The sequence below is a fragment of the Enterococcus bulliens genome (genome assembly GCF_053761865.1).
The window spans coordinates 57672-115342 of sequence record NZ_JBSMXK010000003.1; the positions used below are offsets into that span (position 1 = coordinate 57672).

Annotated in this window: 58 protein-coding genes (1 of these 58 only partly in view); 11 read left to right on the forward strand and 47 right to left on the reverse strand. The window is 39.1% G+C overall.

All coding sequences use genetic code 11. From position 1 onward, the window contains the following. The first annotated feature begins 99 nt into the window (after positions 1–99). Entirely contained in the window at positions 100–399 is a 300-nt protein-coding gene (locus ACWOEC_RS02530) for a DUF1827 family protein (protein ID WP_297079014.1), read from the forward strand. Positions 400–437: 38 nt separating this feature from the next. On the opposite strand, the gene ACWOEC_RS02535 is transcribed toward ACWOEC_RS02530, so the two are convergent. The 3 genes from ACWOEC_RS02535 to ACWOEC_RS02545 all read right to left on the reverse strand — a co-directional run bounded on the left by ACWOEC_RS02535 (position 438) and on the right by ACWOEC_RS02545 (position 4733). Further along, positions 438–2018, reverse strand: a complete 1581-nt coding sequence (locus ACWOEC_RS02535) for a peptide chain release factor 3 (protein WP_455305902.1) — start codon at positions 2016–2018, stop codon at positions 438–440. A 120-nt stretch (positions 2019–2138) separates the two neighbouring features. Further along, complete coding sequence (locus tag ACWOEC_RS02540) at positions 2139–3515, reverse strand: hemolysin family protein (RefSeq protein WP_455305721.1); 1377 nt, start codon at positions 3513–3515, stop codon at positions 2139–2141. 108 nt (positions 3516–3623) lie between these two features. Further along, positions 3624–4733, reverse strand: coding sequence for an AI-2E family transporter (locus tag ACWOEC_RS02545; RefSeq protein WP_455305723.1), 1110 nt, complete (start codon positions 4731–4733; stop codon positions 3624–3626). Positions 4734–4898: 165 nt separating this feature from the next. Between ACWOEC_RS02545 and ACWOEC_RS02550 the strand changes: the two genes are divergently transcribed. After that, positions 4899–5447 carry a metal-dependent hydrolase gene (locus tag ACWOEC_RS02550; protein WP_455305725.1) on the forward strand — a complete coding sequence of 183 codons (549 nt, stop codon included), beginning with the start codon at positions 4899–4901 and terminating at the stop codon, positions 5445–5447. A 32-nt stretch (positions 5448–5479) separates the two neighbouring features. Here the strand turns inward: ACWOEC_RS02550 and ACWOEC_RS02555 are convergent, their stop codons facing one another. Then, a complete protein-coding gene (locus ACWOEC_RS02555) occupies positions 5480–5797 on the reverse strand; it encodes a CHY zinc finger protein (RefSeq protein WP_455305727.1) in 318 nt (105 codons plus the stop codon). A gap of 73 nt (positions 5798–5870) precedes the next feature. On the opposite strand from ACWOEC_RS02555, the gene ACWOEC_RS02560 reads away from it, so the two are divergent. Then, positions 5871–6416 carry a biotin transporter BioY gene (locus tag ACWOEC_RS02560; RefSeq protein ID WP_455305729.1) on the forward strand — a complete coding sequence of 182 codons (546 nt, stop codon included), beginning with the start codon at positions 5871–5873 and terminating at the stop codon, positions 6414–6416. A 43-nt stretch (positions 6417–6459) separates the two neighbouring features. Here ACWOEC_RS02560 and ACWOEC_RS02565 read toward each other — a convergent pair whose 3' ends face one another. From ACWOEC_RS02565 to ACWOEC_RS02605, 9 genes are all read right to left on the reverse strand, one after another. Continuing rightward, complete coding sequence (locus ACWOEC_RS02565; protein WP_455305731.1) at positions 6460–7434, reverse strand: YhgE/Pip family protein; 975 nt, start codon at positions 7432–7434, stop codon at positions 6460–6462. Then, positions 7376–7645, reverse strand: a complete 270-nt coding sequence (locus ACWOEC_RS02570) for a hypothetical protein (protein ID WP_455305733.1) — start codon at positions 7643–7645, stop codon at positions 7376–7378. Before ACWOEC_RS02570 ends, ACWOEC_RS02565 begins: the two co-directional genes overlap by 59 nt. Before the next feature lie 227 nt (positions 7646–7872). After that, entirely contained in the window at positions 7873–8109 is a 237-nt protein-coding gene (locus ACWOEC_RS02575; RefSeq protein WP_455305735.1) for a hypothetical protein, read from the reverse strand. Between the two features lie 9 nt (positions 8110–8118). Then, positions 8119–8673, reverse strand: coding sequence for a hypothetical protein (locus ACWOEC_RS02580; RefSeq protein ID WP_455305737.1), 555 nt, complete (start codon positions 8671–8673; stop codon positions 8119–8121). Positions 8674–8738: 65 nt separating this feature from the next. Further along, on the reverse strand, positions 8739–10187 hold the full coding sequence (locus ACWOEC_RS02585; RefSeq protein WP_455305739.1) for an amino acid permease: 1449 nt from the start codon (positions 10185–10187) through the stop codon (positions 8739–8741). Between the two features lie 12 nt (positions 10188–10199). Then, the gene (locus tag ACWOEC_RS02590) at positions 10200–11609 is read right to left on the reverse strand and encodes a C69 family dipeptidase (protein WP_455305741.1); all 1410 of its coding nucleotides are present in this window, start codon (positions 11607–11609) and stop codon (positions 10200–10202) included. 19 nt (positions 11610–11628) lie between these two features. Further along, a complete protein-coding gene (locus tag ACWOEC_RS02595) occupies positions 11629–12963 on the reverse strand; it encodes an aminopeptidase C (RefSeq protein WP_455305743.1) in 1335 nt (444 codons plus the stop codon). Positions 12964–13090: 127 nt separating this feature from the next. Next, complete coding sequence (locus tag ACWOEC_RS02600; RefSeq protein ID WP_297078989.1) at positions 13091–13522, reverse strand: threonine/serine exporter family protein; 432 nt, start codon at positions 13520–13522, stop codon at positions 13091–13093. Positions 13523–13535: 13 nt separating this feature from the next. Then, the gene (locus tag ACWOEC_RS02605; RefSeq protein ID WP_455305745.1) at positions 13536–14282 is read right to left on the reverse strand and encodes a threonine/serine exporter family protein; all 747 of its coding nucleotides are present in this window, start codon (positions 14280–14282) and stop codon (positions 13536–13538) included. Between the two features lie 181 nt (positions 14283–14463). On the opposite strand from ACWOEC_RS02605, the gene ACWOEC_RS02610 reads away from it, so the two are divergent. Together ACWOEC_RS02610 and ACWOEC_RS02615 are read left to right on the forward strand one after the other, a co-directional pair. Then, complete coding sequence (locus ACWOEC_RS02610; RefSeq protein WP_455305747.1) at positions 14464–14679, forward strand: hypothetical protein; 216 nt, start codon at positions 14464–14466, stop codon at positions 14677–14679. After that, positions 14648–15079, forward strand: coding sequence for a GNAT family N-acetyltransferase (locus tag ACWOEC_RS02615; protein ID WP_455305749.1), 432 nt, complete (start codon positions 14648–14650; stop codon positions 15077–15079). The genes ACWOEC_RS02610 and ACWOEC_RS02615 overlap by 32 nt, the downstream gene beginning before the upstream one ends. 32 nt (positions 15080–15111) lie before the next feature. Here the strand turns inward: ACWOEC_RS02615 and ntdP are convergent, their stop codons facing one another. From ntdP to ACWOEC_RS02630, 3 genes are all read right to left on the reverse strand, one after another. Next, the gene (gene ntdP / locus ACWOEC_RS02620; RefSeq protein WP_016185709.1) at positions 15112–15645 is read right to left on the reverse strand and encodes a nucleoside tri-diphosphate phosphatase; all 534 of its coding nucleotides are present in this window, start codon (positions 15643–15645) and stop codon (positions 15112–15114) included. A gap of 95 nt (positions 15646–15740) precedes the next feature. Then, positions 15741–16886 (reverse strand): A/G-specific adenine glycosylase, encoded by a 1146-nt coding sequence (gene mutY, locus ACWOEC_RS02625; RefSeq protein WP_455305751.1) that lies wholly within the window; start codon positions 16884–16886, stop codon positions 15741–15743. Continuing rightward, the gene (locus tag ACWOEC_RS02630) at positions 16876–17667 is read right to left on the reverse strand and encodes a RecX family transcriptional regulator (RefSeq protein ID WP_455305753.1); all 792 of its coding nucleotides are present in this window, start codon (positions 17665–17667) and stop codon (positions 16876–16878) included. The genes mutY and ACWOEC_RS02630 overlap by 11 nt, the downstream gene beginning before the upstream one ends. A 102-nt stretch (positions 17668–17769) precedes the next feature. On the opposite strand from ACWOEC_RS02630, the gene rlmD reads away from it, so the two are divergent. Continuing rightward, a complete protein-coding gene (gene rlmD / locus ACWOEC_RS02635; RefSeq protein WP_455305755.1) occupies positions 17770–19140 on the forward strand; it encodes a 23S rRNA (uracil(1939)-C(5))-methyltransferase RlmD in 1371 nt (456 codons plus the stop codon). A 155-nt stretch (positions 19141–19295) separates the two neighbouring features. On the opposite strand, the gene ACWOEC_RS02640 is transcribed toward rlmD, so the two are convergent. The 9 genes from ACWOEC_RS02640 to rpsB all read right to left on the reverse strand — a co-directional run bounded on the left by ACWOEC_RS02640 (position 19296) and on the right by rpsB (position 31790). Further along, on the reverse strand, positions 19296–23627 hold the full coding sequence (locus ACWOEC_RS02640) for a PolC-type DNA polymerase III (protein WP_455305757.1): 4332 nt from the start codon (positions 23625–23627) through the stop codon (positions 19296–19298). 100 nt (positions 23628–23727) lie between these two features. Further along, positions 23728–25398, reverse strand: coding sequence for a proline--tRNA ligase (proS, locus tag ACWOEC_RS02645; protein ID WP_455305759.1), 1671 nt, complete (start codon positions 25396–25398; stop codon positions 23728–23730). Between the two features lie 24 nt (positions 25399–25422). Continuing rightward, positions 25423–26688, reverse strand: coding sequence for an RIP metalloprotease RseP (rseP, locus tag ACWOEC_RS02650; protein WP_455305761.1), 1266 nt, complete (start codon positions 26686–26688; stop codon positions 25423–25425). 142 nt (positions 26689–26830) lie between these two features. Beyond that, positions 26831–27637 carry a phosphatidate cytidylyltransferase gene (locus ACWOEC_RS02655; RefSeq protein ID WP_455305763.1) on the reverse strand — a complete coding sequence of 269 codons (807 nt, stop codon included), beginning with the start codon at positions 27635–27637 and terminating at the stop codon, positions 26831–26833. Further along, positions 27634–28434, reverse strand: coding sequence for an isoprenyl transferase (locus ACWOEC_RS02660; protein WP_455305765.1), 801 nt, complete (start codon positions 28432–28434; stop codon positions 27634–27636). The genes ACWOEC_RS02655 and ACWOEC_RS02660 overlap by 4 nt, the downstream gene beginning before the upstream one ends. A gap of 166 nt (positions 28435–28600) precedes the next feature. Continuing rightward, positions 28601–29158 (reverse strand): ribosome recycling factor, encoded by a 558-nt coding sequence (gene frr / locus ACWOEC_RS02665; protein WP_297078967.1) that lies wholly within the window; start codon positions 29156–29158, stop codon positions 28601–28603. A 2-nt stretch (positions 29159–29160) separates the two neighbouring features. Then, positions 29161–29883 (reverse strand): UMP kinase, encoded by a 723-nt coding sequence (pyrH, locus tag ACWOEC_RS02670; RefSeq protein WP_035020756.1) that lies wholly within the window; start codon positions 29881–29883, stop codon positions 29161–29163. Positions 29884–30036: 153 nt separating this feature from the next. Beyond that, complete coding sequence (gene tsf / locus ACWOEC_RS02675) at positions 30037–30918, reverse strand: translation elongation factor Ts (protein ID WP_455305767.1); 882 nt, start codon at positions 30916–30918, stop codon at positions 30037–30039. 92 nt (positions 30919–31010) lie between these two features. Continuing rightward, a complete protein-coding gene (gene rpsB, locus ACWOEC_RS02680; RefSeq protein ID WP_297080304.1) occupies positions 31011–31790 on the reverse strand; it encodes a 30S ribosomal protein S2 in 780 nt (259 codons plus the stop codon). Between the two features lie 283 nt (positions 31791–32073). Between rpsB and ACWOEC_RS02685 the strand changes: the two genes are divergently transcribed. Beyond that, a complete protein-coding gene (locus ACWOEC_RS02685; protein ID WP_455305769.1) occupies positions 32074–32535 on the forward strand; it encodes an arginine repressor in 462 nt (153 codons plus the stop codon). A 62-nt stretch (positions 32536–32597) separates the two neighbouring features. On the opposite strand, the gene argS is transcribed toward ACWOEC_RS02685, so the two are convergent. The 9 genes from argS to ACWOEC_RS02730 all read right to left on the reverse strand — a co-directional run bounded on the left by argS (position 32598) and on the right by ACWOEC_RS02730 (position 42185). Further along, a complete protein-coding gene (gene argS, locus ACWOEC_RS02690) occupies positions 32598–34289 on the reverse strand; it encodes an arginine--tRNA ligase (RefSeq protein ID WP_455305771.1) in 1692 nt (563 codons plus the stop codon). A gap of 293 nt (positions 34290–34582) precedes the next feature. Beyond that, a complete protein-coding gene (gene tsaD, locus ACWOEC_RS02695) occupies positions 34583–35611 on the reverse strand; it encodes a tRNA (adenosine(37)-N6)-threonylcarbamoyltransferase complex transferase subunit TsaD (RefSeq protein ID WP_455305773.1) in 1029 nt (342 codons plus the stop codon). Continuing rightward, entirely contained in the window at positions 35608–36057 is a 450-nt protein-coding gene (gene rimI / locus ACWOEC_RS02700) for a ribosomal protein S18-alanine N-acetyltransferase (RefSeq protein WP_455305775.1), read from the reverse strand. Before rimI (ACWOEC_RS02700) ends, tsaD begins: the two co-directional genes overlap by 4 nt. Next, entirely contained in the window at positions 36054–36572 is a 519-nt protein-coding gene (gene rimI, locus ACWOEC_RS02705; RefSeq protein WP_455305777.1) for a ribosomal protein S18-alanine N-acetyltransferase, read from the reverse strand. The genes rimI (ACWOEC_RS02700) and rimI (ACWOEC_RS02705) overlap by 4 nt, the downstream gene beginning before the upstream one ends. Next, on the reverse strand, positions 36556–37275 hold the full coding sequence (gene tsaB, locus ACWOEC_RS02710) for a tRNA (adenosine(37)-N6)-threonylcarbamoyltransferase complex dimerization subunit type 1 TsaB (RefSeq protein WP_455305779.1): 720 nt from the start codon (positions 37273–37275) through the stop codon (positions 36556–36558). The genes rimI (ACWOEC_RS02705) and tsaB overlap by 17 nt, the downstream gene beginning before the upstream one ends. A 233-nt stretch (positions 37276–37508) precedes the next feature. Continuing rightward, positions 37509–38486 (reverse strand): LacI family DNA-binding transcriptional regulator, encoded by a 978-nt coding sequence (locus ACWOEC_RS02715; RefSeq protein ID WP_455305781.1) that lies wholly within the window; start codon positions 38484–38486, stop codon positions 37509–37511. A 12-nt stretch (positions 38487–38498) separates the two neighbouring features. Further along, entirely contained in the window at positions 38499–39977 is a 1479-nt protein-coding gene (gene galT, locus ACWOEC_RS02720; RefSeq protein ID WP_455305783.1) for a UDP-glucose--hexose-1-phosphate uridylyltransferase, read from the reverse strand. A 24-nt stretch (positions 39978–40001) separates the two neighbouring features. Further along, a complete protein-coding gene (gene galE, locus ACWOEC_RS02725; protein ID WP_455305785.1) occupies positions 40002–40991 on the reverse strand; it encodes a UDP-glucose 4-epimerase GalE in 990 nt (329 codons plus the stop codon). 36 nt (positions 40992–41027) lie between these two features. Continuing rightward, positions 41028–42185 carry a galactokinase gene (locus ACWOEC_RS02730; RefSeq protein WP_455305787.1) on the reverse strand — a complete coding sequence of 386 codons (1158 nt, stop codon included), beginning with the start codon at positions 42183–42185 and terminating at the stop codon, positions 41028–41030. Positions 42186–42338: 153 nt separating this feature from the next. Between ACWOEC_RS02730 and ACWOEC_RS02735 the strand changes: the two genes are divergently transcribed. Beyond that, positions 42339–42506 carry a DUF3042 family protein gene (locus ACWOEC_RS02735; protein ID WP_297080280.1) on the forward strand — a complete coding sequence of 56 codons (168 nt, stop codon included), beginning with the start codon at positions 42339–42341 and terminating at the stop codon, positions 42504–42506. A 28-nt stretch (positions 42507–42534) separates the two neighbouring features. On the opposite strand, the gene ACWOEC_RS02740 is transcribed toward ACWOEC_RS02735, so the two are convergent. From ACWOEC_RS02740 to ACWOEC_RS02760, 5 genes are read right to left on the reverse strand one after another with little or no spacing between them, the layout of a single operon-like run. Further along, positions 42535–42933, reverse strand: a complete 399-nt coding sequence (locus ACWOEC_RS02740; RefSeq protein ID WP_455305789.1) for a rhodanese-like domain-containing protein — start codon at positions 42931–42933, stop codon at positions 42535–42537. Between the two features lie 17 nt (positions 42934–42950). Further along, positions 42951–43910: an ROK family glucokinase gene (locus tag ACWOEC_RS02745; protein WP_455305791.1), complete on the reverse strand. Its 960-nt coding sequence runs from the start codon at positions 43908–43910 to the stop codon at positions 42951–42953. Further along, a complete protein-coding gene (locus tag ACWOEC_RS02750) occupies positions 43911–44117 on the reverse strand; it encodes a YqgQ family protein (protein ID WP_455305793.1) in 207 nt (68 codons plus the stop codon). 27 nt (positions 44118–44144) lie between these two features. Then, positions 44145–44825 carry a rhomboid family intramembrane serine protease gene (locus ACWOEC_RS02755; RefSeq protein ID WP_455305795.1) on the reverse strand — a complete coding sequence of 227 codons (681 nt, stop codon included), beginning with the start codon at positions 44823–44825 and terminating at the stop codon, positions 44145–44147. Positions 44826–44834: 9 nt separating this feature from the next. Then, positions 44835–45371, reverse strand: coding sequence for a 5-formyltetrahydrofolate cyclo-ligase (locus ACWOEC_RS02760; RefSeq protein WP_455305797.1), 537 nt, complete (start codon positions 45369–45371; stop codon positions 44835–44837). Positions 45372–45566: 195 nt separating this feature from the next. Between ACWOEC_RS02760 and rpmG the strand changes: the two genes are divergently transcribed. From rpmG to ACWOEC_RS02775, 3 genes are all read left to right on the forward strand, one after another. Further along, the gene (gene rpmG, locus ACWOEC_RS02765; RefSeq protein WP_002356321.1) at positions 45567–45716 is read left to right on the forward strand and encodes a 50S ribosomal protein L33; all 150 of its coding nucleotides are present in this window, start codon (positions 45567–45569) and stop codon (positions 45714–45716) included. Between the two features lie 147 nt (positions 45717–45863). Continuing rightward, positions 45864–46277: a hypothetical protein gene (locus tag ACWOEC_RS02770; protein ID WP_251854387.1), complete on the forward strand. Its 414-nt coding sequence runs from the start codon at positions 45864–45866 to the stop codon at positions 46275–46277. Between the two features lie 117 nt (positions 46278–46394). Beyond that, complete coding sequence (locus ACWOEC_RS02775) at positions 46395–46604, forward strand: hypothetical protein (RefSeq protein WP_455305801.1); 210 nt, start codon at positions 46395–46397, stop codon at positions 46602–46604. A 15-nt stretch (positions 46605–46619) separates the two neighbouring features. Here ACWOEC_RS02775 and ACWOEC_RS02780 read toward each other — a convergent pair whose 3' ends face one another. The 8 genes from ACWOEC_RS02780 to ACWOEC_RS02815 form a co-directional block, all read right to left on the reverse strand. Next, the gene (locus ACWOEC_RS02780) at positions 46620–47615 is read right to left on the reverse strand and encodes a lytic exoenzyme target recognition domain-containing protein (protein WP_455305803.1); all 996 of its coding nucleotides are present in this window, start codon (positions 47613–47615) and stop codon (positions 46620–46622) included. Continuing rightward, positions 47605–47826, reverse strand: coding sequence for a phage holin family protein (locus tag ACWOEC_RS02785; RefSeq protein WP_251851596.1), 222 nt, complete (start codon positions 47824–47826; stop codon positions 47605–47607). Before ACWOEC_RS02785 ends, ACWOEC_RS02780 begins: the two co-directional genes overlap by 11 nt. Before the next feature lie 14 nt (positions 47827–47840). Further along, positions 47841–48050: a hemolysin XhlA family protein gene (locus tag ACWOEC_RS02790; protein WP_251852411.1), complete on the reverse strand. Its 210-nt coding sequence runs from the start codon at positions 48048–48050 to the stop codon at positions 47841–47843. 126 nt (positions 48051–48176) lie between these two features. Then, positions 48177–48422, reverse strand: coding sequence for a hypothetical protein (locus ACWOEC_RS02795; protein ID WP_455305805.1), 246 nt, complete (start codon positions 48420–48422; stop codon positions 48177–48179). A 15-nt stretch (positions 48423–48437) separates the two neighbouring features. After that, positions 48438–50252, reverse strand: coding sequence for a DUF859 family phage minor structural protein (locus ACWOEC_RS02800; protein ID WP_455305807.1), 1815 nt, complete (start codon positions 50250–50252; stop codon positions 48438–48440). A gap of 11 nt (positions 50253–50263) precedes the next feature. Further along, complete coding sequence (locus ACWOEC_RS02805; protein WP_455305809.1) at positions 50264–54223, reverse strand: phage tail spike protein; 3960 nt, start codon at positions 54221–54223, stop codon at positions 50264–50266. Beyond that, positions 54224–55735 carry a hypothetical protein gene (locus ACWOEC_RS02810; RefSeq protein ID WP_455305811.1) on the reverse strand — a complete coding sequence of 504 codons (1512 nt, stop codon included), beginning with the start codon at positions 55733–55735 and terminating at the stop codon, positions 54224–54226. It abuts the gene before it with no gap. 6 nt (positions 55736–55741) lie between these two features. Continuing rightward, positions 55742–57671, reverse strand: the end of a protein-coding gene (locus ACWOEC_RS02815) for a phage tail tape measure protein (protein ID WP_455305813.1). The gene runs 1994 nt beyond the window's last position; only the last 1930 of its 3924 coding nucleotides appear in the window; its start codon lies beyond the right edge, outside the window — the gene reads right to left on this strand; the stop codon is at positions 55742–55744.

Below are 57671 nucleotides of genomic sequence, written 5' to 3' on the forward strand. Positions count from 1 at the left end.
TTTTTAAATCTTTTTCCTTCCCTTTTTCTAAATAAAAATTATAATAGTAATAGAATATAAGCGAATCATTTAGACACAATCAAAACGAGGTGAAGCGTAATGAAGTTAGTCAATGTAACGAATAGCCATTCGCGTCTGGTCATGCAGCAACTTGAAAGCACGGATGCCGAGATGGTGAAAGTCTATACGGCTGGTGATATCACCGTCGTCTATACTGTCGCACCAACGCATTATGAGATTTTATTGGTCAATGAAAAACGAGCAATTATGAAAAATGAAATTCGTGACATCAAAAATTATTTTTTCAAAAAAATGCCCTCGGCTACATTTGATCCAGAACATTTTACCATCATTGAAGAACCGCACTTGGTTGAACTTTCGATTCCTATACAAAAATAAAAACAGGCTCTTCTTTAAAGAAGAGCCTGTTTTTATTTTTATAGTAGTGTTTTTAGTTTAACCTCAGGATATTTTTCAGTAAACCAACGTTCAGCAAATTGATTTTCAAATAAAAATAGAGGTTGATCAAAACGATCTTTCGCTAAAATATTACGACTTGAGCTCATTCGTTCATCTAAGTCTTCTGGATCGATCCATCGTGCAATCTTATTGCCCATTGGTGTCATGATCACTTCTGAATTGTATTCATTTAGCATACGGTACTGGAAGACTTCAAATTGCAACTGTCCAACCGCACCAATAATGTATTCATCAGCTAAATAGGTTTTATATAATTGGATCGCACCTTCTTGAACTAGCTGATAGATCCCTTTATGGAAGGATTTTTGCTTCATTACGTTTTTAGCAGTAACTTTCATAAACAATTCTGGTGTAAATGAAGGTAATTCCTCGTATTCGACTTTTAGTTTCCCTTCTGTCAGTGTATCTCCGATTTGATACGTTCCGGTATCATATACCCCGATAATGTCTCCTGCTACAGCTTCTTCAATATTTTCACGAGCATCTGCCATAAATTGTGTCACGTTACTTAATTTTACTTTTTTCCCTGTACGTTGCAAGTTGACATCCATTCCACGCTCAAACGTTCCTGAACAGATTCTAACAAAGGCGATACGATCGCGATGGGCTGGATTCATATTGGCTTGGATCTTAAAGACAAATCCTGAAAAATCTTCTTCGTATGGACTAACTTCTTGTCCATCAACAGTTGGATGGCTATGTGGCGCTGGGGCAAACTGTAAAAAGGTTTCTAAAAATGTTTGCACACCAAAGTTTGTTAATGCCGAACCAAAGAATACTGGAGTTTGTTCACCACGTGTGATCTTCTCTACATCAAACTCATCTCCTGCTTCTTTTAATAGTTCCACTTCCTCTAGTACTTGTTGGTAGACACTATTTTCGGTCAGCTTATGCGTTGACGGCAATTCACCATTTTCATCAAGTGCCACTAAGCGATCACCATCATAATTTTCAGGACGATACAATTCCACGCGGTCGTTAAAGATATCATAAAGACCTTCCATTCCTTTTCCCATCCCGATCGGCCAGTTCATCGGATACGATTCGATATTTAATAAGTCTTCTAATTCTTCTAGTAATTCAAGTGGTTCACGACCATCACGGTCCAATTTATTGATAAAGGTAAAAATCGGGATTCCACGTTTTTTGACAACTTGGAATAATTTTTTCGTTTGTGCTTCGATCCCTTTTGCGCTATCGATCACCATGACCGCACTATCGACAGCCATCAAGGTACGATACGTATCTTCTGAAAAATCTTCATGCCCAGGAGTATCCAAAATATTCACTCGTTTGTTTTGATAATCAAATTGCATCACTGAGCTGGTTACCGAGATCCCACGTTGTTTCTCGATTTCCATCCAGTCTGATTTTGCAAAATTACCGGTCTTTTTTCCTTTTACGGTACCAGCTTGACGAATCGCGCCACCAAATAATAATAATTGCTCTGTAATTGTCGTTTTCCCAGCATCCGGATGGGAAATAATCGCAAAAGTGCGGCGACTGTCGACTTGTTCATGTAAGTTTGGGTTTTTCATATAGGTTTTACTCAAAAAATGAGTACAATCCTCCTTTTTTTACTCGATCTAATTGTAACAACTGGTTTAGTATAGCATGAAATAAAGACGAAAAAAAGAAGAAGCACACGGCTTCTTCTCTTAACGACGAGGTTCATCATCATCAAATTCTTTTTTGAAAAAGCGACGTTCCTCTTCAGGTTCGATTTCTTTTTCTTCATCCTTTGAAAAGATCACACGGATTTTTAATACCCGACTGCCTTCCATCTCTTCTGTGATCAAGGTCAAATGATCAATTTCAAACGATAATTTTTCATCTTTGTCTGGAATCGTACCAAGTGCGGTGATCAAATAGCCGGCCATCGTATCGACATCCGACATATGCAACGTGGTCTCAAAGACTTCATTGAAGTCTTCGATCAACATCCGTCCTTGGATCAGATACTCTTGATCATTGATTTTTTCATAAAGATTCTCGACTTCATCCGTTTCGTCATCGATTTCACCAACGATCTCTTCTAGTAAATCTTCCAGTGTCACAATCCCAACGACACCACCATATTCATCTAATAAGATCGCCATTTGATTTTGTGTTCGTTTTAATTCATATAATAAATCATCGATAAAGACCGTCTCAGGAACAAATAACGGCTCTTGTAAAATCGATTGTAGGTTCAATTGATCAAACCCAACTTGAAATGCGACTTTTAGTAAATTTTTAGTGTGTATCACACCAACGATCTTATCCTTATCTTCATTGTAGACAGGAATACGAGAATAGTTTTCCGCTAGCATGGCTTCTAAACTTTCTTCCATTGGATCATTGATATCGATCATAAACGCATCCGTTCTTGGGACCATCACTTCTCGTGCTACTTTGGTATCTAAAGAAAAGACACCTTGCAACATTTCTAATTCATCATCTTCTAAGACGCCTTCTGTTTCAAGCATATAGCGCATCTCATCACGCGTCATTTTTGAATCCTCATCATCAAACTTCATCGGTGTCAATTTAGATAAAAGCGAAGTCGATGCAGATAAGAACCAAACAAAGGGTGTCATTACTGTACCCAACACACGAATGACGCCTGAAGTAGCTTGAGCAACTTCTTCAGATTTATTTAAAGCGATTCGTTTTGGATACAACTCTCCAAATACGATAGATACATAAGTTAAAGCGGCTAATACAATTAAATTAGCTAAACTTCTCGCAGCTGTACCCGTTCCTAAAACTGGGGTCAATTTTGCAGTCAAACTTTCGGCCAACGCCGCACCAGATAAAATATTGACTAGAGTAATCCCGACTTGGATCGTCGATAAAAAGTTCGTTGGATTATTCAATATTTTAAGTAATTTTTTTGACTTTATATTCCCTTCTTCGGCTTTTTGTTCCACTCGATTTTTGTTGATCGAAACCATCGAGATCTCGGCTGCAGCAAAAAACGCATTGATCAACGTTAAGATAACTAATAATAAAATTTGCGCTAAAAGCGACTGACTATCAGGGTCAGCATTCATAGTTGCATTCTCTCCTTATTCTGTTTTGTTCATTTTATAAAAAAAAAGCATGGATAAATCCACGCTCAAATCGTATCATAAAGCAAAAATCTTTGCAACGAAATCTTCTTATGTGTCGATCTCTAACGGCCCTTTTTTCGTTTCTTTAATGATTTTAATCACAAAAATAATCACCGTACGACAAATCGCATAAAACGGAACCCCTAAAAAGATCCCCAATAGTCCTGCAAGATTGCCTGCTACAAGTAAGACAATGATGATGGTTAATGGATGGATTTTTAACGTCTTTCCAATCACATTTGGATAAATGATATTACCATCTAACTGTTGGACGATCAACACGACGACACAACATAACAACGCTTTAAACGGTTCGTTAAAAATCGTAACAAAAACCGCAGGCATCAAGCCTAGATATGGACCTAGATAAGGAATCAAATTCGTCAATCCTGCAATTACACCAAACAAGAATGCATAATCGACCCCCAAAATAAAATAGCCTAAAAAGGTAAAGGTTCCTACAAATAAACATTCGATAACTTGACCACTGATATAGTTAGCCAACGTTTGATTCATTTGACCAAGTAACTCAGCGATTTGAGCGCCACGCTTTTTAGAAAAAACTTTCTCTACGTTTGGAACGATTTTTCCCCCGTCTTTTAACATGTAAAACAAAATAAATGGTGCTGTCAGAATAATGATCGTCGCACTGGCTACCGTACTAAAAATCGAACCAAGACTACTAGAAAGACCGCTCAAAAACCGTTGGATCAGTGTACCGTAAGAAATATTCAATTTTTCTAACTCACCCATCAAATCAAACTTTTTGAACATTTCACTTTGTGCAAGCTTTGTGGCCCAATCTTCGACATCATTCATGAAGTTTGGAATATTCGATGCCAATTGTGCTATTTGATTGATCAAGTTGGGAATGACCGTCATAATGATCAAAACGATTGCTGCAATCAATAATAAAAAGACAATAGCAATAGCTAGAATGCGTTTGATGTGTAATCGCTTTGTCATGAATAACACAATCGGATTAAGTACGTAAAATAAAAAACCTGCAATCAATACTGGGATAAACAAAGTCGAAAAGAACGTACCGATTGGTTGAAATAAAAAATTGATTTTACTTAATACAAAGATCAAGGTTGCCAAGACTAAGATTTCAAGCGACCAATACATCAAACTTCGTTTATTTTTTTTCGTAAACATGATTTTCGCCTCCTTTTTGTTCATTATAGGCTATTTAGATGAAGATGCAAAAGGAAAGCGAAAAATCCTTAGAATTTATTTTTCATGCTACTTTTATAAATTATATTTCACGATGTTATTTTTTATGCTAAACTAGTTATCTTAACAAGAATAAAGGAGATCACTATGTTATATACGAACCACTTGTTAGTCAGCAATGCGATCGCGCTGCCAATCATGGCCCAAACCAACACGCTGAATGTGACAAATGTACTACTACTCAATCTAGGTGTGCTCTTACCAGATATCGATGAACCTCATTCAGTCATCGGGCAACGAACACTTGGATTATCAAACGTCATCAAAGCCGTCTTTGGTCATCGTGGGCTGACCCACACGATTTTTTTCCCATTGGCATTATTTTTTATTAGTGCGTTGATCACAGTAAAATTCGATGCCTTGACTTTGAGCTATTGTCTAGCCTTTGGTGCAACTTTGCATATTTTAGAAGATAGTTTTAGTCGAAACGGTGTCTATTGGTTAAAGCCACTCTCAAAATTTAAATACCACATTCCACTGTATACGACAGGCGGTGCTGTAGAAAAAACGCTTGGTGTCTGTGCGATTTTATTTATCTACTATTGCTATAGCCAAGGAAAACTCACAACAACACCTGATCCACTGATCAATCCAACGAATCTATCTCAATGGTTTGCAGTATTTTTATCTAAATAAGCCTAAAAAGATACGTCTATCACGTATCTTTTTTATTTGAAATAAATCTCGTGATGAAGAGAACATCCAGGATTAAATGCATGAGCGCAGTAAAGACAACGCTGTGTTTGGTATTGTTCATAGCTCAGTGTTTGATGACAAGCACCACACATTACCGGAGCAAGATCAGCTCGATCGATCGCATGAAAGCGATGTGTCTCCCATTCATCGTGACATTTAAAGCACGCATAGTATGTTTGACATCGTCCGCATTTTAGCGCAACGACATCTTCTTCTTTTTGATAATGACAACATCTACCAGCTTCATCTAGTTGTATTCCATAGATCTGTTGCACATAATTTATCGACATCGTTCATTTCCCCTTCCTTTTGTTAACCTATTATAATATAATAGGTTAACAAAAGGAAGGAGTTTACACAACTATGAAAACAAGAACCATTACCGCAATCGCTATGATGCTTGCGATCATCATCATTTTAGGCTTCATCCCTCCCATCCCACTAGGCATCTTACCTGTTCCTTTGGTCTTCCAAAATTTAGGGATCATGCTTGCAGGAATTTTACTAGGTGCCAAAAGAGGTACCCTCACTGTTTTTCTATTTTTAGTGTTAGTTGCATTAGGCTTTCCGATCTTATCTGGTGGTTCGGGCGGCCTCGTCGTTTTTGCCGGTGTTACAGTAGGTTACTTAGTTAGTTGGCTTTTTTGCGCAACTTTGATCGGCTTAAACCAAACAAATTTTTTGACTACACATAATGTGATCAAACAATTTTTGGTAATTTGGCTGCCTGGTGTGTTATTTGTAGACATCATGGGCTCGATTGGATTAACACTCACGACTGGCATGCCACTCATCCAAGCCTTACTTTCTAATCTCGTATTTATTCCTGGAGATACGATCAAAGCGTGTGTGGTCGTTATCGTAGCTAGACGTTTATTGACGTTGCCGTTTTTCAAAAAATTATCGTAAAGCAAAAAAATACACATCGTCTAATAAGATGATGTGTATTTTTTTATTTTACCGTTTCTAAACGATCGGTTTTTATTTTACGCCAAAATACGAGGTATAAACAACTACTAAAGACAAGTAGATACATCCCCAACGCCAAAGCTGCTTGACTAAATGCATGAGCTTGCATCCCACCTGAAATGACTTGTCTTAATCCCATCACACTGTACGTAATTGGAAATAACGGGTGTAAAAACTGATAAAATGAATTACTTATATCTAAAGGAAACGTACCGCCTGCTGAGCCAAGTTGTAAGATAAGCATCACCATCGATAACCCTTTTCCAATCGTCCCAAACGCTACGTTCAACAACGTGACTAAACTAGTCGAAGCAAGTGAAGAAACAATCGCCATGATATAAAATCCTAAAATCGTTTGATGCTGAATGTGCATCGCAAACAACATTACTGTCGCTAAGATCATCGCTTGACTTAGTGCAAAGATCACCATCAATATCCATTTTGAAGTAAACAATTCCCACGTTTTATTTGGTTTTTTGATCGCTTTTGCCATCGGATAGATCACATTGAAGGCCAAAGCGCCTACAAACAATGCTACTGAAAGAAAATACGGCGCTAAACCAGATCCATAGTTTTTAACATGGCTATACTCTGTCTTTTTTAACGTGATCGGTGTAGTAAACATGGCTATCGTTTCATCTGAAACACTAGCTTTATTTGTCACGTCTTGACCATTTGAGTTTAAACTTTTCGCTAATGTAGCTGTACCATCTACCAACGTCGTCTCTCCTGCAGTCAATTTTTGACTTCCTATAGCTAATTTTTGGCTACCATCGACAAGTTGCGTCGAAGCTGTCACAAGTTTTGAAGCTCCTTGTGTTAGCGCAGGGTTATTGGTCACTAGCTGCTGACTACCGTTTGCAACTTTCTCAGTCTCGCTTGCGAGACTATCTATGCCTTTAGCTAAAGTCGGCATTTGCTGATTTAAATGTGTGATCCCCTGTGTCAATTGCCGCACTACCACTTAGCAAACCTGGAGTAGCTGTTGCCAGTTGATTCGTTCCTACTGACAACTGAGTGACACCACTCGTATACGTGTTCACGCCGTCTTCAAGTTGACGACTACCTTCAACTAAAGAATTTAGATCATCTGTCATAGCTGGAGTTGTTTGCGCAAGTTGATTTACAGTAGTATCGACTGTCCTAAACGTATCACTAAACTGTGCCATACCTTCTCTTTATGATCTACTGGCTTATCTACTTGACTGTTACCTCGAACAATTTAGACAGTTATTTTCAGAGATCTCAAAAGCTTATATCGATATCGTCTTATTTGATGTACAAGCAGAAAGTATCTTATATTGGATCAAAACCGGGATGGTCGAATCACCTGCTGAAATCGCTCGTCTTTTGTTGACCTATAACAAAATGGGTCCTCTACGTACGATCGCATCATTTAATGAGGATTAAGGATAGTTGTTGTTTGTAAAAATTGTTGGTGGTAGCGATCAAGTTCTGACAATAGTTGTTTGTATAGTGCGATGTCATGTGCTAAAGAATGGCTCCAATCACGGTGTAGTGGCGCATGCCATAGTGGTTTATTTTCAGTGATTTTTATCGCTGTTTCAGTTAAATAAAGTCCTAACGTGGAGTGTGTGGTAAGGTAATCACTAAACCGTTCGCTATAACACATTTTCGCAACCTAAGCCAAGTCAAGTAAGACACTTTCATATGAGGTGTCTTTAGGGTAATCAGGATCATAAAGTAGCGCAATAAACGTGTGTTCATTTTGTTGCATTATCAGTAACGTCTGTATGCACTCACAGAGACACCAGATCTTTCGTTCTAAGCGATTTTCAAAATGTCCTGAATGTAACATATGCATTAATCTTTGCGTATAAGGTGCTGTTTGTTGTCGATTTTGAATACAACTACACCATTCGTTTAACAGAAGCTCTGGCTTGATATGAAATTTCACTTCGATCCACTCCAATATCAAGCCTAGTTCTTTTGCTTCTGATTTCGTCGATACTTTCATATCCATTGCTAATCCACGTGCTGTTTTAACCGTCAAGGGCATTTCGATTTGCCAACTTAACTTCAACACATACCAACATAGTCTACGGTCAAAAAGCGTCCATTTTGGATCTGTTCGAATCTTTTGTGCATAACTTGTTACAGCTGCTAAACCTGTTATCCTTTGGTTAAAATCTAACACACCCAATTTTTCTAAGACAAAAAGTTGTTCTTGATCCATGTTCTACTTCTTTCTGCTAAAAGAAAAGCCACAACATTTCTGCTGTGGCTTGACCATTATCTATCTTATTTTGGTAAATTTTCTTTCCACGCAGGTTTTTTTACTTTATAAATGATCAAAGGGATGGCAAACAAGTTCGCTACAAGTACCACAACAAAGATAAAATTCAAAAAATTATTATTGATAAAGGTGATCGTTAGCGCAAATACGACAGTTGCGATCAGCAGTCCTGCCATGAAGAATCCTAACCCATTGCCTTTTTTCCCGATTCTAAATGGATGTTCTTGCACCTTGTTTTGTTTTCGCATAGAGATAAATCCAATCGCCATCAAGCAATAGGCCATACAATATAAAACCGTACCACTATTGGTGATAATGATAAACACTTTATTGATCCCTGGAATCACAACATAAGCTCCTGCTAAAAGCGAGATCGCTACGGCTTGTACGAGCAACAAACTTTTACAAGCGTTGAATTGATTGGTTTTCCAAAACTTGAATTTTGGTGGAAAATCACCTTGTAACGCACTTTGTGTAATGGTTTTAGACGCACTGACAAACCACGTCGACATATTGGTGACTACACTGATGACAGAAAACAAACAAAAGAGTTGGACTAAAATATACGGTAATCCTAGTTCATTTGCAAAAATTTGCAATGGTTGCGCGCCATTATTCAATTGGATCTTGCCAGCTGGAATGACATTGGCTACCAAAAATGAATTGATCAATGAGAACAAAGCCAGCATCACCAAAGCGGTAATGATTCCTTTAGAATACTGTTTTGAAGGGTTATTTAAACGCGTAATGAAGACCGAAGACATCTCGATTCCTAAAAAAACGAAGATGATGCCACTAAAATACATTCCTGTACCAGACGTCAACGATTGTGGCAGTAACTTATCCATTGAAAATGGACCTAAAATACTATGTGATGAAAATCCAAATTTAATAAAGGTAATCAATCCTAAAGAAAATAGCATCAATACTGGAATATAAAGTCCTAACCATATCCCAAACTTCCCATTGATTTTCGCCATATCAAATTTCAAGTTTAACAACGTCATCGACCAAACTAAAGCTAAAATGACAATCAATGTACAAAGCGGATTTTCAACTAAATCTGGGCGCTTGATCAACAGTGCAAGCATCGGTGCAAAACCAGTTCCAACTACTACCATCGACGGAAACATGGCTGCCCAAATCAACCAAGAAGTCACAAATCCCCACATAGGGCCTAACGTATTGTTCACCCATAGCTCTGGGCCGCCTCTTCCTGGAAAAGTCGTACCAAATTCACCTGAGATTAACGCAATCGGTAAGGCAAAACATAAAGCTGCAATGGCCATATAGATAAACATGTTCCATCCTGTCGCCGTCAATGTCGAATAATAAGGACCTGCCACTAGTGCAAATGTTAACCCGATAAACGTTGGCAAACTGATTTTTGATAACGTTTTAAATGTCGAAGGAGCTGGCGTGATTGGTGTAGATTGTTTGTGTACTTGTTGCATACCTAACCCCTCCTAAACGTCTTTTGTAATATCAAATGTCAATTTAGATAATGCTAACCCTTTTTCGATCAATTCACCAATATGTTTTTTAGTTAGTGTTAGCATTTTATCGGCATTTTGTTGATTTTGTTTTGTTAAAAAGGCAACGGGATCTGTCGTCGGTTTTTCTTGATACAAACGATCGGTCTCTGCCACGCATTGGTTGGCTAAAATCGCAGCAGCTGTCAAATAATCAAAGTTGGCATAAGATAATTTTTGATAATCTCGTTCAACTAACACTGCAAGTTCTCGTGATAACCAATATGCTTGTGTATTGTCATAGGTCTTGGACGTTTTATTATATGCTGGAGCAGTATCTTCACTGTTGGTATAAAACGGTACGTATGGATTAAATGCTGTTGGTCCACTATTCAACCAAAACAAAGCGGCGATTTCTGCTGGAACATGGTTTCGTATTTCCAAAATATGTGATTCTGCTGTTCGATTCATGGCAATCGGGCGATACATTTTTGCATGAATCTGATCCGTTTCATTAAATGGATCATAGCAAGTTTCATCGTAATGTGAACTTAAAACGGCTCCAACGTCTGCTACAGTAAGTAAACGATTTGGTTTAAAGCAAAATGGCATATCACTTGCTGTAGGGTCTGTCGTATCTAACCCTAGATACTTTTGACCATACCAAACACGTGCTGTATTGTATTTACGATCCTCTTTTGAGCTAGTTCCAAAAATATGACGGAAATTAAAGCCCTCATAATCAGGATTCAAGTGATTGGTCGCCACAAATTCTTGAATGCCTTCTGAGTACATCACATTTTGGGTATCTGTAAAATCGACTTCCTCGATCAAAGATTGATTGGCGATCACTGCGCAACAATCATCTGGTAATCTTACGGCTACCCAATGATGACCACAAGGGATCTCCATATACCAAATCTCATCTTTGTCGCTGAAAATGATCCCATTTCCTTCGTGTGAACCATACTCTGCAATGATTTTAGCTGTATACGTGACACCTTCTCGTGCCGAATGGATATAAGGCAATACCATATTTAATAAAGAATCTTCGCCTAACCCCCGTTTGGTTAACGGATCGATCGCTAATACAAATGGATTTCCAAAAATACTTTCTGTCGAGCTCATCGCAATATTCAACGAATTGATGCCAGCTTCACCCATAATCCCTAGTTCTGGACGTTCACTTTCGATAAATGGGATCATGTGATACGCTAACGAATGCTCAGGATAGGTTTCTTGGTATTCTGACACTGTAGAGCGATAAGTCCCTTTGCCATTTTGATCTGCTTTTACATGAATAAATTTGACTGGTTGAATCGGTTCTTCAGCATCAGCATTGCGCGCGATCATTGTTGAACCAGTACGAGATGCTTTTTTTCCTACTAGAACAGTTGTGCACATGTTTCATCATACCTTTCTTTTATGCAATAGGATTCATTGGATTCCAAAATGGTAACGCAATTGGATCTTCTTCTAAAAGACCACGTAATGTTTCTGGTAAAAACTCTTTTTTCACAACGACTTCATAGACAAATTCACTCATCCACGCATCGTCCATCACAAAAAATCCTTTATCTCCGACTTCTCGTCCCCAACTATTTTCAACTTTCCAGCGAAGTGGTACGTCGTTGACAATATGTACCCCACCAATAACCATCGCGTGTGTTGGGAGGCTTTCACGATAAAAGAAACGTGGACCTTTAGGCATGTTTAAATTGGTATCAAATAAGGCATCAAAATCGTATAGATCATAAGACATGATCCCTTTTTGACGGTCAAAGAATTTCAAGACGTCACAACCAAAAAAGACAGGCTCACTTGCTTTTAATTGCGCGATCGTAGCTGCTTTCAGTTGTTCGATTGGAACATTCAAATACACATTTGCTAAGCCATCGACCATATTATCTGATAATTGTACCTGATACAGTTGATTAAATGGCATAGCATCGTCTGGAACGTTAATGAGTGCTACATAATCTGTCAAATCTAAGTCTAGATAATCTTGATAAAATGCTAATGGTGTCAACTGTGGATATTGTTCGAATGTATTGTCCTTGGTCCGGAACGAAAAATCGAATCGTTCTGGAGGCGTTCCTAATGCTGTGCACAGGATGGTGTACACTGTTTTTAATTGATGCTTGATATACATCTCGATTTCACAATGTTTTGCATGATTTTCTACCATCTCACGGATCGCATACGCATCTTTTCGTAACTTCCGATTCAAGATTGTGTTTAGTTCTGTCGAATCGATGCTACAACTTGTTTCATTCATCGCATAATGGGGAACAAGTCCATATTTTTCAACGATTGATAACACTAAATTCCAATCACCACCGTCTTGTTGTGGTGTGGTCAATAAATATTGGACTGTACGACTAGATAATTTTTTATTTGCTGTTGCTAAAATATGTTGATAGAAATAATTCGCCTTTTCTAATTTATCCCAAAAATAAAGATAATTTTGCGATAGTTCAAAATTGTCGATATTGTATTGTTTTTCTAGATGTGAGCGCAAGATATTTAAACAAGCAAACATCCAACAACGGCCACTGTGGTTTTGATTGGTGACTAAGTGATCGTCGATATCGACTGAGAAATTAAAATAATTTTCATCGATGGCTTGGATATTTTGGGCAGCTTTAAAGATTCCATTCGTCGTGACCGCATTTTGGGCAACACGATACTGCTTACTTTCTACATTATGCTGTATTTCCTGAATCAGTTCTTTTGTTAATCCTTTCACAATAATCACGTCCTTGTCTTCTTTTTTACACTTTTTAGGATAAAGGACGTCAAAAAAAATAACCATTGAATCCAAGTCTTGTTACATAACAGTTTTGTCATTATTCTTTTGATATCAAAAAAGACTAACAGACCCGTTAGCCTTTTTTATGTCTAAATTGCCCTAATATCGCCGCAAATGATTCATTGAAGAAAAAACCTAGTGCGATCGATACGCCGACTAAGATTGCTTGTGCTCCATAACTCAAACTTTGATTATAGTCATTTTCAGCTAATGCATTGAAGGTTTTAAATAGTAGGCTACCTGGAACGATCGGCATGATACCTGAAATCGTAAAAATCAAACTTGGACGCTCGACAAGATGACCAAGTAGCTGACTTATAACAGTCAACGCAATACAAGCTAGCAACGACGCCATTGGTGCCGAAACATAATCTGACGCACTACTATAAGCAAGTGACGTTACCATACCGCAACAGCCGCACAATAGATAATACTTTCGCTCGACTTTATTTAATATCGCTGTTGAAGAACTGACAAAAAAACTAAAAAAAGCACGTAAGAACATCGATATTTCCTCCTTAGAGCGTAATCGTTAATAAAAATGCAACTGGTAATCCTAACATTAAGGCAGTATTGATTGCTTCTACTCCTTGTGACAAACTGACGATATAATCCCCGTTGATCCCTGCTCTAATAGCATTGACCAATGTCGCCCCTGGAAATAACGGCATCATACAGCTCAAAATCAAGGCAAAAGTGTTAGGCAGTTCAAATGAACGTACACATATCATCGAACAAAGGGTAATCAAAATCGAATATAAAAAAATCGTGAATAATTTGATCTTCAAATATTTTTGGAACGTCAAGAAGCAAAAATACCCAAAACTGCCAAGTAAAAAAGACGCGAGGACTAACATCGACCAACCATTGATCAAACTATACATCGCTCCACAGATCATCTCTGCATGAAATACTTGTGTTGGAATAGAAAACGCATAATTTTTCTGATCTACAGCCAATAATGCTGTATAAAATTCTTGTAATGTCATTTTTTTGAGTGTCAAGGCCACCACTAACTCGTGGATATGACTGATTTTTTCAAAATTATACGCATAGGTATCGATTTTGATCATTTTGACATTATCTGTCGTATTGTCGATCAACATCAAGCTCGTTTGGTTCATGAAGATCGATAAATGATGGAGATCCATTTGCCCCATTACATGATACATCTCACTACGAATCTCGGCTAAATCAAAATTACATTCTAACAGCAACTTCCCATATAAAAGAAGTGTGCGAATCTTTTCCTCATTGGTTTCCATCTATTTCACCACTTTATGTTGTTTCGTTTTCTTTGACTATGAAGAAATTTATGATCCTATGCCATCGAAATCTAGATTAGATGCCAAACAATTTTGTCATCTTTTTGATCAAAATTGGGTACAAAAGGCCTACTTTTTAAACAGAATAAGGTATACTAAGAGAAACCAAGAAGGAATATGAATGCTCGCATTGCTAATTATCGATTTTGCACATGGTTTAGGATTTCATTTGTATTCATTTCCTAATGCGAGTTCAACGACAGATCATCCTGATCTGACAGCAACACAACTTATAGCATTTTACGAATCTATTTGGCAGCATCGTTTTTTTAAATTTGAAGACCCACTACAAAAGGAGTACACGAATGAACATTTACCATACGAAAAATATACATGATTCCGTCTATCAAGATGCTTTGGCCTTGCGAAAAGCCGTTTTTATCTTAGAACAACAAGTCCCGGCTGATTTAGAGATCAATGACTTAGAAGCAAAAACCATCCACTTTGTTGGATACCAACAGGATGAAGCAATCGTAACGGCTCGTATTTTGCCTTTAAGTGAAACCAAAGCTAAATTACAATGGATGGCGGTCAAAAAAAGTGCCCGCAGTCAAGGTGCTGGGGCAAAATTGATTGGTTTTATCGAAGACAGATTACGACAACAAGGTTTTACTACGATTACCCTCGGTGCACAACTTAGCGCTAAAGGATTCTACGAACGTTTAGGCTATAGTGCAGATGGTCCCATTTTTTTAGATGCTGGAATCGAGCATGTCACTATGGAAAAACGGCTATAAAAAAACACTGTCACGAGTGTGACAGTGTTTTTTTATTTTTGCGACAATTGCTTGTAGCGATCATACCAAATATCTACGTACCCTTCAGAAAAAGGACCTTCTCCATTATTGATCCAATCGACCAATATTTTGACATTTTCTTTTAAAATAAAATCGATGTCTTTTGGATAATGCATCATTTTCTTATGCAACTCGTATTCATCTACGTCTAATAAGCGTTTTTCTCCATCAGGAAATACCTTGATATCTAAATCGTAATCAATATATTTCAATGCTTCTTCATCTAATAGATAAGGAGAAGCAAGATTACAATAATAAGAGACACCTTTTTCACGGATCATCGCAATAATATTAAACCAATACTTCTTATGAAAATATACGATTGCTGGCTCTCGGGTAACCCAACGTCTACCGTCTGATTCGGTTACCAATGTGTGATCATTGACGCCAATCATTGAATATTCGCTAGTTTTTAATACCATGGTATCTCGCCACGTACGGTGCAAATTGCCATCGTGTTTGTAGCTTTGGATCGTTACAAACTCGCCTTCTTTTGGAACTCGCATAGCAATCCTTCCCTCAGCGAAACATCAACGCCTTTATTTGAGTGTAAACTCATATCACTCAATATTATAGCAATAAACAAAAACTTTGCCTAGCACTATCGCGAATGTTTTTGATTTTTTGCGATTTCATCCCACATTTTATGCTGGATTTTAGGAAAAGCATAGTCTTTTAACACATCTTGACTAAGCCATTGTCCATTTTTAAAGTGTTCGGGTTGTTGGGTACGACCATAAAAGAGCACTACATGCCAACGTAAATGACTAAACAGATGCTTGACTGTACCTAAATGGCGTGTTTGCCAGACTACTGGTAACGTTTCAAAAATTTGAGGATCTTCTTCTTCTGCAATCAGTGACAACTGTTCAACTTCTTCTTTAGCAAATTGTATACGTGCTTGTTCAAAGGTTTCTTTATCCACTTCTTGTAATGGAAAATGCCACATTTTAGCGAGCAACCCTTGATCTTCTCGTTGCTCAAACCAAAATTCTCCTTGGTTGTTTTCTACTGCCGCAGCAAGATAATAGACATCTTTTGGTTTTGCTTTTTTCGTTTTCACGGGAAAATCCGTCATTTTATTTTCTTGATAAGCTTGGCAATAGGCTTGCAATGGACATGAAGCGCAGTCAGGATTTTTAGGCGTACATATTGCTGAACCTAGATCCATAAAAGCTTGATTCATTTCTCCAGGTTCTTTTGGTGATAAAATCGCTCGTGTATATGCATCAAATACTTTGCGACTACTTGGTTTTGCGATATCTTCGTCGATACAAAACAATCGGCTCACCACACGCATGATATTCCCATCGATTGCTGGTTCAACTAAGCCAAATGCAATACTTGAAATCGCACCTGTCGTATAAGGTCCAATCCCTTTTAACTGACTGATCGCTTCTACTGTATTGGGAAATACACCGTGGTACTCTTTTTGGATCTGACGAGCAGCGACTTGTAAGTTACGTGCTCTTGAATAATAGCCTAAGCCTTCCCACATTTTTAACAGTTCTTCTTCTGGAGCATTTGCTAAAGTGTCGATCGTCGGAAATTTTTCCATAAAGCGATAATAATAATCGATCACTGTATCGACTCTAGTTTGTTGCAACATGATCTCTGAGATCCAAATACGATAAGGATCTTGATCGACTCGCCAAGGTAGATTGCGTTTGTGTCGATGATACCAAGTTAAAAATTCATGTTGAAATTGTGCGATTGTCTCCTGTGACCAAGTGACTTCATTCTTCATTTTCTCGTTCCTTTTCTAAAAATATCTGAATCCTATCTAAAGCAAAACCTTTTGTATAAAGAGCTTGCTTGATTTTTTGTTCCCGTTGATGTAGGGGTAAGCGTGCGTGACGACGAAACAATTGCTGACCGGCTTTTTCAAGCGCTACTTCTTCTTCGTCTTCATCCAGTTCAAGCGTTAATTCACTCATCACTTGCTCGATGATTGCACTATCATATCCTTTTTGCATCAATCCCATCCGGATCTTTTGCAATCGTTCTCGATGACTTTTATGATGGATTCGTTTATTTAACTTGATCGCAACCGCCTCAGCTAAGGCGACTTCATCGTCTTTAGTGTAAAACGTCAAGCCATATGCAATCGTGTCATCATCCAAACCTTTTGCCTTCATTTTTTGTTGTAGCTGTTTAGGCCCTTTGTCGCCTAGGGACAATTGTGTTCGGACAAAACTTTCTGCATAAAAGCGATCATCGATCACCTTTAATTCTTCTAGGCGTGCCAAAATTTTCGGTCGATCTTGACTGGAAAATTCTTTCTCCTTTAAATACTGATCCACTTCTTTTTTAGTACGTAACTGGTAACTGATGTAATTCATCGCCAACTGTAAGCCTCGGTCATAGCCTGATTGAGCTTGAAGTGCTTGGAACTCTTCTGGTGTGAATTCTTGATCTTTAAATAGATGAGCGGTAATTAAAAAATCCTCTGAAGCGATCAATTCATCGCCAGAATCAAAAAGGATTTTATAGTTTTTTTTCAATTTTTTTACCTGTACAATTTTCATACTTGATCCCCCTTGATGATTCTTTGACTAGTGTACCATACTTTTTTACTATCGGCTTTTCTGTGGTACAATGAAGCGAATTTACTTTTTAAAGGAGTACTTATGACAGAATTAATCGTATCAACGGGACAAACGATCCCGCTAAAAATCAAACGCCTTGGGATTAATGGTGAAGGAATCGGCTATTTTAAAAAGCTGATCGTATTTGTCCCACGTGCGCTTCCAGGTGAAGAAGTGACCGCCACAATCACGAATGCTACCCCTCGCTATGCTGAAGCTAAACTGAAAAAAATTATAAAAAAAAGCAAAGATCGAATCACGCCTCCTTGTCGTGTTTATGATGAATGCGGTGGTTGTCAGCTGCAACATTTAGCGTATAACAAACAACTTGACTTTAAACGTGACCTTTTAAAACAAGCCTTGCATAAATTTAAACCCGACCGTTATGAAGAATATGACTTACGTGCGACGATCGGGATGGATGATCCTTGGCATTATCGCAATAAAGCACAGTTTCAAGTACGCAAACAAGACGATACAGTACAAGCTGGACTTTATCAAACGAATAGTCATAATCTTGTTGCGATAGATGATTGTCTGGTACAAGAAAGTCGAACGCAAGAAGTCATCAATGCAATCGTTACCCTTTTACAACAATATAATGTCCCGATTTATGATGAACAAAAAAATAGTGGGATCGTCCGGACATTAATGGTTCGTGTGGGGATAAAAACCGATGAGCTACAAGTCGTATTTATTACAAATTCGAAAAAACTTCCTAAAAAACAAGCAATGATCGCTGCATTGACAGCCCAATTTCCTGAGATCGTTTCGATCATGCAAAATGTCCAGGATAAAAAAACCTCTATTGTCATGGGGGATGAAACGCTCCATCTTTGGGGAAAAGAAGCCATCGAAGAACAAATCAATGATGTCACCTTCGATTTATCCCCTAGAGCTTTTTTCCAATTGAATCCTAAGCAAACGAGTCGGCTGTATCAAGAAGCGATCGCAGCTTTAGATTTAAATGAAACCCATACAGTCGTCGATGCCTACTGTGGTGTGGGTACGATCGGTTTAAATATTGCATCACAAGTAAAAAAAGTACTTGGAATGGATATCGTCCCTCAAGCTATTGAAGATGCTAAACGTAATGCCAAACGTTTAGGTGCACGCAATACACTGTATGAAACAGGCACAGCTGAAGAGTGGATTCCTACTTGGGTCAACCAAGGGATCAAAATCGATCGGTTGATCGTCGATCCTCCGCGTACTGGACTAGATCAAACCCTTCTAGATACGTTGATTGCGTATCCACCTGAACAAATGGTCTATGTTTCTTGTAATGTATCGACTTTAGCGCGAGACTTAAACACTTTAGCGAAAAAATTTGACATCGAGTACTTACAATCTGTCGATATGTTTCCTCAAACTGCACGTTGTGAAGTCGTGGTGAAACTCACACGTAAATAAAAAGAAGCTATGGCAGATTTCTGCCATGGCTTCTTTTTTTAGGTGTTCTAGAAGGAGCTGTTACTTAAATAAGCCGCATCATGACCGAAATAGATAACACTATTATCGAAATGATGCAGCTTATTAGAGCTGACTACTTCTGTCACAGCCTCTTTTTAAAACATATCGAATAGACTCAACTGATTTTCATCTGGTAAATCTTTTAATACACCATTGTCTGTCATATATTCGATCAATGTCTTCGATACTTTTCCACGATTAGCCAAGTCTTCTTTTGATAAAAATGGACCATCTTTTCGTGCTTCAACGATTTGTTTGGCCACACTTAACCCTAAACTTGGGACCGCGCGAAACGGAGCCAGTAATCGGTTGCCGTCAATCACAAAATTCTCAGCATCTGACTTGTACAAATCGATCATTCCAAATTCGAAACCACGTTCTAACATTTCATTACATAGCTCCAATACTGTCAACAGATTTTTTTCTTTTGTCGAAGCATCTAAGCCTTTATCCGTGATTTCTTTCATTCGTTCTTTGACCGCATCTTTTCCTTTACTCATTGCGACTAAATCGAAATCATCCGCTCGTACCGAAAAATATGCACAATAATATAAAATAGGAAAATACACTTTGAAATACGCTACTCGCAATGCCATTAAAACGTATGCTGCCGCATGGGCTTTAGGGAACATGTACTTGATTTTCAAACACGACTCGATATACCATTCCGGTACATCTTGTTTACGCATCTCTTCTTGCCAATCATCAGGGATCCCTTTTCCCTTACGGACACTTTCCATAATTTTAAAGGCTAAGCCATCATCAAGACCAGCATGGATCAAATAGACCATGATATCATCACGACACCCGATTACATTAGCCAATGTAGATTCCCCACGACGGATCAATTCTTCAGCATTTCCTAGCCATACATCCGTTCCATGAGATAATCCAGAGATCTGTAATAATTCTGCAAATGTCGAAGGATGGGTTTGTTCTAACATTCCGCGAACAAAACGTGTACCAAATTCTGGAATACCTAGCGTTCCTGTTTTAGAATAGATCTGCTCAGGTGTCACTCCTAAGATTTCGGTTCCTTCAAAAATCCGCATCACTTCTGGATCGTCTGTCGGAATCGTTTTAGGATCGATCCCAGATAGATCTTGTAACATTCGGATCACGGTTGGATCATCGTGTCCTAAAATATCTAGTTTTAAAATATTGTCATGGATCGAATGGAAATCAAAATGGGTCGTTTTCCATTCTGAATTGACATCATCAGCAGGATATTGGATCGGCGTAAAATCATAGACATCCATATAGTCAGGAATAACAATGATTCCCCCTGGATGCTGTCCAGTCGTCCGTTTCACACCAGTTGCCCCTTTGGCTAGACGGTCGATCTCTGCGCCTCTAAAATGTAGATTATGATCACGTTCGTACCCTTTCACAAAACCATACGCCGTTTTATCAGCTACCGTACCGATCGTTCCAGCTCGATAGACATAGTCTTCTCCAAACAATACTTTCGTATAATTATGCGCTTGTGGTTGGTATTCTCCAGAAAAGTTCAAATCGATATCGGGCACTTTATCACCATGGAATCCTAAAAAGGTTTCAAACGGGATATCATGACCATCTTTTTTCAAATGACTGCCACACGTTGGACAGACTTTTTCCGGCATATCAAAACCAGAACCAAATGTCCCATCTTCATAAAACTCTGAATATTGACAATCCGGACAATAATAATGTGGAGCTAAAGGATTTACTTCTGTGATCCCTGTCATCGTCGCGACAAAACTCGACCCTACAGAGCCACGCGAACCAACTAAGTACCCGTCTTCATTACTCTTATGCACCAGTTTTTGAGAAATCAAATAGATCACGGAAAAGCCATTACCGATAATCGAATTCAATTCTTTTTCCAAACGTTTTTGTACAACATCTGGTAGAGGATCACCGTAGAGTTCTTTAGCCTTAGAATAACTCAATTCCGTAATTTCTTCTTCTGATCCTGGAATTTTCGGTGTATACAATTCATTTTTTACCGGAATGACTTCTTCGCACTGTTCAACTAAAGCGTTCGGTGCATCAACGACGACTTCTTGGGCAAGATCATTTCCTAAAAATTGGAATTCGGTCAACATTTCATCGGTCGTTCGAAAATGGACTTTTGGTAAACTGTGACGGTTTAGAGGATTGGCTCCTCCCATCGAATTGATCAAAATTTTACGATAAATCGCATCTTCTTCATTCAAATAGTGCACGTTTCCGGTTGCGATCACAGGTTTGTTTAATTTTTGACCGATATCGACTAGATTTTGAATGATTTCTTCTAGATCTGCTTCGCCTTTTACTAATTCTTGTTCGATCAAATGAGCATAAACTGGTTTTGGCATGATCTCGATATAATCGTAGAACTCTGCTAATTTTTCTGCAGCCTCGACCCCTTTTTGCATCATCGCAATAAAAACTTCCCCTTTGTCACAACCACTACCGACCAAGATCCCTTCGCGCAATTTCGTTAATTCTGAACGTGGGATTCGTGGGACTTTATCATGAAAATAATCGATATTGGACATCGAAATCAATTTAAATAGATTTTTTAATCCTGCTTGCGTTTGAACCAAAAGTGTTGCATGAAAAGGACGAGCCGATTTGTAACTGTTCTCGCCACCAACATGTCGATTCAACTCTTGATGTAAGAGCATTTGATGCTTATCCATCGCTTCTTTGATAAAGATCCATGCTAAATGTGCCGTTGCTTCCGCGTCATAAATCGCTCGGTGATGTTGTTCTAAGCTAACGCCGAATTTTTTTGTCAATACCCCTAATCCAAAACGTTTAAACTGTGGATAGAGATAACGCGCAAGCTCTAGCGTATCGATAACCGGATTATCTGCTTCTGGAATGCCGTACTTCTTATAGCTAGTATTCAAAAATCCCATATCAAACGACGCATTATGAGCAACTAAAATCGCACCTTCTGAAAATTCACGAAAGAGACGCAATACTTCTTCTTCACTTTTCGAACCACGAACCATCTCATCTGTGATCCCGGTTAAATCGACTGTTGTCTTAGATAGTGGATGTCCTGGATTGATGAATTCATCAAATGATGCTTCGATATTGCCTTTGTGCATTTTCACTGCTGCTAATTCAATGATTGAGTTGTAGACAGCTGACAGTCCAGTTGTCTCCACGTCGAATACGATATACGTCGCATTGTTTAAATCGACAGCTTGAGGATTATAAGCCACTTGTACACCATCATCTACAATATTGGCTTCAACACCATATACCATTTTGATTCCCGCGCTTTTCGCAGCATGATGGGCATCTGGGAATGATTGTGCTCCGCCGTGATCAGTGATTGCGATCGCTTTATGTCCCCATTTTGCTGCTTGGTTCACATAATCTTTGATTGAATTGGTCGCATCCATTTGACTCATATTACTATGAACATGCAATTCCACCCGCTTTTGACCTTCAGGTGCATAATCTTTACGACTTTCATGTTTCACTTCGCAAATATCTTGCGCATTCATAACCAAATCGCGCATAAAAGTATCTTCTTGGATACTTCCACGAACTCTTAGCCAACTTCCTTTTTTGATCGCTTCAAACATTTGTTCATCTGTTTCATTGTTCGAGAACTTTTTCACGATAAAAGAAGAGGTATAATCGGTCATTTTCAAAATTAAAATTTTTCGTTTTGAACGCAATTCACGTACTTCGGTATCAAATACATAGCCTTCGATCGTAATGCGTCGCTCTTCTTCTAAGATATTGCCCATAGGCATAATGGCCTCATCTTTAGGAATATTGCGTCCTAAAACGATTGGACCAGACAAAGCTTGTTTTGGTTCTTCTTTTTTCTTTTGTTCATGCGCTGCGATCGATTGTGCCGCTTGACGCATCGCTTCTTCTTGTTGCGCTTGCATCCGTTCTTGATGAGCACGCAATTCCTCGGTCGCTTGTTTAGTGTCGACCGTTGCAACAAGTTTTAACTTGGGAAAACCTAATGCCACATAATTTTGTTGGATCAGTGGAAAATATTGTTGAGTCAACATCGGTATGACCGATTCATTGCTCACTAAAACAGTCAGTTGATTGTTTTCATATGTAATCGGTTGATTGGCTACTACCCGTTGTACAAATGGTGTTTCACAATTTTTTTGTAATAAGACAGTTGACCAGTATGCTTCGATCAATTCCTTTGTCACCGTAGCTTCTTGACAAGCAATCGTGACACTTACCGTCGCAATCTCTTTAAACGCAAGTTCTAAATGCTGGACGAACCGTTGATATAAGTCGACTGGCAAAAGATCGTCAAATAAAAAATGAAAGGCCCAATGCTTGGATTGCGTATGGACGAATACTTCTGTGATATGTGCATCTTGCATTAAGGGATGCTGCTGATCAGCAAGTGGCAGTTGGATTTGCTCCAATAATACTTTAAATCTTTCTTGTGTTTCCGCCAAAAAAATTCCCTCCTTGATTCTTTTTTTGCAAATTCCGCGTTCTTTCAGTATAGCATGTTTCAACAAAAAAACTAGAAAGAGTCGAACTCTTTCTAGTTTCTTATTCTGATTGTAACAAAATCGACAAGGTAGACAAAACTTCTTCTTTCCGAACTTCTAGTATCGCTTGTTTTGCCTTGATTTCCAATTCAATAACTCCTTCTACAGCTTTGTTGCTGATCGTACATTGAATCGGACAACCGATCAGTGATGCATCTTGTTGTTTCGTCGCCGACTCAACGTCGCGATCGTCAATTAATAGATCATACCCTGCTTGTTCTAACTCACGTGCTAATTGTTTGGCAAGTTCTACTTGAAAAGGGTCATGAATATCTAAAGGTAGGATGTGGACATCAAAAGGTGCGATTACTTGTGGCCAACACATCTTCCCTTCACTGGCATACATTTCGACGATCAAAGCAAATATCCGTGTAAGACCTATTCCATAATAGCCCATATTCAAGGTTTGCGTTTGTGCTTGATCATCTAGAAAAACAGCACCGACTTGACTCGCATATGCAGGTGCTAATTTTGTCATTTGGGCAACAGAAATCCCACGATCAAAATGTAAAATCCCTTGTCCATTAGGTGCTAGATCGCCTTCTTTGACCAATTGCATATCAAAAAATCGTGTCACGATAAGCTCACGACCAAAATTTACATGGCGATAAGCCAAATCGAGCGTATGGCTGCTCAATTGTGCATTGACCAGATCAGCCAAACTTGGATCAGCGAAGACCTCAAAACGCGCAATAATCTCAAAGATCTCTTTATCGTTAAAATCAGGAATCAAATCAAGCAGTTCTTGCTCACCTAATGCCGTGATTTGTTTTTGCTGAAAAAAATGTTTTACTTTTTCTTCATTTAATAAGTGATCTGCACGCAATAACAAGACGACAATCGTTTCATTGATCAGATAAAAGAGCGGTTTGATCGTCTGATCTAAAGGAGCTTCTTGTAGATCGAAGACAGTCGTTTTCTCTAATGGTTGATACGTTGCATGTGATTTTTTTGTGATGGTATCACTTGTAGCAACCGTCAAAGTCGCAGCATATGCGCCTTCACTCGCATAGCAAAAAATTTTTTGTCCGATTGGTGTTGGAATCAAAAATTCTCTCAGTGCACGTGCACCGATTCGTTTGCTTGCACCATTTACGACTTTAAACGATAGTCCGCATTTTATTAAGATGCGTTCTAAACTCTCTTCCATCTCCCGATAAAATTGATCTAAACTTGCTTGGTCAGCATGAAAAGAATAGACGTCTGTCATTAAAAATTCACGACTATCGATCAATCCTCGTTGTTTTTTTGCTTCATCGCGATACTTCATTTGCGTTTGAAATAGCGAAAGTGGCAATTCTTTATACGATCGTACTTCTTTCATGATCAGTTCCATAAATGAACGTTCGTGTGCTGGTGCGAGCATATAGGTTTCGCTTGCAGCATCATTTACTGAAAAAAGATTCTCACTTGCTTGACTAGCACACTCTTCTAATGAATATTCTTGTGGCAATAGATTCGGCATGCGCATTTTGATACTATTTCGTGTACTGAGTTCTTGTTCGATCACTTGACTGATTTTTTCGATTACGCGTTCTGCTAGTGGCAGATAGGCGTAGATTCCTGTTGCTAACTTTGTCACATACCCTGCTTGAACCAACAAACGCTCACTGATCGTGTCGATCTCTTCAGCACAGTGTCGCGTTGGAATCAATAGTTTCGACTGCTTCATCTTTACTCCTTCATTTTCCCCATTTTAAAAGAAGAATCGTTGAATATCGTTCCAAGTGACTAACACCATCAATACCATCATTAAACCAAACCCTATCAACGTAATGATGCCTTCTTTTTCTTGACTCAACGGTTTTCCTCGTATACCTTCAATAACGTTTAATACCAGTTTTCCACCATCTAAAGCTGGGATCGGCAATAGATTAAAAATACCTAGATTCATTGAGATCAATCCCATAACACTTAATACGGTCATCCATCCTTGCGTAGCTGCTTGAGAAGAGATTTCAAAAATAGCTACTGGGCCACCTAATTTATCCAAACTAAAGTTTTGAATTAAAGATCCCAGTGCTTTAATGATCCGAGTAAAACTTTCGATACTCATCGTCACACCACCGATTAGTTTCGCAGACGTACTTGTATTGATTGGTGCAGAAATACCAATTTGATAGAGCGTTTGTCCATTTTGTTCTACTTTTTTTGGCGTCACGATAGCTTCTTTGGTCTGATCTGCTTGCTCATATTGAATTGTCAGTGTTTGATCATTTGCTGCTTGGATTGCTTGCGTGAGTTCTGCCCAATCTGTCACTGTCGTATCATTGATCTTCGTGATCTTATCACCAGCTTTTAGTCCTGCTGCTTGTGCAGGAGTGTCTGATCCGACACCACTAATTACTGTAGAGTTGAGATCTTGAACACCACCTTGAGCAAAAGCCAACACCGTAAAAATAACAAATGATAAAATGAAGTTATTCATCGGACCTGCGAAATTCGTCAGCATACGTTGCCATAATTTAGCCGATTGGAATTGAACTTCCCTTGGTGCAATTCTTAGCTCAGTACCATCTTCTTCAATGATCGTTGCCGTCTTACTCACGGTAAATGTTCGCTCGTCTTGTTCGTTCCCATTAACAAATCCCGTAATTGTCAACTGATCAAGCAAGTCATATTGCATAATTTCTAAAGGGATCGCTTGTGTCAAATTGACTTTTTTACTTGTATTGATTTTTAGCACGTGCTCATCTTTATCGGTAACCAGACCAACGACCATCCCAGGCTTTAATTCTTCTTCTTCTTCAAAACCTGCCATTCGTACATATCCACCTAAAGGAAGCAATCTTATCGTATAGAGCGTTCCATCTTTTCCACGGTGAGAATAGATTTTAGGTCCCATCCCAATCGCAAATTCACGAACCAAAATCCCTGCACGTTTTGCAAAATAAAAATGACCAAATTCGTGGACCACTACCACAACGGAAAATATCAATAAAAATACTAATAAAGCTTTCATTTACCATCCTCGTTTCTCATGTTCAGTATCAGAACTTACTGTTTATTTTAGCACAGTTCAATTCTTCTTTACCGACTTGTTTATTTTGTAACAAGAATTTAACTTTCGTAAAAAAATAAATCTAGTGCATGCACTAGATTCATCAAAAGATTCCTAATAAATACATCATCGGAAATACAAACAACATACTGTCAAAACGATCTAAAATCCCACCATGTCCAGGTAAGATCTTGCCCGAATCTTTAACGCCATAATGACGCTTGAAAGCTGACTCTACTAGATCACCAAACTGGCCGATAATAGATAAAATCACGGTCAATAACAGCATCATCAAAAATCCATGACCGAAATAACGAGTTGCTGAAAATAAGATCAAATAAACAAAGGCCACGACGACCGCACTTACGATTCCGCCTAACGCCCCTTCAACCGTTTTATTTGGTGAGATTTCCGGCCAAAGCTTTTTCGTCCCATACTTACGACCAAACATATACGCACCGATATCCGTTGCCCATACGATCAATAGCCCAAACATCAACACGACTAAACTACTTGCTCTTGCTGAAGCAAACGTCTCAAATCCAACACCGACGTATAAACTAACCAATACTGGAAAAGCGGCTTCATCGATTGTATAAGTGTTCTTTGACACGACTGAAATGCCCAGTAATACCATTACAATGAAATAAAACAGACTAAATTTTGATGTTTGATCTGCTAAAAATGCAAAGTAAGGATCTTTTGGTAAGACCAATATGACAGCCCCTAAAGCTGATAAGACTCCTTCAAAGCTCAAAATCGTTAATTGATTCATGCGAAATAATTCATATACCCCGACGACTGCTAATACAGCTGCTAATAAATTGACTGCTTGTCCACCAAAATTAAAAAAGATGATGGGTAAGAAAATAATCAGCGCCACAACAGCAGTAATGACCCGTTGTTTCATTCCTTATCCTCCTTGATCTTGACCGCACCAAACCTGCGATCACGTTGTTGATATACCGCAATGGCTTCTTCTAACAATCGCTCATCAAAATCTGGCCAATAGGCTTTTGTAAAGAATAGTTCTGAATAGGCGATTTGCCATAACAAAAAGTTACTGATACGTTCTTCACCACTCGTTCGAATCAACAATGAAGGATCACGTAACGTTTCAGGTAAAAAACCAGTCATTAAATGTTTTTCAAATAATGTCTCATCAATTTTGCTAGCATCTTGATGCGTCGTAGCCACTTCAGTGTAGACTTGTTGCATGGCTGTAATGATTTCCGCGCGACTACCATAGTTCAACGCAAAGTTCAAAATCATCCCTGTATTGTGTTTTGTTTGTTCAATCGCACGTTCTACTGCTTCTAGCGTATGCTTTGGCAAAAACTCTTGATACCCCATCACATGGACTTTTACATTTTCTTTGATCAATTCAGGGACAAACTTATCAAAAAAATCGACTGGTAACTGCATTAAAAAATCGACTTCATTTGTCGGACGTTTCCAATTCTCAGTCGAAAACGCATAAAGCGTCAATACCTTTACGCCTAAATGTGAGGCGTGACGTGTGATTTTTTTTACGGTTTCCATGCCTTCTTTATGTCCAGCAACACGTGGAAGACGGCGATTTTGTGCCCAACGTCCATTTCCATCCATAATAATCGCCACATGCTCTGGTATTGGCAATGTATGATCAAATGTCTGTTCACGAGTTTCTGCTAAATAGTTCTTTTTTTGTGGAAAAAATCGTAACATATTTGTCGCTCCCATCAGATAACTAGTCTATTCATTATAGCAATAATCATTTAAAATGCCCATGAAAATCAAACATTATTCACAGAAATTTAATGGCTACAAAAAATGACTATTGTTCTCTGTTTTTTACATGAAAAAAAGGTGATCGAACACGATCACCTTTTTCTTACACTTCAAGTAATTCTTGTTCTTTATCTGCTGCGATTTTATCAACTGTTTTGATACTGTCGTCTGTTGCAGTTTGAACCGCTTTTTCTGCGTCACGTAAATCATCTTCTGTGATATCACTTGCTTTTTCTTGTTTTTTGTATGCATCTAATGCATCACGACGTGCATTACGAACAGCTACTTTTGCTGACTCAGCCGCTTTTTTCACGTCTTTAGCTAATTCTTTACGACGTTCTTCTGTTAATTGAGGAATTACTAAACGAATTACATTTCCATCACTAGTTGGTGTAATCCCAATATCAGATGCCATCAGTGCTTTTTCGATTTCTTTGATCGATGATTTATCAAATGGTGTAATCATTAAGATACGCGCTTCTGGGATCGTAATGGATGCCAATTGATTCACAGGAGTCGGTGCTCCGTAATACACTACCGATACGCGGTCTAGTAAGCTAGCATTTGCGCGTCCAGCACGGATTTGTCCTAACTCACGTTGTAAGTTATCTTCCGCTTTTTTCATTTTCGCTTTTGCATCTGTTAAAATTTGATCTGCCATTTCTATTTCCCCCTCACAGTAGTTCCGATATTTTCACCTAAAATTGCACGACGAATATTACCGGGTTCATTTAAATTAAAGACAAGCAATGGAATATCATTATCCATGCTTAGTGAACTTGCTGTTGAATCCATTACTTGCAAGCCTTTTGAGATTACTTCCATATGGGTCAACTCTTCAAATTTCACTGCATCTTTGTCTAATTTTGGATCTGCAGAGTAGACACCATCGACATTATTTTTTGCCATCAAGATCACATCAGCGTTGATTTCAGCAGCACGTAATGCTGCAGTTGTATCTGTAGAGAAATATGGATTACCAGTTCCTCCAGCAAAAATCACAACACGTTCTTTTTCTAAATGACGTTCTGCACGACGTCTAATGTATGGTTCTGCGATTTGACGCATTTCAATTGATGTTTGTACGCGTGTTGGTACTCCAGCGTTTTCTAATGTATCTTGTAATGCTAAAGCATTCATTACCGTTGCAAGCATTCCCATATAATCTGCTTGCGCACGTTCCATTCCCATTTGCGCACCGATCTGTCCACGCCAAATGTTTCCACCACCGACAACGATCGCTAGTTCGACACCTAGATCATGAACATCTTTTAATTCTTTTACGATTTCTTTAATAACTGGGGGATTAATCCCAAATCCTTCTGTTCCGGCTAATGCCTCGCCACTTAATTTCAATACAACACGTTGGTATTTTGGTTTCACAATTTTATCCTCCATCACAGTTATATGCTTATTTTAGCACATTATTTACTGAAGCGTCACGTTTGATGAGTAGTTTCCTAGAAATTATCCCAAGGAAAATTCTCAAAAAAAAGGGAGCGCATAAATATGCGTTCCCTTCTGCTCTGTAGAACAGAATTATTTTTTCACTTGACTCATAACTTCTTCAACAAAGTTATCTTCGCGTTTTTCGATTCCTTCGCCGACTTCAAAACGAGTGAATGAAACAACTGTAGCACCTTTAGTCGCTAAGTATTTTTCAACTGTTAAGTCAGGATCTTTAACGAATGGTTGGTCAACTAATGAAATTTCAGCCTTAAATTTGTTCAAACGACCAACAACCATTTTTTCAACGATATTCGCAGGTTTGCCTTCGTTTAATGCTTGTTCTGTTAAAACAGATTTTTCGTGATCTAATTCTTCTTGAGGAATTTGTGTTTCATTTACATAACGAGGGTTGATTGCGGCAACGTGCATCGCAACATCTTTCGCTACGTCTGAATCAGTTGAGCCATCGATTACAGTTAATACTGCAATACGTCCGCCCATGTGTAAGTATCCACCAAATGCTTGGTTGTCGCCTTTTTCTACAACGTGGAAACGACGGAAGCTGATTTTTTCACCGATTACTTGTGTTGCTTCGATTAAATCAGTTTCTACAGTTCCTTTAGCAGTTGTCATTGCCATCGCTGCTTCTAAATCTGCAGGTTTGTTTTTCGCTACTAATTCAGCGATTTCTTTCACTAATTCTTGGAATTTTTCGTTTTTAGAAACGAAGTCTGTTTCTGAGTTTACTTCTACGATTGCAGCAACGTTTCCGTCTACAGCAACTGAAGCTAACCCTTCAGCAGCGATACGGTCATTTTTCTTAGCCGCTTTCGCCATTCCTTTTTCACGTAATAAATCTACAGCTTTATCGATGTCGCCATCAACTTCAACTAATGCACGTTTTGCGTCCATCATTCCTACGCCTGTCATGTCGCGTAATTCTTTAACTAATTTAGCTGTTACTTGAGCCATTTTTGTTCCTCCTAAAGTTTTTTTAAAAAAAGCTGTTTCAAAGGAGTAAAAGGCATACGCCTAGCCTTTGAAACAGCTCCATTGAATAGTAATTATTCTGCTGATTCGTTAGAACCTTCAACTACATCAACGATTTCTTCGATTGAAGTTGCTTCTGTTGCTGCAAAGTCTTCTTCAACCACTTGATCTTCACCTTGGTTTCCTTCGATGAAAGCATCAGCCATTTTTGCAGTGATTAATTTAACCGCGCGAATTGCATCGTCATTTGATGGAATTACAACATCGATTTCATCTGGATCACAGTTCGTATCCACCATCGCTACGATTGGGATATTTAATTTGTGAGCTTCTTGAACAGCGATGCGCTCTTTACGAGGGTCAACGATGTACATAACATCTGGAATACGAGGCATATCTGCGATACCGCCTAAGAATTTTTCTAAGCGCTCACGTTCTTTTTTGATTCCTACAACTTCTTTTTTAGGTAGGACTTCAAACGTACCTTCTTCTTCCATTTTGTTGATTTGTTTCAAGCGAGAAACACGTTTTTGGATTGTTTCCCAGTTTGTTAATGTTCCACCTAACCAACGGTGGTTTACATAGTATTGTCCAGCACGTAAAGCTTCTTCTTTGATTGCATCTTGTGCTTGTTTTTTAGTTCCTACGAATAAAGCAACGCCGCCATCTTCAGCAACAGCTTTCATGTAGTCGTATGCAGCATCTACTAATTTAACTGTTTTTTGTAAGTCAATAATGTAGATTCCGTTTCTTTCTGTGAAGATATATTTCTTCATTTTTGGGTTCCAGCGACGAGTTTGGTGACCAAAGTGTACACCGGCTTCAAGTAATTGTTTCATTGAAATTACTGCCATTTTTGTTTCCTCCGATTGGTTTATAGTTCCTCTTTTACTTCATAACTTATAGGAGAACTGATTTTCAGCACCACTCCTACAACAAAGCAAAATGTGGATTTTTGTGTTTATCACACCTGATAGATTATACCGAAGTTTTAGTTAAAGTGCAACTCTTTTCTTTAGAGATCCGCTAAATTTTATTAAAATGCTCCCTTGAGATTTCCTTTAATGAAAAGCGCTAGGCATTTAAACGAGAATTTGATATGATGAGGGTGAATTTTTATGCAAAGGAGCTTACGTGATGCGAAAAGCACAACGACATCAAGTCATTAAAGAGGTGATTCGACAAGAGTCGATCCACACACAAGAAGAGCTACTCGGTCGTTTAAAACAATTAGGTGTCGATGCGACACAAGCAACGATCTCGCGCGACATTCGTGACTTAAAAATCGTTAAGACCCCCGATCTAAATGGCGAAAACCACTTTGTTCTCTTTCAAGAGCAAGTTGTTCCTGATGAGGGAAACCAAGAAGAAAATTTAAACCAGTTGATCCAAGAACACGTGACCAAAGTCGATACTGCACAATTTTTAACGATTTTACATACGTTACCAAATAACGCTCAACTACTGGCTGCAGCCTTAGACGACTATACATTAGCGCAAAAGGTAGCGACATTAGCAGGATATGACACGATCGTCATCATTACAAAATCCGTGACAGATGCACAAGATCTAGCCGACTTTTTCTTATCACGCCTTTAAAAAAAGCCTTGGTAGCTAACCTGATCGTTTTCACTTGATCAGGTTCTCCCAAGGGCTTTTTTTTACATTTGATCTGGGGCTTTTAAGCCAAGCAAACGTAAATCTTCTTTGATTAATTCTGTTACAGCGTAAACCAAGGCTAAACGCGCTTCTTTTTGTTCATCGTCAGCTAAAATTTTTGTATTTGCATAATATTTATTAAACGCTTGAGACAATTTGATTGCATGTTTGGCAATAATCGATGGTTCGTATTTTTCAGCTGCATTCAAGACCACTTCTGGATATTGTTGCAACAATTTCACAACTTCCCAACTGCCTTCATCATTTAATGTATACGTTGCTTCTGGATCGATAGTAAAATCAGCTTTACGTAAAATACTCATCGCACGCGCACGCGCATATTGCACATAAGGTCCAGTTTCCCCCTCAAAACGCACAACTTCTTCTAATGTAAAGTCAAAATTATTTAAACGATCATTTTTTAGGTCATGGAAAACGACTGCTCCGACCCCTACTTGTTTCGCCACTTCTTCTTTATTGACTAATCCAGGATTTTTCTCACTGATTTGTTCATTAGCAGAGTCGATCGCTTCATTTAGCACTTCTTCTAACAACACGATCTTTCCTTTACGAGTCGATAGTTTTTTACCATCTTTTGTGATCAAACCAAACGGAATATGTTCCATATCATCTGACCAAGCAAAGTCCATTTCTTTTAACACTGCTTTTAATTGTTTAAAATGATAGCTTTGTTCATTTCCAACGACATATAATGATTTGGCAAATGCATATGTCCGCTTACGATATAATGCTGCTGCCATATCACGAGTGATGTAGAGCGTAGCCCCATCTGATTTACGGATCAACGCAGGATTTAGATCATAACTAGATAGATCAACGATCTCTGCTCCTTGATCTTCTTTTAATAGATGTTTTTCTTCTAATAGTTCAACGACTTCATCCATTTTATCGTTATAAAAAGCTTCACCATTTAACGAATCAAATGAAATATCTAACATATCATAGATCTTATTAAATTCCTTCATTGACTCTTCTTTGAACCATTTCCATAATTGCAACGCTTCTTCATCATTGTCTTCTAAGCGTTTGAACCAAGCACGGGCTTCATCTTCTAATTCCTTGTTGATTTCTGCTTGCTCGTGAAACTCTACATACAAACGTAATAACTCGCTGATTGGTTGTGCTTTAACGGCTTCTTCTGATCCCCATTTTTTATAAGCTACGATCAATTTCCCAAATTGAGTACCCCAGTCACCTAGATGATTGATCCGAATTGGATTATATCCGACTTTTTCTAAAATCAGGCCTAAAGAGTTTCCAATAACTGTCGAACGCAAATGACCCATTGAAATTGGTTTAGCGATATTTGGTGAAGACATATCGATGGGAACATTTTGTCCTTGTCCAATGCTTGCATCACCAAAATGAGTCCCTTGATTCAAAATTTGGCGCAATACATGTTGGCTGATGACACTTTTTGACATAAAGAAGTTCAGGTAGGGTCCTACGACTTCGATTTTTTCAAATGCAGTGGCATCGATTTGTTCTGCTAACTCAGCAGCAATCATTTGTGGTGCTTTACGAAAAGCCTTTGCTAATGCAAATGTTGGAAATGCGACATCTCCATGATCTGCACTCTTAGGATTTTCGAGTAACTGTGTCACTTGTTCTAAAGATAAGTGTTCAGCTACTGCTTGATGGATCGCTTTTGCGACGATATCTTTGTTATTCATCTGTGTACTCCTTTATTTGTAATATCATAAAAAAAGCCCCTAGTCTGCTCTTGCTGACTAGAGACGAGATTTCCCGCGGTACCACTCTACTTATTCGCACATATTGCAAATCGACTCAGCTGGTAACGGTCGCTAACCGTGATCGAATGATCATGTACATGAGGGCGCTTCATCTAATCAGATTATCTGGCTTCCACCTATTCCAGACTCGCTTGCTAGAGCTGATACGATTACTTTTCTCTTGCATAAAAAACTACACCCGATTATACCAAATAATCCAATGCTTTTCTAGTCTAAACCTCAGACTCTTTGCGCGAAAACGCTAAACTTGGGATAGCATTTAATTCCCAGTCGGCAAAATGTTGCTTTTGATACTCGATATGAGCTGCGGCGGCGATCATCGCAGCATTATCCCCACATAACGCAAGTGGCGGGAAAATGACTTTTGTTTTCGGACACGCTTGTTGCATCTGTGTGACTAAAGTCGTGCGTAATCCTTGATTGGCTGCTACACCACCGGCTACGACCAACTGTGCTACTGGATATGCTTGACATGCCCGAATGGTTTTTGTAACCAACACATCAATGACGCTCGCTTGGAAACTTGTGGCTAAATCTTCTGCATCTAGCGTTTCGCCTTTTTGATCCGCATTATGGACTAGATTGATAAAGGCACTTTTTAGTCCACTAAAGCTAAAATCAAAATTAGGTTCATGGATCATTGCACGTGGAAAAGGATAACTTTCTTTTCCTCTATGTGCCATTTGATCGATTTCTTTACCACTAGGATAACGTAACCCTAAAACGCGCCCGACTTTATCATATGCTTCGCCTGCTGCATCGTCTCGTGTTTCACCGATGATCTCGTATTCTCCAGCTGCTTTCATGTAGACCAACTCAGTATGCCCTCCACTAACGAGTAAAGCCATCAACGGAAATGTTAAAGGTTCCACAAATCGTGCGGCATAGATATGGCCTGCCATATGGTTAACAGGGATTAGTGGTAGTTGATTCGCCCAAGCAAATGCTTTGGCTGCTGTGATCCCAATTAACAATGCGCCGACCAAACCAGGACCTTGCGTCACAGCGACCGCAGTCAATTCCTTTGGTGTAATCCCCGCTTCACTTAACGCTTCTTCGATACACGTGGTAATCTCTTCTACATGATGACGACTGGCAACTTCAGGTACGACACCACCAAAACGCTGGTGGCTTTTGATTTGTGAAGCTACGATATTACTCAAAATCTCTGCACCATCTTTAACGACGGCCACACTCGTTTCATCGCAGCTACTTTCGACTGCTAAAATTAATTCACTCATTGATTTGTTCCTACTTTCTTTTTCAGCAAGTATGCATCTTCTACTGGCTGCTGATAATACGATCGACGCGTATGATAATGCTCAAATCCATGCGCTTGATATAATCGATACGCTGCTTGATTCGACGCACGTACTTCTAGAAAATATTCTGTCACTTCAGACTGTTCAAACATTTTTTCAAGTAAGACAGTCGCAATTTTTTGCTTGCGATATGCTGGCAAGACGCCGATCAATAAAATCTCTGCTTGTCCTGCAAGTTCTTGATAGACTAAAAAGCCAATCATATCCGCATCTTTTTTAACCAGTAACGTATGAGAATATTGCAATTGATTCTCCGTATAAAACTGTTCTGCAGTCCAAGGTGCATGGGAAAAACAAGCACTCGCAAGTGCATACACTCGTCTGCTTTCAGCAACACTCATATTCATTGCTTCTTCAATCATCATACCGCTTTCCTCATCTCTAATGCATCTTCACGCTCATAATAATTCGGTTTCACGATCGTCGTAACAAAACCTAATCTACGGTAAAATCGTTGGGCATCAAGGTTGCTTTTACGTACTTCTAAAGAAAGTGACTGACAGTGTTGGTTTCTAGCAAATCCTTCTAGTTCTTCCATGATGATCGTGCCCAAGCCACTACTTTGCGCTTGTTTGGCTACAATGATATTGGTGATATGCCCATCTTGTTGAAATACACGGATACCGCCAAAAGCGACCAATCGTTCTTTAGTAAATATACATAAATACAGATGAGGCAATGCCGACATAAATTCATGCAAAAACGCACTTTTTTCCCAAGGGGTTTCCTCATAGACATCGCGTTCTAGTTCTAATAATGCTTTGATATGACTAGCGTTTGCTTGATAGACATCAAATAGCTGATTTGCTACTACGTATTCTTTATGCGGATAATGATAGCTAAAGGCATGACGTTGTTGTAGATTAAAGCTTTTCCACATACGGCTCAGAAGATTCTTGATGTGTTTCAAGCCATTTTTCCTCCGCTTCTACTTTCTTTAGATAACTCGGTACAAATGTCGCGACATCTTCTACTGTTCCTAAAGTCTGGCTGACCTCGATCGCTTTAATGGCACTCGGATATTGCATACTCTCATCCGTTACCCATCTAGCGTTTGGCAATGTTTCGTTGATCGCACTTTGAAACAACTCGACATCTTTTCCTACAAATACGACGGGCCGTCCATCTTGCTTTAACCATTCGAGGAGCTCTGGTAAGGCAAAATGGCGATCACTTAAAATCAAGGTCAGTTCAAGATTTTGTTGATAGACACCACTATATACATTATTACGACGTGCATTCATAAGCGGTACGATCAGTTCATGTTCTTGCCCAACATTCAATGCTAGAATGGCTAAGCTTGATACACTATGTAATGGGATCTTTAGCGTTTGAGCCAATGTTTTAGCTGTAGTAACGCCGATTCTAAGTCCCGTATATGAACCGGGTCCTTTTGCTACGACGATTCGTTCAAGATCTTTTGGTTGCCACTGGACCGAATGCATTAAGAAATCAATGGCCGGAAGTAACGAACGACTATGGTTTTTATTTACGGTGGTCTGTAATTGAGCGATCAGGTTCCCGTCTTCCATCAAGGCCAATGCCATTGTTTGATTAGACGTATCGATTGCTAATGTTTTCATCTTATTTCCCTACTTTCATAAAGTCTTGTTTATCTTACCACAAATCTAAACAAGAAAAAAACCTCTGATTTCTCACAAAAAAGGAGTGCGACAAAAATCTGTCACACTCCCTTAAAAACCGAATACACGGTGTTACAGAGATCGCTTTTTTGAAAATCACCGAAACAAGTGCAGTAATCATCAGAATGATTCACCATGTTTCTTAGAACTAGCTACTTTTTCATAGTTTCTTTTTAAGATGATTCTCTTATGATCAGTTGCGTACCAACCGTAATGGTTTGCACTACTGGTGGTGGATCTTTCATTAAATGAAAGATCGTTTGCACAGCTAATTCACCCATCCACTCTGCATAGACTCGGACGGTTGATAAAGGTGGTGTCACGTATTTTGCAACACTGACATCGTTAAAGCCAATCACAGCTAAATCTTTAGGAACTTGTAGACCGGCTTCTTTAATCGCTCTTAGCGCACCAATGGCAAGTGCATCGCTTGAAGCAAAAAAAGCACTCGGATAGGTTTGATGCGTTACCAAATACTCTTTCATTACTTGATAACCAGATTCTACAGTAAATTCTGCTTTTAATTGATACTCTGGATCCCATAGTTTTAGCTTTGTTAGATACTCTTTAAACGCGACCAAACGCCGATCGATGATCTGATGATGGCTTCCTTTGGTATATTCGATACCAGATAAGATCCCGATTTTTTGATGGTCATGTTGCACTAGCATATCGATAACTTGCTGGACTCCTTGTTCAAAATCAACCACGATAGCATGATGATGTCCACGAGCTTCATCTGAGTCCACAAACAATACCGGATGGTGTTTATTATCGAGCAACCGAATCTGATTGGCATCAAATTTCCCGACTGCGATCGTAGCATCTACTTCTGTATCGGAGAGTTGATCCAACGATTCTTTTAGCAAGCGAATATTGAGCTCTTCTGCCTTCTTCTCAATGCCCAGTCGCAATGCCAAGTAATACAGATCGGCTAGCTCTTCTTCTGTATCGTACCATTGTACATAGCGGATCAATGCGGTTTCTTTCTTTTTTTGCTTATGCTTGTGGTAATTTAGTGCTTCAGCAACTTCGAAAATTTTTTGTTTCGTTTCCATCGCGACGGATAATTCTGTATCAAAATTTAAAACACGTGATACCGTAGCCGATGAAACGCCTGCACGCTGAGCGATATCTTTGATCGTAGCCAAAAAATCCCTCCTCTACAATTGAGCTGTAAATCTTAAAAAGGCTGCTTGACCTTCTGGCGTGTCTTTAAAGACTCCTGCATCTTCTAACACTCGTAAAAAGACTGCACCAAGTTCAGCTTTAACAATGTCAGCTACGACTTCGTTCGTTACGTTTTGATGACGCGACTTGACATCTTGTGCCCAAGCATGGTGAATCTCAGACAATTCATGCGGTTCATTTAATAAAAAACGTTCCATTTCTTCCATTTCACGTTTTAAACGCGGTGGCAAGATCGCCAGTCCCATTACCTCGATCAAACCGATATTTTCTTTTTTGATATGTTGAATATCACGATGTGGATGGTACACACCTTCTGGAAATTCTTGTGTCGTGTGGTTATCACGCAACACAAGATCAAGTTCATAGAACCCATCTTTTTTGCGCGCAATCGGTGTGATCGTATGATGCGGTTGTGTCGTATAGGCGAATACATCAACAGATTCATCTGTATACCCTTTCCAACTTTCCAAGATATATTCGGCTGCATTGACCAATTCTTGCTTGTTTTGAGACTGCAAGCGGATCACTGACATCGGCCAATCCACAATCCCAGCAGTAACATTTTGAAACAATGGTAACGAGATGACTTCTTTGATCGAAGCTTTCGCCATTGGAAACTCATGAGCGCCACCTTGATAGTGATCGTGTGATAAAATCGACCCTCCAACAATTGGTAGATCGGCATTTGATCCTGCAAAATAATGTGGAAAAACATCCACAATCTGCAATAAGCGATCAAATGTCTGTCTTGAGATCGTCATCGGACGATGAACTTCAGATAAAAAGATGCAATGCTCATCGTAATAGGCATACGGTGAATATTGAAAGCCCCACGATTCACCTTCCAAATTCATTCGAATGATTCGATGATTGCTACGTGCCGGATGATTCACGCGACCTAAATACCCCTCGTTTTCCATGCATAGTAAACATTTTGGGTAACCACCTGAAACAACGGCACGTTCTTTAGCAATCTGTTTTGGATCTTTTTCTGGTTTAGATAAATTGATCGTGATCTCTAATTTCCCGTACTTACTTTTTATTTCAAACGCGATATTTTTAGCGATTGCTTCCGTTTTGATGTAATCATTTTGTTTCGACAACGTATAAAAATAATCCGTCGCTGCTTGTTTATCGCGAGCATAATGCTGTGCAAAAAACGCATTGACAACAGAAGGTGGCGGCGTCAAGATATCCATCAGCTGTGAGATAAATTGTTCTTTCTCACTTAGCGTATCGTTTACTTTATGATTGATCAGTGCTTGTTTGAAAAGCTGTTCAGCTAATTGTATCGCAGGTGTTTTAACCGCACGTACATTTGTTTCAGTCAGCGTTTCTTCTCCGATCATTCCTAATAAACGATTTTGAACATAAATTCGATCCATTTCCATAAACCCACCCAACTCGATGGCATAGGTCGTAAAATCGGTAATCACTTGGCTGATCGACATCTTTCTTCCTCCTCAGTTCTACTCTTAGTCTTCGTATCCATTTGGATGGCTAACATGCCAATCCCAAGCTGTACGAATGATTTCTTTGATTTCAGTCGTTTTTGGTGACCAGCCCAAAATTTCTTTTGCTTTATCTGCTGAAGCAACTAAACTACTTGGATCTCCCATACGACGTGGTGCTACGACTGCAGGAATTTCTTTTCCAGTCACTTCTATAGCTGCATCGAGCATTTCTTTAACCGAATACCCATTGTTTGATCCTAGATTGAATTGATTGCTTTCATTTCCCGCTTGTAAGTATTCTAATGCCAGTAAATGTGCAGCAATCAAATCTTCGACATAAACGTAATCTCTGATACACGTACCGTCTGAAGTTGGGTAATCATCGCCAAAAATTTGCAAGTTGTCTCTTTGACCTAAAGCCACTTGCAAAATAATTGGTACTAGGTGCGTTTCCGGTGTGTGATCTTCACCGATCGAAGCATCTTGTTTTGCGCCAGCTACGTTGAAATAACGTAATGCGACATATTTCATCCCGTAGGCTTCATCACACCACTTCATCATTTTTTCCATCATCAATTTACTTTCACCGTATGGATTTTTAGGATTTGTTGGTGTTTCTTCTGTGATTGGGCTAACTTCTGGTTCGCCATACGTTGCAGCAGTCGACGAAAAGACGATGTGTTTAACATCATGTTCTTGCATAACTTCTAATAAGATCTGCATGCCATACACGTTATTATTAAAATATTTTAGGGGTTTCTCAACGGATTCGCCTACCAGTGAACTGGCTGCAAAATGGATGACACCGTCGATTTGCTCTTGCTCAAATACGTTTGTTAAAAAAGCTTTGTCACGAATATCTCCTTCATAGAATGTTGCTTTTTCGTGAACCGCTTGACGATGTCCGGTCAACAAATTATCTACTACTACGACTTCTTGGTTTTTTGCGACCAATTGATCGACTGCATGGGAACCAATATATCCTGCCCCACCTAATACTAAAATTGCCATGTTGTTATTTCCTCCTTTGATGTATCCTTACTCATCTTATAATTTTCTGGCACAATCATCAATACTTGCTTGATAGATATCTGTTTTGTAACCGATTTTATCAAGATAATCTGTGGACACAGCAGTGACAAAGTCATCAAATTCGGTTTGTTTTACTAACGCGATGGCGCATCCACCAAATCCTGCTCCGGTCATCCGTGCCCCTAAACAAGATGCTTGAGCTTGAGCCGCGGCAACTAGCGTATCTAATTCTACACCCGTCACAGCATAATCTTCTTTTAACGACCGATGAGAAGCATCGAGTAGACGTCCAAATGTTTCTAAGTTATTCTCCTCTAATGCTGCCTTTGCTTTTAGTGTACGTTCATTTTCAGTCACCGCATGACGTGCACGTCTAAATAACGTTTCATCAGCAATCAGCTCTTCTATTTCTACTAGATCCGCTTCAGTCAACTCACCTAATGAACAGACAGCTTTTTTCGTTTGGATCTTCGCTAATGCATCCTCGCATTCTTGACGTCGCTCATTGTACTTAGAATCTGCTAATTCTCGTCGCTTATTCGTATTCATGATCGCAATCACATATTCGCCAAATACCGCTGGAACATATTCATACTGCAATGTATTGGTATCAAGCAACATCGCATGTTCTTTTTTTCCCATACCAATAGCAAATTGATCCATGATCCCAGAATTTACGCCGATAAAATCATTTTCTACTTTTTGACCTAATTTTACTAAATCTAAACGATCGATCGCTAGATTATAAGACTCTTTTGCGATAATCCCTGTCAGCAACTCAATTGAAGCTGAAGAAGATAGCCCTGCACCATTTGGAATGTTCCCATAAAATAAAATATTGATCCCACTCTCGATTTTATAACCGCTTTCAATTAGATACGCAAAAACACCTTTAGGGTAATTCGCCCAATCATCTGCTTTTTTATACGACAACTCATCTAATGAAAACGAAATAATACCTTTATCTGAAAAATTTTCGGAGTAGACATGGATCTTTCTATCTGTTCTAAGACTGACCAATCCATAAGTACCTAACGTAATGGCCGCTGGGAAAACGTGTCCTCCATTATAATCTGTGTGTTCACCAATCAAATTAATGCGTCCAGGTGCAAAATAACTTGCTGTTGCGCTTTCATTAAAGACTTCTACAAAACGAGTTGCCAATTGTTCCATGTCTTCTTCCTCTTTTCTGTTGTTTTTTTCATTATATAATATTTAGTAAAATTTATCAATTTATTTAGTAAATATTATTCAAAATAGTTTTTACTTTCTATTTTTTCCTTTTTGTACCATAATAAGAATAAGAATATTGTGAGGTGAAGTTTAATGAAGAAATTTACATCTGGTTTTTTTGCAGGAACAGCAACAACTGTCATCGCAGCGATGGGATTAGTAAAATTGATCAAAAAACAAGTGATTGAACCAATCGAACAAAAAGAAGCAATGATTGATGAAAATCGCAAAAAAGCTCACCGCAAAAGTCACGCAAGATAAAAAAATCCCGCAGATCGCGGGATTTTTTTTATTTGGTTTTCGCCTTTGTTTTACCAGTCCATGTTTGATAACCATCTTTTAAAATGTAAATCTCTTTATAACCTTGTTTGCGTAATTTATTTGCCGCACGTACACTTAAAGCGCGTGCAGTATCGTATAAATAAACCGGTTGATCTTTACGAATCGAAGCATACGATTGCGCCAAGACAGTATACGGAATATTTCTGGCACCTAAAATATGACCTGCATTAAACGTATCTTTTTCACGCACATCGATGACTTGCGCTTTTCGCATCCCCTCTTTAAATGCTTCTTGATCTAGCATCGTTGCCGAACGCTTACCTAAAATATAGTAATACAACCAGTTTAGTGCAATCCCAACGACGATTAAAAATATAATTAATGTCAATCCTTGTAAGAAATTCATCCTAATCCAACCCTTCTCTACTTACTAATCGCTAATGATGCGGCACCAATAACGCCAGCATCATTTCCTAATTCTGCTAATTTGATTTTTGTGGATTCTCCTACTTGTGGGAATGTGAAATTTAAAAAGTGTTCTTCAACACGTGTGCGTAAAAATTCTCCAGCCGCTGAAACTCCACCACCTAAAACGATACTTGATGGATTCAACGTATTTCCAATATTACCAGCTGCTAATCCTAGGAAATAACAAATTTTATCGACAACTAAATTGGCAAAATGATCGCCATTTTGTGCCGCAGTAAAGACATCTTTACTCGTAATCGATTGGCCATCATCTAACCACGTTTTAAGTTCAGAACTACCAGCATATTCTTCTGCCATTTTACGTGCAACACGCACAATTCCTGTCGCACTAGAAACGGTTTCTAAGCAACCTTTTTTCCTGCATGTACATAAAAAGCCATCTGGGTCGACTGTGATATGTCCGATTTCTCCAGCTGCACCAGCAACACCATGAAGCAATTGACCATTCATGATGATCCCGCCACCAACTCCAGTTCCAAGAGTCACAAATACCACATCCGGCGCATTTTCGCCGGCACCTTTCCATTGTTCACCAAGAGCCGCTACATTCGCATCATTGTCGATGAAAAATGAGATACCTGTTCCTTTTTCGATCTCTTCTTTAACAAATTGTGTTGTTTTCCAATTTAGATTATAGGCACCGATCACAGTTCCCTTGTCACGATCGACACTTCCAGGAGTTCCCATGCCAATCCCAATAAAATCTTCGGCTTTCATACTAAATAAAGAAAGATGGTGATTGATCGATTCAATGATTTCCGGGACGATATGAGAGCCTTCGTCTAAAATGTTTGTTGGAATACTCCATTTTTGTTGGATTTCACCTGCTTGTGTTAAAATCGCAAATTTAACGGTTGTTCCACCCAAGTCGATTCCGATTACTTTTTTATCCATTTACTTTTCTCCTCTACTTTCTTCAATATGATGTTCACGTTTTAAAATGGCACGCGCAGATAAATACGTATCACGATCAATCAAGCGACTGTCGTATAATGTTTTTACTTCTAATGTCATAAACTCGATATCGTACAGTCGCTTTCCTAAATACACGATAATACCAAAGCGTTTTAACAATTGTTGTACATCATAGAGCGTTTCCATTGGCTAGCTCCTCATCTATTATACTCTCTAGAGATATTTTTTGAAACCGTACATCAAAAAGAATATGATAAAAAATAAACAAAGAATTCCTGATAAAATCCGAATGTGAATCGAATAGTTCCCTTTGTTTTTTGGCAATGCGAGACTGTTGCCAAATAAAATCCCACCAAGTAACCCGCCTACGTGACCCCAAATATCGATACTTTGATCAAATGCACCAAAAGCAAAGGTCAAAATCAAAAATAACCCAAATTGACGAACCATCGCTTGGATGCCGGGCTGATGGCGAAAATGAAATCCTAACACGACAAATGCACCAAACAATCCAAAGAGTGATGTACTAGAACCTGCTGAAATAATGCCGGGCTGATTAAAGGCAAAACTCATCAAGTTCCCCATGATCCCACTACCTAGATAAAGAATAAAAAAGCGGGTGTGACCATAAATTTGTTCAATTTGTTTTCCCATAAAATACAATACAACTGAATTGACTGCAAAATGCATCAACCCAAAATGAAGAAAAATCGGCGTAATAAATCGCCAGTATTCTTGTAAAAATACAACTGACGGTCCGTATAAAACACCTGCATTTTTCAATGGATCATTTGGTAATATATACCCTAGAACAAATGTAATCGTCTGCATTGCTAGAAATAACCACGTAAAGAATGGTTCTTGTTGAATTCGTTTTATTGAAAATGACTGCATCTCGTTCTCCTATACTGTTAAGATTTGATTGATTTTCTGATCATGCGGCTCAGTCGGCAATAACTCTTCTGCTACTAGTTGTAAAGCCATGGCTAAACTGATTGTAGGAAGAGAATGGTTCGCCAATAAACGATCGTAATATCCTCCACCATATCCTAAGCGGTTGCCTGAATTTGTGAAGGCTACACCAGGGACGATCAATAAATCAAGTGTACTAACTTCGACTGTTCTCGCTTTAACGGGTTCTAAAATCCCAAAAGAACTTTCACTATAACGTGTAGTCGGTGTGATCTCTTTAAAGACTAATCTTTTGTTCGTTACTACCGGCACGCTGACTTGTTTATCTAAAAATGCTTGCTGAATGATCGGCCAAGTATTCACTTCATGTGATAATGAGCGGTAGATCCCTATGTTATGCGCTTGTTTAAAAAGCGGCAATGAAACCAACCGCTCATAGAGCAAGGTTTCTTCTTCTTTTTTTTCTAATGTATTACAATAAGCGGCCAATGCTTGTAATGTTTCTTGACGTAAGCTTTTTTTGGTCATAGTCTCCCCTCATTTCATTGTCTTATTTTAACATGTTTTATCAAAAAATGAACCGAAAGTCGTCACGATTTCGTCAAGTAAAAATACTTAACAAAAATCATCAGAAATGCTAGATTTCTGATTTAAAACGTGCTATTATATTTAAGTCTGAGAGTGATCTTAGTTAGATTCTAACCGTAAAGGGAGGGAAAATACATGCGCGTAAACATTACTTTAGAGTGTACTTCTTGTAAAGAACGTAACTACCTAACAAACAAAAACAAACGTAACAATCCTGATCGTTTAGAAAAGCAAAAATATTGCCCACGTGAACGTAAAGTGACGTTACACCGCGAAACAAAATAAGGTAAGTTAAAGAGCCTAGCATTCCACTGTTTGTGGGGTCTAGGCTCTTTAATTTTTATCGATTACCCACATTCTTACCCACAAAACATTTACTTTTACATTTAAAAAAACATGATACAATTAAATAAAAAGAAATGAGGGAAAAGAATGAAAAAGATGTTTGTATTTTTGGGGACTATGGGCTTATTTTTAACAGGTTGCAGCAACTTAAAATCAGTTGATATTGATAAAGTAGAAATTGATATGACTAACGATAAAGTTGTAGAATTAATAGGAAAACCCGATGATAAAATAGAGGAAAAAGAAGAGCTTTTAGATGAAGCAACTACAGCTATAAAAGCTGACCAGTATATTTCCGATCGCGCAGGTGATAATTCAGAAGGCGTGAATGAAGATGTATTAAATGAACTGCGAACCAATCTGGAAGGCTTAAAAAAATTTAAAGTGTACACTGAAAATGGTGAAAATACTTATATAAACGAGTATACATATAAAGACAATAAAGAAAGCAAAACTGCAATGATATATTTTTACCAGGATAAAGTAATAGCTATTAACTAGTCATTCATTGAGTGGCTTTTTTTATTTGAAAAGTGTTACAATCGTGATATATGAAAAATAAAAATAAGTAATCAACCTCTCCTCTTTTGCGTATTTATCTACGAAAGGGGAGATTTTATGTATTTTAAAAATAAAATTGGATCAGTAACAAAAACTAAAAATGGCGTAATTTTTGAGGACTTGCATCAGACTATCACGCTTGAATTTAAGCCGTGTGAAGATATGCATGAGAATATTGACATGCGTTTTAAAGAGTATGTGTCTGTGCTTAAAGCGGAAGTAATTGTGCAAGGAATGATAAACAAAAATAACCCCACCTCGGATTGAGATGGGGATTTTTGTTTAACCATTAATTAAATGACTTTGATTCCAAACGCTCAACCAGATTGTACCACCAGTCGATGTTTTAACTTTCGACCAGTAATAACCGCCGCTACCTTTGTAAGCAGCACTCACGACCGTTGCGCGTGGTTGATCAATGATAAAGTAGCTGCCGACTTTTGTCGTTTGGTCGGCTAGAATATTCCCTTTAGCATCCACTAAAGTAATGTCGCCCACCGCGATACCATTTTCGTACCACGCAAAATCAGTTGGCACTAAATAATCAGATTTAACTTGCCATAAGCCGTAAGCATAAGTCATAGCGTTTACCTGATAAATCTTTTGGGTAGTAGTCTTAGGCGTTGGCGTGCTTGTGCCCGGCTTAGTGGTGGTCTTTTCAGATTCCACTTCTTTCGTGCTTGAAATACCATTTAACAAGTCGCTTGCTAGTTGTTGCTTAGTGATTCCCCAGCTTGCTAAGTAGCCGTAGGGGTCGGTATGATCCCCACCTAAATTTTGTGTTATCCAGTTATGCGATTTAATGCCGTTTCCTACTCCGTCCAAAGTCAACGGAATGCCTGATTTCTTGGACAAGTCGCGTGCTAAGTTGATATAAGACTCATAATCCTTTTTGAACGTTGCTTCGTTGTTCGTTCGCGCGAGTTCGATTTGCGCATACGCGTAGCCGTTTGCCGTCAATGCACCGTACTGGAAAGTACCTGTATTAGCCAATTGCACCACACGACCACCAGAACCGACAAAAAACGACACATAAGCACTCGCCCAGTTTCGCTTCATGTAGCTAACTTCGCGGTCTAGGCTATCCGCACCAGTATTGCTTGCATTGCCTGATTCGTGCAAGATAATGTACTTGTTGCTATACGTTGACAAGCCGCTTGGATTACCGTTGCCGATCAGATTTTTTTCGATTGTGTACGCGTCCACACTTGCCAATGGCCCAAAAATAGTTAACGCAACAACCAACGACAACAATAATGCTTTTAGTTTATTTTTCATCCTTTTCCTCCTTGTTTTCCGTCCGATTCGCGTCTACATAACCCTCACTCAAAATATAAGCAGTTAGTGCACCAACTGCAGCAACTAAAGCTATGACTTGTTCTGTCGTCAATTTATCAACGCCAAAGATAGCAAAAACAGCAACCACCAAACTAGTGATTGCTGCCCAAAATTTACGACTTGACAATTTTTGTTTCCAATCAATTTTCATAATCTCACCCCCTTTCATCCCAAAAACCGCGTAATAAAATAGACAATCACTGATACGCCAATACCAGCAATTGTCCGCCACGTCCATTTTTGATTTTCTTTAATTTCATTGATGTCTCTTTCATTTTCTTCTGATTTTGCTAAAGCGATTGTCGCTTTGTTCGCAATTTCGTCAACGCCTTTTGTGTTTTCTTCGATTCGGACTAACCTTTGTAAAATCTCCATCCAAAGATCTTGCTCATTTTTTTCTGTCACATTCTACCACTCCCCTAACTAAAAATTTTAAGCGCCAACATAAATAAGCTTCCCCACAACAGTGGGCAAGCGACAATTAGGTATAATCTCCACATCTTATGCCTCCAGTTTTTCAATACGTGCTTTAAGTGATTCTAATTCTGTTTTCATGTATTCGATGATTGAATCCTTATCTTCCACCCAAACGCCTTTTGTCCAGTCGTATTTAGGGTATTTAAGATGTTCATCTGGGCCGACATAAATAACTCCATCCCCAAGCGGCAATCCCTCAGGCGTTTGAAATTCTGTGTAAAACTTTCCTTCTTTGTTCTTTTCATCTAGTGGTAAATATACTGTTTTCATATAGTTCCATCCTTTCTAAGCTGTTCTGCGCCACATGTATACTATTGTATATGGTTGTAAATTGTTGTGACCCCGACCTCCACCTATGGCTTCGGTATTAATACCCTGTGGATATGATTGAAAACCAGAGCCATCTTTAACCCAGTCGCTTCGGATTCCTGTTCCTCCTGAGTTGGTAGTAACTCTTTGACCGTGGGCATGACTTGGCATTTCATTAATAGTTAAGGTATGTGATTTTTCGCCGCCAGTTTTTCCAACACTGCTAAAATCACTGTCTGATTCGTCTACGCCGACGAGTACGCGACCTTTACCATAGCGTTCCCATGTGCCACCGATCGTTACAGCTGGGTTTTGCGAGTTAGTAGTCAGTTTTAGATCGCCAATTGGATATTCCAAGTCTAATAGACTTATACCGCCAACGTAAATGTCAGACAGTTTGCCCGCAATATCCAAAACACCTCGCTCCGCCGCCTTACCGATTCCGACCGTTTTATCCGACCAACTCATTATCATAAAAATTGACGGTACGCTTGATTGAACTGTGACCGCCTGTGATAACTTATCAGTAATTGTTACTTGCACGTCGTAAGATGACTCGATTGCCATTCCAGTCAATGCAAAATTGGCGCTTGTGTTTGTCTCCGTCTTAGCTGTTATCCATGCTGTATCTACTGTTTTTTTGTATTTAGTTACAACTGTATAACTGTTTTTTTCAGTCGTACCGTTTTTGATGCTTGAGACTGCGACCGCTTTAACGATATTGATTGTTGTGTTTAGATCCATGTTGCGAGTCACTTTAAAATTTTTGAGCATTGGCGGAGAGTACGCTTGTACGTTTAGCGTAACATCTATTGATGCCTTGCGACCTCTTGAATCCATAGCAGTTACTGTAGCTACGATTGACCCTGTGCCAATATTATATTGAGATAAATCAATCGTCTGTACATTACTCGTACTCGTAAATGATAAATCGCCAATTCTCACGTTGTACTCTTTAATTGTGGAGCCGTAAATGCCGTTTGCGGTTGTCGTCAATTGGATTTGTGACATATTAGCAATATATGACGTGCTAGAGCCAGTAACTGTTTTTATTTTATCTACTAACTCCGTTTGAGCAACGTTTGAAATTGACGGTACGACTGATGGCGACATGGTAAAAGTAAATAATTTTTGATTACCGCCAATCAACGCACCGTCAGGAGTGAATGTTTTTACAATTACATATCCGATAGCGGCCGCCATGTCTGGAGTAATGTTAGCAAAGTCTGATAATTTAGGAGTTACAGCAAAATTTGTATCAAAAGGTGCGTTGCTGTAAGCGAGTACCTCTTTCCCACCGATATTAAAATACACATTTGCTTTATTGCCACTACCATTGCCAAAAACAAGGAGTGTAACTGGCGAATCATATTGCACGGTGTCGCTTGAATAATTAAAGCCGTATGCTCGAGGGATATCATCTAGTGTAAATGATTTACTTCCACTAGGAGTCCCAATACCACCTATTCCTGTCGGATAAGAAACGGATATACCGAACGTTTTGGATCCGTCACCATTGTGGTTTACTCGTATCGTTCTGCTTGCCAAAAATTGCGAAGTTTGGTTTCTTAAATCAAAACCGACTGAAAATGTGTCTCCGTTACCATCAATATTAATAAACAAGTTATTGTTTGTAAGATTGTAAGCACTAAAACCACCGCTACGCTGAATATAAACGTCTGCTTTTACATCGCTGTAATTACCGCTTGTGCTTTGCGTTGCTGTCCATTTGACATAAAGCCAAAGCCACGATACGCCAGAGCCTACTCTAAACTCTCCTGATAAAGCCATTTACTCACCTCCTATGCTATGTGGAATAGCCCCATTAAATTATCGTTAATAGCTACCATTTTAAATTTACCAATCTGTAAGTCATCCACAATCATCCCAGAATTAATAAAAAATGACTGATTGCTTACATAAGCAACAGCCGTACCAGAATCGTAAAATGTGATTTGGTCGTTAGATACGAGTATCTCAAAATTAGAGTTTGCCTCGCCAATTGATAGCCCGCCGTCACCAATACGAAACCACGTGTTAACAAAGTCAAAGCCTAGTACTTTATCTGCTAGTTTTTGGATGTCAGTATTAATGGCACTTTTAAGATTGGCTAAATCTTGGTCATGCTTACCACCAGTTGACACAAAGTCAGTATATGCCCCTGTAATTTTGTTTAAACTTTCCTGTATTGCTTGCGCCTGTTTCTCTGTCACCCGATTGGAGATTTCTTGCCAGACGGTCGATTGGTCGTTGTTGTAGGTGTCATTGTCTACTTTGTTAGCTAGATTGTTATTTGACTCTTGCTGTAACCATGCCGGATTTAAATCCCATGTGTATTTCGTCCAATCCTCATAAGGCAGAGCCGCAGTACCAACATATTTCGGTATTGCACCTAGCGGGTCTTCGGATGGCGCTGGTGTCCACGGTGTAGGGATGCCCATGGTGTTGGCTAGTTCGAGTTTTAAGCTTGAGTAAGGTAGCCTAGTAGGAGTTGAAATCGTTCCTGGATCACTAAACGAAACAGCGATATTTCCGTCTTTCGCTGTATCACTAACTATCCCGGTTACATAACTAATTCCAGATGTCCCTTTTGGCACGATGCTTCCTAATAAAAGGCCACCTTGATTAGTCCAAAGATGAACCCTTGCATCATATGCTGCGTTTTCTATATAAGCTTGTAAGGTTATTTTTTTTCCAAGAAATTTTTGAACTACACTAAATCCGTACGGAACATCATAATTGACCGTCATAGCTGTTTTTATCGTGTTAGATGTGCCTGTCAGTAAATTCTCCCCATACGGCATTAAACTAAGCCCTTCCCCATTTACCCCTTGTGCATATACTGTCCACGTTTTGCGCTCTGGATTGGGTTCCCACTTAAAATCTGCTGGGTTGGTGGAATCTTTTAGACTGCGACCGATATAGCGTGGGACTGCGTTGTCGTAGTCAATCAAAGGACTAGGTCTAAATATTTGATTTGTTCCAGCTATGACAAACACATTTGTTATTGTAATTACAGTGCCAACCGGAACATTTTTTAATCTTACCGTCATACCTGATTGCGTTGAGTTATACAAATCTCCTGCATTTACACCTGTTTTAGATATACTACCAGATGTTCCAGAGACTCCGTTTCCTGCGGAAAAAGACCAAGTCCAAGGTGCATCTTCGAAAAAGAGACCAATAGATGCATCACTTGGAAGAGAAGTAGAAGACTTCCATGAAAATCCTAAAGTGAAGATTGTATTATTACCAGTCCAATTAGACAGTTTTTGATAGCTGGGGTTTATTTTGAAAACACGATAAAAATCCGTATCTGTTGTTTTAGTACTTGTAATGGATAAGCCTTCCAATCCATTCAAAATGATGTTCTCCCCTGGCTTAACCCTCGTAAACCTATCCGTGCCATCTGGTGACCATGCGTAGGCGATATACATATTTACCGCCCCTGCTAACTCTAGCCAGTTATACCTAGCGGGGTCTGTGCTGTCGGCTTCGACAAAGTCAAAGTACGTACCAATGTACCACTTACCCTCGGAAACTGTTGTGCTAAATCCTGTTCTACCATCTGGAGACATTGCCCAAGCTGAGTGGAAATAACCGTTTTTACCACCGATTCCGTTGGCTCCGTCGTTGACTTTTACAATGGATAGGGTATCTGTTAAGCCTGCTAACGTAGCAGTAACGGTGATCATGACCCAATCTGTTTTAAACATGGCACTTGTGATTGTCCGACTGTCACCACTACCGGTTAGCGTTAATGTTTCGCTCGTGCCATTTGCTTTGATACCTTTAGCAGTAAACGCTACAGTACCCGTGACATTTTGATACTTAGCCGTCACAACTGAAGATTGCGTAGTCTTAGGTGTGTTGTCAGCATTAAACATCATTTGATTGGTTGTTGCAGACAGAAACATCATTTGAGCATTTTGACCGTTTTCGCCGATTTTCCCAATGGTAAATTTGTACGTTTTGTTATTATCCGACCACGTCTCCGTGATACGGCTCCACAAGTATTGTCCAGCGCTTACTGTCGGAATCGTCGTTTGCCATACAGTTGGTGCTGTCGTACCTGACGTAGATGCCGCCCATTCTTGCTTGCTGTCGATAATACCACGACCACTGTCACCTTTATCACCTTTATCACCTTGAGGGCCCATTAAAATAGGCGTGATTACCTCAGATGTCGTATTATCACTGTATGTTGTAACTTCACGTGTCCATAGATATGATCCTGCTGGAACAGATGGAATAGTCGACTGCCATGTGGTCGGTACCGTATTAATAGAGCCACTAGATGCATACGACAAGACTGGTTTGCCTTTGATTCCTCGCCCATCATCAACGTTAAATACAGTGACTTCTGCCTGTCCGCGTACCACGCCGTTTGTGTCCATAACCTCAGCTCTATATACGGCTTTGTCAGTAATATCTGGTGCGTTGACTGTTAAGTCATAACCTGTCTTAACCCATACGTCATTTTTGTACCAGCGTACCGTTACGTCTTGTGTAATGTCCTTCGTGCCACTGTATACGACAGCACTAAGCGTGGTTGACCCTTCACTATTTTTAAAGTTTACGCCGTTGTCGGTGATAAGATTTACTGTGTAAGGCTTGGTTTGCTCGATTAACGCGTTAACTCTATCTATTAGCGATTGGTCAACTTGTGATTGTAAAATTTCAACATTGGTAAACGTGCTGGAATTTTTGCTAGGGTCATTAAAGTAAATCTCTTGCTCACTGATACGGGCGGATAGATTGAGCGTTGGCACATAAGCGGTATTTTGGACAAGTACAGTATCACCAATGCCAAGATACTCGTAGCCTTTAATCGTCACGGTCACTTTTGGTTCACATAGTTTTTTCAACTCGGCTAGCGCTTGACCGGCTAACACATTGGCATTCGTGGTTTCGTATGACCATTTCTTTGCGATATAGCCATCTCCACGGACATTAGACGGAAATCTATCTTTTGACTGTGGTGCATACATGTATTCAGTGTTTTTAGGACTATAAAATAACGTATTTCCATTCTCGTCTTTTTCGTCTATTTCCACGTTCAATATTGTTAAACCGTTTGTTCCTATTGGTCGTATTGCTGTCTTTAAGTCGTCAATGTTTTCCTCGTACTCAACGGTTTCCACGTTATTACCATACTCCATAATGATATCCGTACGCTTTTTACCAATCCCTTGATATTTGTCGCTGTGTGCCCGATAGACGTTTAACCTAACTTTATCAAGCCCCCAATGCTTGTTCAGCACCGTTTCAAACTCAATCTCAGCGTCGAATTTATTAGCCAAGCTAAATAAACGAGCAAGCACGCTATCTCCGTCACCCGTCCATTCTGCTTGCAGCGATTTGTCGCTTACCTCGTTGATTCCCATAACTAAAGGATTATCGCCAGCAAACAAAAAGACGTCTAAGTATTGCTTAAACGTCATAGCTTTGCTTGCTTTGTATTCTGATGCAAACTCATTTCTCAATTCAAGCGTTAGGCTATCCGCTTGGATAGTGACTAACCGCTCGTTTTTGTTCATCTTTGTAATATCAAAGTGATAGCTAACCTCGTTCGAGATAAACGACAACTTATTGCCAACTTTAAAGTATTGCGCTATCTCTGCTGTTTGCAACACACTGCACGTAAAAAAAGCGGCAGTACCTTGCAAAAATGTATGCAAACAACTGTCAAAATATTCATCAGTAAGGCATTGTAGCCTGTCGTTATTGTCTAGCACTGCTAGCATTGGTTTATCTAACAATTAGTACCACCTCTTTTCATACGTAGCTGTAACCGTTGGGGACGTAGCAGTAAATCCACTATAATAAAACTCAATCGTGTTTTTCCCGGGTTTGATTATTGGGAACGTACTACCTGTGATTAAATCTTCCAGTGTGGCGATTCCGTCACGATAAATCTTGTTCATGCCGTTTTCCTTTCGAGTTTCAACAATAGACCCCTTCGGAAATCGGTTGGGAATATCTTGCCAGTATTGCGATTTTAGGTCGATAACCAGAACATCTCTGATACCCATACGACTGACTAGCTGGCTTGTTGTCCGACCGTTGTACTGACCTGTGAAAAATTGGATACGTTTGACTTTTTTGCTTGCAATTTCCGGAATATAAAAGGTGTAGTATTGTCCGTACCAGAAAAACGTAACCTTCTGACCTTCTTTTCGCATGTCAAACATATTACTATTCGAGTCTCTACCTTGACCGCCGTAAGGATTTGGCGGAATCCAGTAACTTGGTATTAAAGGTATTGTTTTACAGATTGTACTCATACCTTTTCCATCGCCTATCAAAAAATAGATCGTGGCTGAATTACCGACTTTATCCGCTTTTTCGATGGACATGCCACATATAAATTGATTGTTTTCATCAACAAATGCCAACGTCCAAATGCCTGTTTGACCGTTTTTCCCAGTCTCGAACCAAGCACGTCCCCATAAATAGCAGTAATCTGTGGCGGTCGGCAGTATCAACTCATCTGCACCGCCATACCATTGACCCCCGTTATTTGTTGTATTAGTTGGTATGCCGCCAAGCCATCTACCAAAGTCCGATGTGCGGTTGATATTTGTGACAATCTTTTTATTCTGATTTTCGTAAAATGCAGTAGCATGTGTCCACTTGCTAAAATTTCCGCCATCTTTTGCAAATATCGTAGACATCTTCGTCCGCGTCTCTCCATCCGCTTCATCCATATAGCCTAGTTGCGTTAGAAACGTTTGCTCACCATTGTTCACGCCGATAGCAGACAAGTAGCCTGTTTCGTCATTGTTGACTACTTTTAGGTTGAGTGGCGTTTCTACCGTTCCGTCATAATCGATTTCCATTGATAGCACGCCTGCTTCGTTTAGTTTGGCGGTGGCGGTGGTTAGCGTATTTGCGTGTGCGGTGGCGTCGGGGATGAGGAATGATAGTGATACTCTTACTTCGCTGCTACTTTCCATTTCACGCACATATGATGATTCTCCGTCGATAATTGCGTTCCAAAAACGATTTGGCAATAAAGATACCTTTAATTTTTTGGTAGAAGAATCGCTAAAAAGCCCACTGATAATAGTATCTCGATAGCTAAGCCAATCTTTGTTGTAAAGCATAAATTCAAATTTATAAACACGAGAACCGACATCGCTATTGATTAATTTTTTGTTAATTGTAGAGTTTGAAATTGTAGGCAATAGTTCAAAGTCTGGTGATTCTGCCAAGTCCATAAATTTTGTAACTTCAAAATCACCAAACTCGATTATTACATCTGATTGCATCTGCTATCACCCCCTTGCCTTAGCAATCATACTAGCTCTAAAGTTCCGTTCGTTTTCGACGACTTCAGCTAGATTCTTGCCGTTTGCTTCTAATTTTAGATTTTTTAGATCATTGCCAAATTGACTCATAATCGCAATCAATTGGTCTAATTTACGTTCCGTCGCTTCATTATTGCTATTTACGATAACTTTACTAGTATTATTATTGCCTGATACCGATTCTAAATTTCGCACTAATTCAGAATCACGTGGAATACCTACACCTTGTGCGTATCGAGGGATACCTAATTTACGCATGATAGATTTTGCAATACTTGCACGTACTACTTTTGTTCCAATAGGTGCATCCTCAATGTAGACATTTCTACCTTGCGGTACAAAAGGCGCTTCTCCCGGAAATTGGACAATCTCTTTATAGAGAGGTCCTTTTTGGTCATTGACAATCATGTCGCCGCCCGGATGGTAATTGGTACCTGTTGCGTTTGCTAAAGCTCCAGCGCCTGTTTTCCGCCCACGATACTCAACGTCAATTACAATATTTCTTCCTTGTACACTATTGATTGCTTGTTGTGCAATCGTAGCACCACTAGTATCAGCGATTACCGATACTTTCTTAGGGTCGGGATTGTATAATTGATAATCTACTAATCGCTGTTTTGCCACATTAATATTGCTAACTAAATTACTATTATCACCAATTAAACGTTTCAAATTAGGGTTAAGTGCATTAAATTGAGATAGCGCTGCAGTTGTGTTTTCGATGGTCATTTTTGCTGGGTCAGTTGCCAACAAGGTTTTTAATTGTGGTGGCAACGCATTCCACTCTTGTAATTTACCTTGTGCATTCATAATTTCGTAAATTGCATCAGCATTATTCACGCCCAACGTTTTGCGATCAGCATTGTACTGATTCCATAGACCCATCTTGTCGATAGTGTCGTACAAAGCAACCTGTGCTTCATCACCGTTTACAAGTAGTTTCTTGTCTTCTATAGTTAAAAATTGCCATTTATCAGCTTCGCCCATTGCGATTGCAATTTCTTCTTTTGCGTTTGTGCTGATATCGGCATTTTTAGCCATAAACTGTAGTTGTTTCCAACCATCATCCGTTTTAGCCATTTCAACCAGCGTATCAGCCATGTTTGTTTTGACTTCGCCAGTTTTCGGATCAAGTGCTAATTGATTCCAAGCGATACCAGCTTCATTTGTTGCTTTGGCCATCATGTCAAGATTCTCAGTAGTCTTGTTGTTACTAGCATTAACTAATGCTTGTACTTCTTGCGTTGTCCATCCGTATTTTTCCCACGCACCGGACATCTGATCCAAGCTAAATCCTTGTTGCAAAGTAAGCTTAGCTAATCCTAAAATCATGGATTCATTGTTTTGCTGATTCGCTTCATTTAATTTAGCTAATTCAGCTTTATAATTTTCAGTACCTTCGCCATAAATTTCAGCAAGTTTTGATTTTTGCTTTTCGTACGAAGCTTGTTCTTTGTCTAATGCTTTCGTTACATTCTCAGCGCGAGTTTGTAACTCTTTCGTAGATAGTTTCGACAAGTCTGTTTGATAGGCAGACTCGATTGCTATCCGTTGGTTCTTAGTAAATCCAGCTGCTTTCAGCTGCTCGTCTGATAAGCGATTGTAATTTGCGGCAATGTATCGACGTTCTTCGTCTGATAAATTCCGATTGTTGTCGCTCGCATTTTTCAATATTTCATTGATACGATCAGTCGTCTTTTTAGCTAACGCGACATTCTCTTCATCAAGTGCTTTTTGACCTTCGATATATGCTTCCGCTCGTTTTTTAGCGGCTTCACTATACAAGCTTTGGGCAGCTTTTTCGTCACGTTCACGCTCTTTTTGCAATGTTGATTCAATCGAATCTACGATAGCGTTATTCGCCTTAATCGCTTTATCAGCAGAGCCTTTCACGCCA

What these genes read in the sequence shown, in the direction of transcription:
- ACWOEC_RS02530 (WP_297079014.1), top strand. Translation starts at nt 100, where the DNA reads ATGAAGTTAGTCAATGTAACGAATAGCCATTCGCGTCTGGTCATGCAG.
- ACWOEC_RS02535 (WP_455305902.1), bottom strand. Translation starts at nt 2,018, where the DNA reads ATGAAAAACCCAAACTTACATGAACAAGTCGACAGTCGCCGCACTTTT.
- ACWOEC_RS02540 (WP_455305721.1), bottom strand. Translation starts at nt 3,515, where the DNA reads ATGAATGCTGACCCTGATAGTCAGTCGCTTTTAGCGCAAATTTTATTA.
- ACWOEC_RS02545 (WP_455305723.1), bottom strand. Translation starts at nt 4,733, where the DNA reads ATGTTTACGAAAAAAAATAAACGAAGTTTGATGTATTGGTCGCTTGAA.
- ACWOEC_RS02550 (WP_455305725.1), top strand. Translation starts at nt 4,899, where the DNA reads ATGTTATATACGAACCACTTGTTAGTCAGCAATGCGATCGCGCTGCCA.
- ACWOEC_RS02555 (WP_455305727.1), bottom strand. Translation starts at nt 5,797, where the DNA reads ATGTCGATAAATTATGTGCAACAGATCTATGGAATACAACTAGATGAA.
- ACWOEC_RS02560 (WP_455305729.1), top strand. Translation starts at nt 5,871, where the DNA reads ATGAAAACAAGAACCATTACCGCAATCGCTATGATGCTTGCGATCATC.
- ACWOEC_RS02570 (WP_455305733.1), bottom strand. Translation starts at nt 7,645, where the DNA reads ATGGCACAGTTTAGTGATACGTTTAGGACAGTCGATACTACTGTAAAT.
- ACWOEC_RS02575 (WP_455305735.1), bottom strand. Translation starts at nt 8,109, where the DNA reads ATGTGTTATAGCGAACGGTTTAGTGATTACCTTACCACACACTCCACG.
- ACWOEC_RS02580 (WP_455305737.1), bottom strand. Translation starts at nt 8,673, where the DNA reads ATGGATCAAGAACAACTTTTTGTCTTAGAAAAATTGGGTGTGTTAGAT.
- ACWOEC_RS02585 (WP_455305739.1), bottom strand. Translation starts at nt 10,187, where the DNA reads ATGCAACAAGTACACAAACAATCTACACCAATCACGCCAGCTCCTTCG.
- ACWOEC_RS02590 (WP_455305741.1), bottom strand. Translation starts at nt 11,609, where the DNA reads ATGTGCACAACTGTTCTAGTAGGAAAAAAAGCATCTCGTACTGGTTCA.
- ACWOEC_RS02600 (WP_297078989.1), bottom strand. Translation starts at nt 13,522, where the DNA reads ATGTTCTTACGTGCTTTTTTTAGTTTTTTTGTCAGTTCTTCAACAGCG.
- ACWOEC_RS02605 (WP_455305745.1), bottom strand. Translation starts at nt 14,282, where the DNA reads ATGGAAACCAATGAGGAAAAGATTCGCACACTTCTTTTATATGGGAAG.
- ACWOEC_RS02610 (WP_455305747.1), top strand. Translation starts at nt 14,464, where the DNA reads ATGCTCGCATTGCTAATTATCGATTTTGCACATGGTTTAGGATTTCAT.
- ACWOEC_RS02615 (WP_455305749.1), top strand. Translation starts at nt 14,648, where the DNA reads ATGAACATTTACCATACGAAAAATATACATGATTCCGTCTATCAAGAT.
- ntdP (WP_016185709.1), bottom strand. Translation starts at nt 15,645, where the DNA reads ATGCGAGTTCCAAAAGAAGGCGAGTTTGTAACGATCCAAAGCTACAAA.
- mutY (WP_455305751.1), bottom strand. Translation starts at nt 16,886, where the DNA reads ATGAAGAATGAAGTCACTTGGTCACAGGAGACAATCGCACAATTTCAA.
- ACWOEC_RS02630 (WP_455305753.1), bottom strand. Translation starts at nt 17,667, where the DNA reads ATGAAAATTGTACAGGTAAAAAAATTGAAAAAAAACTATAAAATCCTT.
- rlmD (WP_455305755.1), top strand. Translation starts at nt 17,770, where the DNA reads ATGACAGAATTAATCGTATCAACGGGACAAACGATCCCGCTAAAAATC.
- proS (WP_455305759.1), bottom strand. Translation starts at nt 25,398, where the DNA reads ATGAAGCAGTCGAAACTATTGATTCCAACGCGACACTGTGCTGAAGAG.
- rseP (WP_455305761.1), bottom strand. Translation starts at nt 26,688, where the DNA reads ATGAAAGCTTTATTAGTATTTTTATTGATATTTTCCGTTGTGGTAGTG.
- ACWOEC_RS02655 (WP_455305763.1), bottom strand. Translation starts at nt 27,637, where the DNA reads ATGAAACAACGGGTCATTACTGCTGTTGTGGCGCTGATTATTTTCTTA.
- ACWOEC_RS02660 (WP_455305765.1), bottom strand. Translation starts at nt 28,434, where the DNA reads ATGTTACGATTTTTTCCACAAAAAAAGAACTATTTAGCAGAAACTCGT.
- frr (WP_297078967.1), bottom strand. Translation starts at nt 29,158, where the DNA reads ATGGCAGATCAAATTTTAACAGATGCAAAAGCGAAAATGAAAAAAGCG.
- tsf (WP_455305767.1), bottom strand. Translation starts at nt 30,918, where the DNA reads ATGGCTCAAGTAACAGCTAAATTAGTTAAAGAATTACGCGACATGACA.
- rpsB (WP_297080304.1), bottom strand. Translation starts at nt 31,790, where the DNA reads ATGGCAGTAATTTCAATGAAACAATTACTTGAAGCCGGTGTACACTTT.
- ACWOEC_RS02685 (WP_455305769.1), top strand. Translation starts at nt 32,074, where the DNA reads ATGCGAAAAGCACAACGACATCAAGTCATTAAAGAGGTGATTCGACAA.
- argS (WP_455305771.1), bottom strand. Translation starts at nt 34,289, where the DNA reads ATGAATAACAAAGATATCGTCGCAAAAGCGATCCATCAAGCAGTAGCT.
- tsaD (WP_455305773.1), bottom strand. Translation starts at nt 35,611, where the DNA reads ATGAGTGAATTAATTTTAGCAGTCGAAAGTAGCTGCGATGAAACGAGT.
- rimI (WP_455305775.1), bottom strand. Translation starts at nt 36,057, where the DNA reads ATGATGATTGAAGAAGCAATGAATATGAGTGTTGCTGAAAGCAGACGA.
- rimI (WP_455305777.1), bottom strand. Translation starts at nt 36,572, where the DNA reads ATGTGGAAAAGCTTTAATCTACAACAACGTCATGCCTTTAGCTATCAT.
- tsaB (WP_455305779.1), bottom strand. Translation starts at nt 37,275, where the DNA reads ATGAAAACATTAGCAATCGATACGTCTAATCAAACAATGGCATTGGCC.
- galT (WP_455305783.1), bottom strand. Translation starts at nt 39,977, where the DNA reads ATGTCGATCAGCCAAGTGATTACCGATTTTACGACCTATGCCATCGAG.
- galE (WP_455305785.1), bottom strand. Translation starts at nt 40,991, where the DNA reads ATGGCAATTTTAGTATTAGGTGGGGCAGGATATATTGGTTCCCATGCA.
- ACWOEC_RS02730 (WP_455305787.1), bottom strand. Translation starts at nt 42,185, where the DNA reads ATGGAACAATTGGCAACTCGTTTTGTAGAAGTCTTTAATGAAAGCGCA.
- ACWOEC_RS02735 (WP_297080280.1), top strand. Translation starts at nt 42,339, where the DNA reads ATGAAGAAATTTACATCTGGTTTTTTTGCAGGAACAGCAACAACTGTC.
- ACWOEC_RS02740 (WP_455305789.1), bottom strand. Translation starts at nt 42,933, where the DNA reads ATGAATTTCTTACAAGGATTGACATTAATTATATTTTTAATCGTCGTT.
- ACWOEC_RS02745 (WP_455305791.1), bottom strand. Translation starts at nt 43,910, where the DNA reads ATGGATAAAAAAGTAATCGGAATCGACTTGGGTGGAACAACCGTTAAA.
- ACWOEC_RS02750 (WP_455305793.1), bottom strand. Translation starts at nt 44,117, where the DNA reads ATGGAAACGCTCTATGATGTACAACAATTGTTAAAACGCTTTGGTATT.
- ACWOEC_RS02755 (WP_455305795.1), bottom strand. Translation starts at nt 44,825, where the DNA reads ATGCAGTCATTTTCAATAAAACGAATTCAACAAGAACCATTCTTTACG.
- ACWOEC_RS02760 (WP_455305797.1), bottom strand. Translation starts at nt 45,371, where the DNA reads ATGACCAAAAAAAGCTTACGTCAAGAAACATTACAAGCATTGGCCGCT.
- rpmG (WP_002356321.1), top strand. Translation starts at nt 45,567, where the DNA reads ATGCGCGTAAACATTACTTTAGAGTGTACTTCTTGTAAAGAACGTAAC.
- ACWOEC_RS02770 (WP_251854387.1), top strand. Translation starts at nt 45,864, where the DNA reads ATGAAAAAGATGTTTGTATTTTTGGGGACTATGGGCTTATTTTTAACA.
- ACWOEC_RS02775 (WP_455305801.1), top strand. Translation starts at nt 46,395, where the DNA reads ATGTATTTTAAAAATAAAATTGGATCAGTAACAAAAACTAAAAATGGC.
- ACWOEC_RS02780 (WP_455305803.1), bottom strand. Translation starts at nt 47,615, where the DNA reads ATGAAAAATAAACTAAAAGCATTATTGTTGTCGTTGGTTGTTGCGTTA.
- ACWOEC_RS02785 (WP_251851596.1), bottom strand. Translation starts at nt 47,826, where the DNA reads ATGAAAATTGATTGGAAACAAAAATTGTCAAGTCGTAAATTTTGGGCA.
- ACWOEC_RS02790 (WP_251852411.1), bottom strand. Translation starts at nt 48,050, where the DNA reads ATGGAGATTTTACAAAGGTTAGTCCGAATCGAAGAAAACACAAAAGGC.
- ACWOEC_RS02795 (WP_455305805.1), bottom strand. Translation starts at nt 48,422, where the DNA reads ATGAAAACAGTATATTTACCACTAGATGAAAAGAACAAAGAAGGAAAG.
- ACWOEC_RS02800 (WP_455305807.1), bottom strand. Translation starts at nt 50,252, where the DNA reads ATGGCTTTATCAGGAGAGTTTAGAGTAGGCTCTGGCGTATCGTGGCTT.
- ACWOEC_RS02810 (WP_455305811.1), bottom strand. Translation starts at nt 55,735, where the DNA reads ATGCAATCAGATGTAATAATCGAGTTTGGTGATTTTGAAGTTACAAAA.